The 57,671-nt window shown below is 70.6% G+C and carries 48 protein-coding genes and 1 pseudogene (2 of these 49 running past the window's edge); 36 read left to right on the forward strand and 13 right to left on the reverse strand.

From position 1 onward, the window contains the following. On the forward strand, positions 1–1,304 hold the 3' portion of the coding sequence (ptsP, locus tag QWU11_RS09190; protein WP_290104631.1) for a phosphoenolpyruvate--protein phosphotransferase. Its footprint begins 349 nt before the window's first position; only the last 1,304 of its 1,653 coding nucleotides appear in the window; its start codon lies off the left edge, out of view; it ends in the stop codon at positions 1,302–1,304. A 326-nt stretch (positions 1,305–1,630) separates the two neighbouring features. Here ptsP and QWU11_RS09195 read toward each other — a convergent pair whose 3' ends face one another. Further along, positions 1,631–2,392, reverse strand: a complete 762-nt coding sequence (locus QWU11_RS09195; RefSeq protein WP_290104694.1) for a DeoR/GlpR family DNA-binding transcription regulator — start codon at positions 2,390–2,392, stop codon at positions 1,631–1,633. An 877-nt stretch (positions 2,393–3,269) separates the two neighbouring features. Between QWU11_RS09195 and QWU11_RS09200 the strand changes: the two genes are divergently transcribed. From QWU11_RS09200 to QWU11_RS09215, 4 genes are all read left to right on the forward strand, one after another. Next, positions 3,270–5,165 (forward strand): ricin-type beta-trefoil lectin domain protein, encoded by a 1,896-nt coding sequence (locus QWU11_RS09200; RefSeq protein WP_290104632.1) that lies wholly within the window; start codon positions 3,270–3,272, stop codon positions 5,163–5,165. 32 nt (positions 5,166–5,197) lie between these two features. Next, a complete protein-coding gene (locus QWU11_RS09205) occupies positions 5,198–6,646 on the forward strand; it encodes an RICIN domain-containing protein (RefSeq protein WP_290104633.1) in 1,449 nt (482 codons plus the stop codon). Between the two features lie 17 nt (positions 6,647–6,663). Next, the gene (locus tag QWU11_RS09210; RefSeq protein ID WP_290104634.1) at positions 6,664–7,929 is read left to right on the forward strand and encodes a family 16 glycosylhydrolase; all 1,266 of its coding nucleotides are present in this window, start codon (positions 6,664–6,666) and stop codon (positions 7,927–7,929) included. A 176-nt stretch (positions 7,930–8,105) separates the two neighbouring features. Beyond that, positions 8,106–9,095: a zinc-binding alcohol dehydrogenase family protein gene (locus QWU11_RS09215; protein ID WP_290104635.1), complete on the forward strand. Its 990-nt coding sequence runs from the start codon at positions 8,106–8,108 to the stop codon at positions 9,093–9,095. Positions 9,096–9,349: 254 nt separating this feature from the next. Here the strand turns inward: QWU11_RS09215 and sigJ are convergent, their stop codons facing one another. Further along, the gene (gene sigJ, locus QWU11_RS09220; protein WP_290104636.1) at positions 9,350–10,327 is read right to left on the reverse strand and encodes an RNA polymerase sigma factor SigJ; all 978 of its coding nucleotides are present in this window, start codon (positions 10,325–10,327) and stop codon (positions 9,350–9,352) included. Between the two features lie 157 nt (positions 10,328–10,484). Between sigJ and QWU11_RS09225 the strand changes: the two genes are divergently transcribed. Next, positions 10,485–11,105 carry an LUD domain-containing protein gene (locus QWU11_RS09225; protein ID WP_290104637.1) on the forward strand — a complete coding sequence of 207 codons (621 nt, stop codon included), beginning with the start codon at positions 10,485–10,487 and terminating at the stop codon, positions 11,103–11,105. A gap of 7 nt (positions 11,106–11,112) precedes the next feature. Here the strand turns inward: QWU11_RS09225 and QWU11_RS09230 are convergent, their stop codons facing one another. Next, positions 11,113–12,954, reverse strand: coding sequence for a DUF4118 domain-containing protein (locus tag QWU11_RS09230; protein ID WP_290104638.1), 1,842 nt, complete (start codon positions 12,952–12,954; stop codon positions 11,113–11,115). 62 nt (positions 12,955–13,016) lie between these two features. Beyond that, positions 13,017–13,283, reverse strand: coding sequence for a mycoredoxin (locus QWU11_RS09235; RefSeq protein ID WP_290104639.1), 267 nt, complete (start codon positions 13,281–13,283; stop codon positions 13,017–13,019). A 133-nt stretch (positions 13,284–13,416) separates the two neighbouring features. Between QWU11_RS09235 and QWU11_RS09240 the strand changes: the two genes are divergently transcribed. The 4 genes from QWU11_RS09240 to QWU11_RS09255 all read left to right on the forward strand — a co-directional run bounded on the left by QWU11_RS09240 (position 13,417) and on the right by QWU11_RS09255 (position 26,900). Then, positions 13,417–15,495 (forward strand): ATP-dependent DNA helicase UvrD2, encoded by a 2,079-nt coding sequence (locus QWU11_RS09240; protein ID WP_290104640.1) that lies wholly within the window; start codon positions 13,417–13,419, stop codon positions 15,493–15,495. A gap of 34 nt (positions 15,496–15,529) precedes the next feature. After that, positions 15,530–16,390, forward strand: a complete 861-nt coding sequence (tesB, locus tag QWU11_RS09245) for an acyl-CoA thioesterase II (RefSeq protein WP_290104641.1) — start codon at positions 15,530–15,532, stop codon at positions 16,388–16,390. A 571-nt stretch (positions 16,391–16,961) separates the two neighbouring features. Beyond that, a complete protein-coding gene (locus QWU11_RS09250) occupies positions 16,962–17,969 on the forward strand; it encodes a helix-turn-helix domain-containing protein (protein ID WP_290104642.1) in 1,008 nt (335 codons plus the stop codon). Between the two features lie 303 nt (positions 17,970–18,272). Then, positions 18,273–26,900 carry a DNRLRE domain-containing protein gene (locus QWU11_RS09255; RefSeq protein ID WP_290104643.1) on the forward strand — a complete coding sequence of 2,876 codons (8,628 nt, stop codon included), beginning with the start codon at positions 18,273–18,275 and terminating at the stop codon, positions 26,898–26,900. A 308-nt stretch (positions 26,901–27,208) separates the two neighbouring features. Here QWU11_RS09255 and QWU11_RS47270 read toward each other — a convergent pair whose 3' ends face one another. The 3 genes from QWU11_RS47270 to QWU11_RS09265 form a co-directional block, all read right to left on the reverse strand. After that, positions 27,209–27,487, reverse strand: coding sequence for an endonuclease domain-containing protein (locus QWU11_RS47270; protein ID WP_354670819.1), 279 nt, complete (start codon positions 27,485–27,487; stop codon positions 27,209–27,211). 169 nt (positions 27,488–27,656) lie between these two features. After that, on the reverse strand, positions 27,657–28,073 hold the full coding sequence (locus tag QWU11_RS09260) for a hypothetical protein (protein WP_290104644.1): 417 nt from the start codon (positions 28,071–28,073) through the stop codon (positions 27,657–27,659). Positions 28,074–28,112: 39 nt separating this feature from the next. Beyond that, complete coding sequence (locus tag QWU11_RS09265; protein ID WP_290104645.1) at positions 28,113–28,730, reverse strand: dihydrofolate reductase family protein; 618 nt, start codon at positions 28,728–28,730, stop codon at positions 28,113–28,115. A 130-nt stretch (positions 28,731–28,860) separates the two neighbouring features. Between QWU11_RS09265 and QWU11_RS09270 the strand changes: the two genes are divergently transcribed. Both QWU11_RS09270 and QWU11_RS09275 read left to right on the forward strand, forming a co-directional pair. After that, a complete protein-coding gene (locus QWU11_RS09270; RefSeq protein WP_290104646.1) occupies positions 28,861–29,775 on the forward strand; it encodes a LysR family transcriptional regulator in 915 nt (304 codons plus the stop codon). A 66-nt stretch (positions 29,776–29,841) separates the two neighbouring features. Next, a pseudogene (locus QWU11_RS09275) lies at positions 29,842–29,940 on the forward strand (acyl-CoA thioesterase II); the annotation flags it as partial. A gap of 16 nt (positions 29,941–29,956) precedes the next feature. Here the strand turns inward: QWU11_RS09275 and QWU11_RS09280 are convergent. Next, on the reverse strand, positions 29,957–30,586 hold the full coding sequence (locus tag QWU11_RS09280; protein WP_290104647.1) for a TetR/AcrR family transcriptional regulator: 630 nt from the start codon (positions 30,584–30,586) through the stop codon (positions 29,957–29,959). Between the two features lie 86 nt (positions 30,587–30,672). Between QWU11_RS09280 and QWU11_RS09285 the strand changes: the two genes are divergently transcribed. From QWU11_RS09285 to QWU11_RS09310, 6 genes are all read left to right on the forward strand, one after another. Further along, positions 30,673–31,560, forward strand: a complete 888-nt coding sequence (locus QWU11_RS09285; protein ID WP_290104648.1) for a hypothetical protein — start codon at positions 30,673–30,675, stop codon at positions 31,558–31,560. Then, positions 31,557–32,816, forward strand: a complete 1,260-nt coding sequence (locus QWU11_RS09290; protein ID WP_290104649.1) for a methyltransferase — start codon at positions 31,557–31,559, stop codon at positions 32,814–32,816. The genes QWU11_RS09285 and QWU11_RS09290 overlap by 4 nt, the downstream gene beginning before the upstream one ends. Positions 32,817–32,979: 163 nt before the next feature. Next, a complete protein-coding gene (locus tag QWU11_RS09295) occupies positions 32,980–33,624 on the forward strand; it encodes a 1-deoxy-D-xylulose-5-phosphate synthase N-terminal domain-containing protein (protein ID WP_354670820.1) in 645 nt (214 codons plus the stop codon). Beyond that, on the forward strand, positions 33,621–34,406 hold the full coding sequence (locus tag QWU11_RS09300) for a TrmH family RNA methyltransferase (RefSeq protein WP_290104650.1): 786 nt from the start codon (positions 33,621–33,623) through the stop codon (positions 34,404–34,406). The genes QWU11_RS09295 and QWU11_RS09300 overlap by 4 nt, the downstream gene beginning before the upstream one ends. Positions 34,407–34,903: 497 nt before the next feature. Further along, positions 34,904–35,173: a WhiB family transcriptional regulator gene (locus QWU11_RS09305; protein ID WP_290104695.1), complete on the forward strand. Its 270-nt coding sequence runs from the start codon at positions 34,904–34,906 to the stop codon at positions 35,171–35,173. A 44-nt stretch (positions 35,174–35,217) separates the two neighbouring features. Then, a complete protein-coding gene (locus tag QWU11_RS09310; protein WP_290104651.1) occupies positions 35,218–35,379 on the forward strand; it encodes a hypothetical protein in 162 nt (53 codons plus the stop codon). A 408-nt stretch (positions 35,380–35,787) separates the two neighbouring features. On the opposite strand, the gene QWU11_RS09315 is transcribed toward QWU11_RS09310, so the two are convergent. Beyond that, positions 35,788–37,119 carry an AarF/ABC1/UbiB kinase family protein gene (locus tag QWU11_RS09315; RefSeq protein WP_290104652.1) on the reverse strand — a complete coding sequence of 444 codons (1,332 nt, stop codon included), beginning with the start codon at positions 37,117–37,119 and terminating at the stop codon, positions 35,788–35,790. A 282-nt stretch (positions 37,120–37,401) separates the two neighbouring features. Here QWU11_RS09315 and QWU11_RS09320 point away from each other — a divergent pair, with 282 nt between their 5' ends. The 15 genes from QWU11_RS09320 (at position 37,402) to QWU11_RS09390 (ending at position 52,230) form a co-directional block, all read left to right on the forward strand. Then, positions 37,402–38,190, forward strand: a complete 789-nt coding sequence (locus QWU11_RS09320) for an enoyl-CoA hydratase-related protein (protein WP_290104653.1) — start codon at positions 37,402–37,404, stop codon at positions 38,188–38,190. 314 nt (positions 38,191–38,504) lie between these two features. Beyond that, positions 38,505–38,981, forward strand: a complete 477-nt coding sequence (locus QWU11_RS09325; RefSeq protein ID WP_290104696.1) for a YgjP-like metallopeptidase domain-containing protein — start codon at positions 38,505–38,507, stop codon at positions 38,979–38,981. Next, a complete protein-coding gene (locus QWU11_RS09330; RefSeq protein WP_290104654.1) occupies positions 38,978–39,568 on the forward strand; it encodes a DUF2064 domain-containing protein in 591 nt (196 codons plus the stop codon). Before QWU11_RS09325 ends, QWU11_RS09330 begins: the two co-directional genes overlap by 4 nt. A 98-nt stretch (positions 39,569–39,666) precedes the next feature. Beyond that, positions 39,667–40,656, forward strand: coding sequence for a LacI family DNA-binding transcriptional regulator (locus QWU11_RS09335; protein WP_290104655.1), 990 nt, complete (start codon positions 39,667–39,669; stop codon positions 40,654–40,656). Positions 40,657–40,664: 8 nt separating this feature from the next. Beyond that, positions 40,665–41,861: an extracellular solute-binding protein gene (locus QWU11_RS09340; RefSeq protein WP_290104656.1), complete on the forward strand. Its 1,197-nt coding sequence runs from the start codon at positions 40,665–40,667 to the stop codon at positions 41,859–41,861. After that, positions 41,858–42,931, forward strand: coding sequence for an ABC transporter ATP-binding protein (locus tag QWU11_RS09345; RefSeq protein WP_290104657.1), 1,074 nt, complete (start codon positions 41,858–41,860; stop codon positions 42,929–42,931). The genes QWU11_RS09340 and QWU11_RS09345 overlap by 4 nt, the downstream gene beginning before the upstream one ends. Further along, positions 42,932–43,855 (forward strand): sugar ABC transporter permease, encoded by a 924-nt coding sequence (locus QWU11_RS09350; RefSeq protein ID WP_290104658.1) that lies wholly within the window; start codon positions 42,932–42,934, stop codon positions 43,853–43,855. After that, positions 43,852–44,694: an ABC transporter permease gene (locus QWU11_RS09355; protein WP_290104659.1), complete on the forward strand. Its 843-nt coding sequence runs from the start codon at positions 43,852–43,854 to the stop codon at positions 44,692–44,694. The genes QWU11_RS09350 and QWU11_RS09355 overlap by 4 nt, the downstream gene beginning before the upstream one ends. Next, complete coding sequence (locus tag QWU11_RS09360; protein ID WP_290104660.1) at positions 44,691–45,431, forward strand: 5-deoxy-glucuronate isomerase; 741 nt, start codon at positions 44,691–44,693, stop codon at positions 45,429–45,431. Before QWU11_RS09355 ends, QWU11_RS09360 begins: the two co-directional genes overlap by 4 nt. 7 nt (positions 45,432–45,438) lie before the next feature. After that, positions 45,439–46,650 (forward strand): D-mannonate dehydratase ManD, encoded by a 1,212-nt coding sequence (manD, locus tag QWU11_RS09365; protein ID WP_290104661.1) that lies wholly within the window; start codon positions 45,439–45,441, stop codon positions 46,648–46,650. Then, the gene (locus tag QWU11_RS09370; RefSeq protein WP_290104662.1) at positions 46,640–48,070 is read left to right on the forward strand and encodes an altronate dehydratase family protein; all 1,431 of its coding nucleotides are present in this window, start codon (positions 46,640–46,642) and stop codon (positions 48,068–48,070) included. Before manD ends, QWU11_RS09370 begins: the two co-directional genes overlap by 11 nt. Beyond that, positions 48,067–49,407 carry a mannitol dehydrogenase family protein gene (locus QWU11_RS09375; RefSeq protein ID WP_290104663.1) on the forward strand — a complete coding sequence of 447 codons (1,341 nt, stop codon included), beginning with the start codon at positions 48,067–48,069 and terminating at the stop codon, positions 49,405–49,407. The genes QWU11_RS09370 and QWU11_RS09375 overlap by 4 nt, the downstream gene beginning before the upstream one ends. 31 nt (positions 49,408–49,438) lie before the next feature. Continuing rightward, entirely contained in the window at positions 49,439–50,230 is a 792-nt protein-coding gene (locus QWU11_RS09380) for an SDR family oxidoreductase (protein ID WP_290104664.1), read from the forward strand. Between the two features lie 11 nt (positions 50,231–50,241). Further along, the gene (locus tag QWU11_RS09385; protein ID WP_290104665.1) at positions 50,242–51,294 is read left to right on the forward strand and encodes a dihydrodipicolinate reductase; all 1,053 of its coding nucleotides are present in this window, start codon (positions 50,242–50,244) and stop codon (positions 51,292–51,294) included. Positions 51,295–51,393: 99 nt separating this feature from the next. Beyond that, on the forward strand, positions 51,394–52,230 hold the full coding sequence (locus tag QWU11_RS09390) for an SAM-dependent methyltransferase (protein WP_290104666.1): 837 nt from the start codon (positions 51,394–51,396) through the stop codon (positions 52,228–52,230). On the opposite strand, the gene QWU11_RS09395 is transcribed toward QWU11_RS09390, so the two are convergent. From QWU11_RS09395 to QWU11_RS09405, 3 genes are read right to left on the reverse strand one after another with little or no spacing between them, the layout of a single operon-like run. Continuing rightward, the gene (locus tag QWU11_RS09395) at positions 52,231–52,791 is read right to left on the reverse strand and encodes an NUDIX hydrolase (protein WP_290104667.1); all 561 of its coding nucleotides are present in this window, start codon (positions 52,789–52,791) and stop codon (positions 52,231–52,233) included. Next, complete coding sequence (locus tag QWU11_RS09400) at positions 52,788–54,083, reverse strand: zinc-dependent metalloprotease (protein WP_290104668.1); 1,296 nt, start codon at positions 54,081–54,083, stop codon at positions 52,788–52,790. The genes QWU11_RS09395 and QWU11_RS09400 overlap by 4 nt, the downstream gene beginning before the upstream one ends. Continuing rightward, entirely contained in the window at positions 54,080–54,220 is a 141-nt protein-coding gene (locus QWU11_RS09405) for a hypothetical protein (RefSeq protein ID WP_290104669.1), read from the reverse strand. The genes QWU11_RS09400 and QWU11_RS09405 overlap by 4 nt, the downstream gene beginning before the upstream one ends. Before the next feature lie 89 nt (positions 54,221–54,309). Between QWU11_RS09405 and QWU11_RS09410 the strand changes: the two genes are divergently transcribed. The 3 genes from QWU11_RS09410 to QWU11_RS09420 all read left to right on the forward strand — a co-directional run bounded on the left by QWU11_RS09410 (position 54,310) and on the right by QWU11_RS09420 (position 57,282). Continuing rightward, a complete protein-coding gene (locus QWU11_RS09410) occupies positions 54,310–55,395 on the forward strand; it encodes an NAD-dependent epimerase/dehydratase family protein (protein WP_290104670.1) in 1,086 nt (361 codons plus the stop codon). 144 nt (positions 55,396–55,539) lie between these two features. After that, positions 55,540–55,962: a molybdenum cofactor biosynthesis protein MoaE gene (locus QWU11_RS09415; RefSeq protein ID WP_290104671.1), complete on the forward strand. Its 423-nt coding sequence runs from the start codon at positions 55,540–55,542 to the stop codon at positions 55,960–55,962. 261 nt (positions 55,963–56,223) lie between these two features. Beyond that, complete coding sequence (locus QWU11_RS09420; RefSeq protein WP_290104672.1) at positions 56,224–57,282, forward strand: PDZ domain-containing protein; 1,059 nt, start codon at positions 56,224–56,226, stop codon at positions 57,280–57,282. Here the strand turns inward: QWU11_RS09420 and QWU11_RS09425 are convergent, their stop codons facing one another. Then, positions 57,283–57,671, reverse strand: partial view of a PPA1309 family protein gene (locus QWU11_RS09425; RefSeq protein WP_290104673.1) — the 3' portion only. 112 nt of this gene lie beyond the right edge of the window; only the last 389 of its 501 coding nucleotides appear in the window; its start codon lies beyond the right edge, outside the window; it ends in the stop codon at positions 57,283–57,285.

Below are 57,671 nucleotides of genomic sequence, written 5' to 3' on the forward strand. Positions count from 1 at the left end.
ACCTCGCCGAGCGCGCGGCGGACCTGGACGACATCGCGCACCGCGCGATCGCCGTCGCGCTCGGGCTGCCCATGCCCGGCGTGCCCGATCCGGGCCACCCGTTCGTGCTGGTCGCCGACGACCTCGCCCCGGCCGACACGGCCACGCTCGACCCGGACCGCGTCCTGGCGCTGGTCACCGAGCGCGGCGGGCCGACGAGCCACACGGCGATCCTGGCCCGCTCGCTCGGCCTGCCCGCGGTGGTCGGCTGCGCCGGCGCGCTGGACGTCGCCGACGAGACGACGGTGACGGTGGACGGCACGACCGGGCAGGTACGCGCCGGCGTGGACGAGGAGGAGGCGGCCGGCGTACGCGAACGGGCGGCGGACGAACGGGCCCGGCTCGCCGGCGGGTCCGGACCGGGACGGACCTCGGACGGGCACGCGGTCGACCTGATGGTCAACATCGGCTCGGCCGCCGACCTCGCCGGGATGGACCTGACCGACGTCGCGGGCGTCGGGCTGTTCCGTACCGAGTTCCTCTTCCTGGACCGCCACGACGCGCCCGGCCTGGAGGAGCAGGTCGCCGCCTACTCCGAGGCGTTCCGCTTCTTCTCGGCCGGCACGATCGTCGTACGCACCCTGGACGCCGGGGCGGACAAGCCGCTGCAGTTCCTCGGCCTGCCCGACGAGCCCAACCCGGCGCTCGGCGTACGCGGTCTGCGGGTGGCGCGCGACCGCCCGGAGATTCTCGACACCCAGCTCGAGGCGATCGCGCTGGCCTCGGCCAACACCAGCGCCGACGTGTGGGTGATGGCGCCGATGGTCTCGACGCAGCCGGAGGCGGACGCGTTCGCCGCGCGGGTACGCCACCACGGCCTGCCGACGGCCGGGGTGATGATCGAGGTACCGGCCGCGGCGCTGCGCGCCCGGAGGTTCCTCGATGTCGTGGACTTCCTCAGCATCGGCACCAACGACCTGAGCCAGTACACGCTCGCCGCCGACCGGCAGACCGGCGACCTCGCGGACCTGCTCGACCCCTGGCAGCCCGCGCTGCTCGAACTGATCAAGGGCTGCGCGGCGGCCGGACAGGACGCCGGCAAGTCGGTCGGCATCTGCGGCGAGGCGGCGGCCGACCCGCTGCTCGCCCCCGTACTGGCCGGGCTCGGCATCACCAAGCTGTCGATGAGCCCGCGCGGCCTGCCGGCCGTGCGCGCGAGCCTCGCCGGGTACACGCTCGCCGAGTGCGAGCGCCTGGCCGCCGTCGCGCTGGACACCGGCGACGCGGCCGAGGCTCGTGCCGCGGTGATCGACGCGACCTCCTGACCGCACCGGTCCGGATGCCCCTCTGCGCGCGGCAGGGGGGCATCCGCCGATATGAAACTGCGTTAGGCGCCCCTTAAGGAGCAGATAATAAACGCCCGCGCAATTCTCGGTATAACTGATTCATGCGATTAGGAGCGGCTCTGAACGGGCCGTGAACATCGGTCCACCTGGCCGGACGGGCCCGCACACCCTGTCCGGCGATCCACGGAGTCGGTTCGTTGACCGCACTCCGACCGCAGCGGTCTCCCCTTGGCTCCGCCCGCCGGGGGGAGGCCGCTGCACCTTTTCTCGTGGTAATTATCGAAGGGAGGTCCACCGTGTCGCCGTCAGACGCGTACGACCTCGGGGCCTGCCGCGGCGAGGTCCGCCGCGAGGCCGCTGTCGAGCCCGCTGTCGGTGATCAGCACGCTGATCTCCGACAGCGACGCGAACTTGGCAAGGTAGTCATTGCCGACCTTGGTGTGGTCGACGAGGAGCACGGTCCGCTGCGCGGCGCCGATCATCGACTGCTTCATCGCGGCCTCGGCCGGGTCGGGGGTGGTCAGGCCGACCTCGGCGGAGATGCCGTTCGTCGCCATGAACGCGACGTCGACCCGCATCCGGGAGAGCGGCTGCATCGCCCAGTCGTCGACGGTGGCGAGCGTGCGCCCGCGCACCCGGCCGCCCAGCATGATCACGTTGAGGTTGGACCGCGTGGCCAGGATGGTCGCCAGCGGCGGAGAGTTGACGATCACCGTCAGCTCGCGGTCGCTCGGCAGGACCTGAACCAGGCGCCCGGTCGTCGAACCCGCGTCGATGATGATCGAACCGTCGGCGGGAAGCTCGGCCAGGGCCGCCTTGGCGATGCGCTCCTTCTCGGCGGTCATCACGGCGTCGCGGGCGGCCAGGGCCGGCTCGAAACCGAGCCGCTCCACCGGGATGGCCCCGCCGTGGACGCGACGTAGAGTGCCCGCGCGCTCGAGGACGGTGAGGTCCCGGCGGATCGTCTCCATCGTGACCCCGAAGTCCTCGGCGAGCGTCACGACGTCGACCCGGCCCGCGTCGCGCGTGCGCCGGAGGATCTCCTGCTGTCTCTCCTCGGCGTACATATGTTGTTTGACCACCGATTTCAGCGTTGTTTTGTTTCTGTTTATCGCTCTGCTTTGTGACCAGTCAAGAGGCGGAGCGGTGTTGGAGTAGGAGTCCAGCGGCCGTCAGAGGGCCCGACGACTTCCCCCGGCGGGTGTTGACAGAGCTTGACCGTCCCATTACCGTCAGGTCTATTGAAAGGAAGGTTTCTTAATTAATAGGCCTCGGGGGATGCCGATTCAGCACGTCCATCCCGCCGGAAGGGGGCCAGCCGCCATGCCGCACCACAGCACCGGGCACGACGCGATCACCATGGCCGGACACCCCTGCGGCGATGTCCGGGAGCCGGCCTCCGCTACGCCTGAACCGCAGTTCGGCGTTCGCGCGGACGCGGGTCCGGCCCGGCCGGTACGGATCCCCGAACCGGACCTCCGGATCGGCCACACGGACCTCCTCCCGACGCCCGAGCCCCCCTCGCGAACGCCCGCGCCCGCCAGCGCGGGGCCGGACGAGGGCGACCCGGCCGGTGGAGACGCCGAACCCGCAGGACGCCGGGGCCATGACACGGCCCCGGTGAGACTCCGTCGTACGGAGCCGCCCCCGTCGCGTGCCGACGCGCCCGCCAGCGCGTCGCCCGGCGACGGCGGTCACGCGGCGACTCGACCGTCCGGGCGCGGCGTGCCACGGCTCGGCACATTCACCTGTTCTTTCACCGTGGCGTTCTTCCGGCGGGTGGGCCGGCGGACGGCGCGGTGGCGCGAGATCGGCTCGCGGCCCTCACCCGGCACCGCCGGCGAGGGTTTCCGTCACGCCCGCGCGCCCCCGGCGCGTACACCCGCCTGCCGCCAACAGGCACCTGACTCCTCCGCCCCCTGACCACTGGAGCCGAGCCCTCCCATGTCCAGGAAAGTCCGCCGCGCCGGCCGCAGGCCCGCCCGGCTGTTCGCCACCTCCGCATTCCTCGCTCTCGTCGCCTCCCTCCTCACCGGCGCCGGCGCGGCGTCGTCCGCGCACGCCGCAGGGGAGAGCGTCAACGTCTGGCTGACCACCACCGACGACTCCGGTGGCCGTCACGTCACCCGCGGGCTGCAGCAGCAGACGCCGATCGCCTTCGGGAACGGCGGCAGCGGCGCGCAGAACATCACCGTCAACGAGAACACCCGCTACCAGCAGTTCACCGGCGCCGGCGCGTCGTTCACCGACACCGCCGCGTGGCTGATGAACAGCAGCGGCGCGCTCAGCTCGACCACGCGTACCCAGGTCATGCAGAAGCTGTTCGACCCGAGCAGCGGCATCGGCCTGGACTTCCTCCGCAACCCGATGGGCGCGTCGGACCTCGCGCGGAGCAACTACTCCTACGACGACATGCCGGCCGGCCAGACCGACGCGAGCCTGAGCCACTTCTCCATCTCCCACGACCTGGCCGACGTACTGCCGCTGACCAAGCAGGCCCGGCAGCTCAACCCGTCGCTCAAGGTCATGGGCACGCCGTGGAGCGCCCCGGCCTGGATGAAGGACAACGACACCTTCAACCAGCCCGGCTGGCTGGAGTCGCAGTACTACGCCGCGTACGCCCAGTACTTCGTGAAGTACATCCAGGCCTACCAGGCGCAGGGCGTGCCGATCGACTTCGTCTCGGCGCAGAACGAGCCGACCTGCTGCGGCGGTTATCCGTCGATGAGCTGGAACGGTTCCGGCCTCGACTACTTCACCAAGACCAACCTGCTGCCGGCCTTCCACGCGGCCGGCCTGTCCACCAAGGTCCTCGCCCTGGACTGGAACTGGGACACGTACGCGAGCTACGGCGCGCCGCAGGTGGACGACACCGCCATCCGGGGCGACGCGAACTTCGGCGGGATCGCGTGGCACGGCTACGGCGGCAACGTGAGCCAGCAGACCACGACGCACAACCAGTACCCGAACCTGGACGCCTACGACACCGAGCACTCCGGCGGCACCTGGATCGGGAACCAGCAGCAGGAGGACATGCACAACATCATCGACTACACCCGCAACTGGGGTAAGAGCGTCGTGAAGTGGTCGCTCGCCGTGGACCAGAACATGGGCCCGCACAACGGCGGCTGCGGCACCTGCACCGGACTGATCACCGTGCACAACGGTGACAGCCGCAGCGGGCAGGTCGACTACACGGTCGAGTACTACGACATGGGCCATCTGACGAAGTTCGTCAAGCCCGGCGCTTACCGCATCGACTCCACCGCGAACTCCTCCGTGCCCAACGTCGCCTGGCGCAACCCGGACGGCTCGAAGGCACTGGTCGCCTACAACGACACCGGCTCGGCCCAGTCCGTCAAGGTCAACTGGGGCGGCCAGTCGTTCACCTACTCGCTGCCCGCCAAGACCACCGCGACGTTCACCTGGAGCGGTACCCAGGGTGGCGGGGGTACCGGCGGCACCGGCCAGATCACCGGCCTCGACGGAAAGTGCGTCGACGTCAACGCGGCCAGCAGCGCCAACGGTGCCGCCGTCCAGCTCTATGACTGCAACGGGTCCGCCGCCCAGCAGTGGACCGTGGGCACCGACGGCACGATCCGGGCGCTCGGCAAGTGCATGGACCTGACCTCAGCCGGTACCGCCAACGGCACCCAGGCCCAGCTGTACGACTGCAACGGCAGCGGCGCCCAGCAGTGGACCAAGGGCACGTCGAGTTCGCTCGTCAATCCCGCGTCGGGCAAGTGCCTGGACGCGACCGGTCCCAGCTCGGCCAACGGCACCCGGCTGCAGATCTGGACCTGCACCGGCGCCACCAACCAGCAGTGGACCACTCCGTAAGTCACCTTTTCCTCACCGCCAGGAGGATCTTCATGTCACGACCTAGGTTCGCCATGCTCCGACGGAGGGTGGCGCGTCTCGCGGCACTCGCCGCGGTGCTCCTCGCCGCCGTCGGAGCGCTCGTCGGTACGGGGACGGCGGCGCACGCCGCCGTCAACCCCGGCCCGGGCTTCCCGGCGCACTTCGCCGCCCCGTACGTCGAGACGTGGGGCTCGACCTCGGCCATGGCCAACGCGCAGTCGGCCACCGGGCTGAAGTACTACACGCTCGCCTTCGTCATCGGTGGCGGAGGCTGCAACGCCACCTGGAACGGCGACACCTCCATCGACAACAGCGGGTGGCAGACCGCGATCAACAACCTGCGGGCCTCCGGCGGCGACGTCCTCGTCTCCTTCGGCGGCGCGTCGGGCACCGAGCTCGGCCAGGCGTGCAGCTCGGTCTCCACGCTGCAGGCGCAATACAAGCGGGTGATCGACACGCTCAACCTGACCCGCATCGACCTCGACATCGAGGGCTCGGCGCTCAATGACACCGCCGCCAACGACCGGCGGAACCAGGCGCTCGCCGCGCTCCAGTCGCAGTACGCGGCGGCCGGCAAGAAGCTGGCCGTCGACTACACGCTGCCGGTCGACCCGACCGGGCTGTTGTCCAACTCGCTCAGCCTGCTGAACAACGCCAAGAGCCGCGGCGTGGACGTCAGCCTCGTGAACATCATGACGATGGACTACGGCTCGCCGATGGACATGGGCCAGGCCGCGGTCAACGCCGCCACGGCGCTGCACGGCCAGCTCGGGCAGATCTGGAACACCAAGACCTCCGACCAGCTCTGGGCCATGGAGGGCAACACCCCGATGATCGGGGTCAACGACACCACCAGTGAGATCTTCACCACCGGGAACGCCACGACGCTGGAGAGCTTCGCGGCGAGCCACGGCATCCAGCTGCTGGCGTTCTGGGCCCTCGGCCGCGACAAGGCGTGCGCGACCAACGGCCAGCTCTCGGACACGTGCAGCGGCACCCCGCAGAGCGCGTACCAGTTCTCCCGCACCTTCAACGGCATCACCGGCGGCGGTGGCGGCGGTGGCGGGGGCGGCGGCACCGGTGGCGCGATCACCGGGTACGGCGGCAAGTGCGTCGACGTCAACGCCGCGAGCACGGCGAACGGCACGGCCATCCAGCTCTATGACTGCAACGGGTCCGCCGCCCAGCAGTGGACCGTGGGCACCGACGGCTCGATCAAGGCTCTGGGCAAGTGCCTGGACCTGACCGCGGCCGGTACCGCCAACGGCACCCAGGCGCAGCTGTACGACTGCAACGGCACCGGCGCGCAGAAATGGCAGTCCGGCTCGAACAAGACGCTGGTCAACCCGGCATCGGGCAAGTGCCTGGACGCGACCGGCCCGAGCTCGGCCAACGGCACCCGGCTGCAGATCTGGACCTGCGCCGGAAGCGCCAACCAGCAGTGGACCCTTCCCTCCTGACGAAGCGAGACAACGAGATGCTGTCCACCTCCCGACGGCGCGTGGGCCTGTTCGCCCTGGCCCTCGCGCTGGTCACCGGGTCGGGCGGCGCCGTCACGGCGGCGGCGAGCCCGCGGGTGCCTCTGGCCCCGCAGGCCGCCGCCGCTGCCGCGGCGTCGTTCACCGACGACTTCGACGGCGCCGCCGGCGCCGGTGTCGACTCGAGCAAATGGCGGTTCGAGACCGGCGACAACGTCAGCAACCACGAGCGGCAGTACTACACGAGCGGTACGCACAACGCCGCCCTGGACGGCCAGGGACACCTGGTCATCACGGCACGGAAGGAGAACCCCGCCAACTACCAGTGCTGGTACGGCACCTGCCAGTACACCTCGGCCCGGCTCAACACCGCGCAGACCTTCACCCAGGCGTACGGCCACTTCGAGACGCGGATGAAGATCCCGCGCGGCCAGGGCATGTGGCCCGCGTTCTGGATGCTCGGCAACGACATCGGCAGTGTCGGCTGGCCGAACAGCGGTGAGGTCGACATCATGGAGAACGTCGGCTTCGAGCCGGGCTCCGTCCACGGCACGATCCATGGGCCGGGTTACTCCGGCAGCGCCGGCATCGGCGCCGGCTACTCACTGCCGAACGGCCAGGCCTTCGCCGACGCGTTCCACACGTTCGCGGTCGACTGGGCGCCGAACTCCATCAAGTGGTCGGTGGACGGCAACGTCTACGAGACCCGGACCCCGGCCGACCTGAACGGCAACCGCTGGGTGTTCGACCACCCGTTCTACCTGCTGATGAACCTCGCCGTCGGCGGGTACTGGCCGGGCGACCCGGACGGCTCCACCAGCTTCCCGCAGCAGCTCGTCGTGGACTACGTGCACGTCACGACCAGCGCGGGCGGGGGCGGCGGCACCGGTGGCGCGATCACCGGGTACGGCGGCAAGTGCGTCGACGTCAACGCGGCGAGCACGGCGAACGGCACCGCGATCCAGCTCTATGACTGCAACGGGTCCGCCGCCCAGCAGTGGACCGTGGGATCGGACGGCACGCTCAGGGCCCTCGGCAAGTGCCTGGACCTGACCGCGGCCGGTACCGCCAACGGCACGCAGGCGCAGCTGTACGACTGCAACGGCACGGGCGCGCAGAAATGGCAGGCGGGCTCCAACGGCTCGCTGGTGAACCCGGCGTCGGGACGGTGCCTGGACGCGACCGGCCCGAGTTCGGCCAACGGCACCCGGCTGCAGATCTGGGACTGCGCCGGAAGCGCCAACCAGAAGTGGACGCTTCCCTGATCGGAGCGTTCTGACGATCGGCGCATCCAGGGCCGGTACCCGCATACCCGCAGGTACCGGCCCTGGTCACGCGTGCGTCGGCGGCGCCACGGGTATGCCTTTGGAGGGACGAAAGCCGCACTTGGGGGCGCTTGGGGCATTGCGCGCGTCTCCCTGGAGCTGACGGGGGGCGATCGTTGAAGGCGGCGCGGGCGTATCCGATCACCGAGCACACCACCGACCTGCGGGTGGAGTACGTCGAGGACCCCACACCCGGCGCCGGAGAGGTGCTCGTACAGGTCACCGCCGCCGGCGTGACGCCGTGGGACCACACCGCCGCCACCGGCGCCGCGGCCGGCCCGCTGATCCTCGGCAACGAGGGAGCGGGCATCGTCGCCGCCGACCCCGCGGGGCGCTGGGCGCCCGGCACCCGCGTCATGTTCTTCGCCGGATCCGGCGAGACGAGCGGCCGCGGCACGATGGCGGAGTTCGCCGTCATCCCCGAACCCAACCTGGCCGAGATCCCGATCCACGTGGCCGACGAGGTGGCCGCGGCCGTGCCGATCGCCTACCTCACGGCCGTTCTCGCCCTGCGGCTCGGCGGGTTCTCACCCGGCGCGCGCGTCTTCGCCCCCGCCATCGGGGGCAGCGTCGGCAACGCGACCGTCCAGCTCGCCCGCGCGCTCGGCGCCCGCGTGGTGGCCGGCGGCGCCGGCAGCACGGCCAAGGCCGAGGCGGTACGCGCGGCGCCGTGGGCGCGGGGGATCACGGTGGTCGACCTCGAACGCGGACGGCTGAGCGAGGGACTCGGGGACGGCTTCGGCGACGGGATCGACCTGGCCGTGGACGGCGTCGGCGGCGCCGTGACCGCGCAGATCGCCGAGGCGCTGGCCACCGGCGGCCGGATCGTGCTGGTCGGCCACTCCGGCGGCGGGGTGGCGCACGTGCCGATCGGCGAGGTCGTACGACGGCGCGCCAGCCTGCACGGGTTCTCCCTGCCCTCGGTCACCCCCGAGCAGTCGCGCCTCGCCTGGTCGACCATCACCGAACTGCTGGTCGGCGAGCGGATCCACCCGGTCATCGACTCGATCTTCCCCCTGGACGCCGCGGGCGAGGCCATCCGCCACCTGGTCGAGGACCGGCCGATCGGAAAGGTCGTGATCACCGACCTGTCCCGCACGCGGTGAGCCGGCGGCCGCCCCTACCCGCTCGGATCGGAGCGGAGGGTGGGCGGCGCGTCCGCCCCGTCTTCTGGCCGCCTCGCAGGGTAAAGAACATCTACACCGACTCAGTGGAGTGTCAGGGCGTACGGCAGCCATGGTCCGCGTGGAACGACCGCCGCCAGGTCGAGCGTCGTGACGAGCCCATCGCTCGTACGGGAGTCGCTGGTCCGCGTGACCGCCGACCGCGAGCACCGTCCTCCGGCGAACCATCCGACGTCTCAGCGGCCCGGGGGTTCCTCCTCTCCGCGCCTGTCCAACCGGCCGCCCGTCGTCCAGCGACGGAGTTTCTCGGGGTTGCGCACCACCCAGATGCGGGTGATCCGGTCGCCCGCGACCTCGAACGCGAACACCGTCACGGTGACGCCGCCCTGCTGGGCCACCAGACCGGGCTGACCGTTGACCGTACGCTCCAGGAACGTCATGTCGCCGGGCCTGCGGCGGGCGAGTTCGGCCCAGGCGTGCGCGATCCGCTCGCCGCCCTCGATGGGGTGCAGGAAGGTCGTGGCGAGGCCGCCGCCGTCGGCGACCGCCGTCGCGCCGGGGTCGAGCAGGCCGATCAGGGCCTCGATGTCCTTGGCCTCCCACGCCCGCTTGAAGTCCCTGACGACGCCCGCGCGCTGGGCCGCCGGAGTCGCGGAGGGCCGCGCGGCCCGGACGCGGCGGCGGGCGGAGGAGGCCAGCTGGCGGCAGGCCGCCGGCGTACGGCCGACGATCTCGGCCACTTCGGCGAAGGAGTGGGAGAAGACGTCGTGGAGGACGAACGCGACGCGTTCGGCCGGGGTCATGGATTCGAGCACGACCAAGAAGGCCAGGTTGACCGACTCGTCCAGGGTGACCTGGTCGGCCGGGTCGGCGGTGGCGCCGCCGGGCGGCCCGGTCTCGGGCAGCGGCTCGGGGATCCACTCGCCCACGTAGGTCTCCCGCCGGACCCGGGCGGAGCCGAGCAGGTTGAGGCAGACGCGGCCGGCGACCGTCGTCAGCCAGGCGCCGGGGGAGCGGATGGCGTCCCGCTGGTGCGGCGACATGGCGTACCAGCGGGTGTAGGTCTCCTGGACGGCGTCCTCGGCCTCGGCCAGGGAGCCCATGAGCCGGTAGGCGATGTTGAGCAGCTGACGCCGCTCGCTCATGATCGCGTCCAGGGGGTCGGGCCGGTCCCCGCCTGAGCCGACGGCCTCCGGTCCGGATGGGGTGGTCATGGTGCCGGCGGCTCCCTCCGTCGCGTCTGCCCTCACCGGTCCGACAAGACGGCACCCCGGAATGTGAGGCCGGAGTGCCGCCTCACATTCCGGAGGGCCGTGCTGTCGAACCCGCTGAGACCAATACACCATCTGGACGAGCAGGCCAGGAGTCACCATGACCGCCTTGACAGCATTCGCCGACCCGGCGCCCGCGCAGCGCCTGGAGCGGGCGGCCGCCGCGCTGACCGCGCACGGCTTCACCGCCGAGATCCTCGATGACGCCGCCGCCGCGCGTACCCGCGTCAGAGATCTGATTCCGGAGGGCGCCAGTGTGTTCACCGGGGCCAGTGAGACGCTCCGCCTGTCCGGCATCGACGCGGACATCAACACCGGCGGGCGGTACCGCGCCATCAAGCCACGGGTCCTGGCCATGGACCGCGTCAGCGGCGCCGACGACATCCGGCGGCTGCTCGCCGGCCCCGACGTCATCGTGGGCAGCGTCGCGGCGCTCACCGAGACCGGCTCCCTCGTGATCGCCTCGGGCAGCGGAAGCCAGTTGCCCGGCTACGCCGGCGGCGCCGCCCGCGCGATCTGGGTCGTCGGCGCGCAGAAGGTGGTGCCCGACCTGGACACCGCGCTGCGGCGCGTCGAGGACCACTGCCTCCCGCTGGAGAGCGCCCGTACCCAGGAGGTCCACGGGTGGCCCAGCGCCGTCAACCGCCTTCTCGTCCTCAACGCCGAGCACCACCCCGGGCGCGGCACCGTCCTGCTGCTCCGCGAGGCCATCGGATTCTGACCCTGCGCTATCCCGCGATCGGGAGTTCGACCAGCAACGACGTGCCCTTCTCGGCCGGGCTCGTGACCGAGAGCCGGCCGCCGAGCGCCTCGACGCGGTCCGTGAGGCCGATCAGCCCCGACCCGTGCGCGGGGTCGGCCCCGCCGATGCCGTCGTCGCGCACCGACAGCCGGACGACCCCGTCGGCCGCCGTCAGGCAGACGTGCACCACGGAGGCGTGCGCGTGCTTGGTGGCGTTCGTCAGCGCCTCGGACACGATGTAGTAGACGGTCACCTCGAAGCGCTGCGCGAGCCGCGCGCACCCCGACACGTCGATCTCGACCGGGATCGCCGAGCGGCGCGCGAGCACCGCGAGCGCCGGCCGCAGACCGCCCTTGGAGAGGATGGCCGGATGCAGGCCCCGGGAGATCTCCTGCAGGTCCGCGACCGCCTCGTCCAGGGACTCGGCCGTGTCCGCGAACTGGTGGCGCAGCCTCTCCAGCTCCGGCGGGACCGTGCTCGCGGCACCGCGCAGCTCGAGACCGAGGGAGACCAGGCGCTGCTGGATCCCGTCGTGCAGGTCGCGCTCGATCCGGCGGCGCGTCTCGTCCGCGGCGGCGACGACGCGGGCCCGCGAGGCCCGCAGGTCGGCACCGCCCTGGGCGTTGGCGATGGCGGCCGCGGCGAGCTCGGTGAACTCCAGCATGCGCGCCTCGGTGTCGGGCGGCGGCTGCTCGGCCGTACTCGAGGAGATGACGGCCACCCCCCACAGGGACCGGCCGACCACGATGGGGCAGCCGACGGAGGAGACGACACCCCGCGCGCGCAGCGTGGCCATGAGCGGGCCCGCGCCCAAGTACGCGCTGACGCGTCCGGGCGCTCCCGTACGGGAGACGAGTTCGGAGACGGTTCCGCGCTCCAGCGTCCAGCGTGAGCCGACCGGCATCGTGGCGTCGAGGTCGGTGCGGTTGTTCCACTTGCCGACGGTCACCGCCGTGGCGGCCGGCTCGTACCGTACGACGATGGTGTGCATCGCGCCGAGGAGCAGCCCCATCTCACGGGCGACCGCCTCGAAGACCTCGGCGGGCGGGGCGGCGTGCGCGACCAGCGTCGCCAGGCGGCGCAGCGCGGCCTGCTCGTCGGCGACGCGGGCGAGCTCGTCCCGGCTGTCGCGCAGGGCGCAGGCGACCCGTTCGCGCTCGCGCGCGGCGTCCAGCAGCACCTCCAGCGAGGGCACCACCCTGTCCCGCAGCCGCTGCATGACCGGCCGCGGAAGGCCGGTGGGCACGCGAAGCGTCGCCGGCGCGTCGTCGCCGTGCAGCGGGAACGCCACGTGCCGGTCGTCGGAGAGGATCACGCCGGGTTCGATCGTGGCCCCGGGGATCTTGAGCGCCTGCGCCAGCCGCCGGGCGGTGGAGGGCAGCGCCGTGCCCGGTTCGGGCGCCCGCAGCAGGAGACGGGCCAGCTCGGCGGACAGGTTCGCCTCCTCGCGCGCCTCCACCGCCACCCACAGCAGCCGGGACACCTGGGCGAGCGCGGAGGCCAGCAGCGCGAGCGCCATGAAGACTCCGAGGATCGCCAGGTCCGCCCACCGCGTGAACCGCATGCTCCCGCCGGGCGAGATGAGGAAGAAGCCGAAGACGACCGTGCTCGCCGCGGCCATGAGGAGGCCGGGCGTGAGGCCCCAGACGGAGGCGACGAGCAGGAGGCCCGGCAGGTAGACCGCGCCGAGGGACTGGGCCGGCGTGTACGCGGAGACGAGGGCGCCGACGGCCGTCGCGAGGGTCAGGCACAGCGCCGCCACGACGAGTCCGGAAGCCTGCGACGGCCGGCACGGGCGTGGTGGCGTGAGCGGCAAGGATCGGCGCATACCACACATTACCGCCGGTCCTGCGCGCATCAGCGCAGGTCAAGCCCCGTACGGGGCCGCCGTCAGCTCGGGACGATCGCGGCGAGGCGCGCCTTCACGTCCTTGGCGCTGGGATTGGTCACCGCGGTGCCGTCCGGGAACACGACGACCGGCACGGTCTGGTTGCCGCCGTTCACGTTCTCGACGAACGCGGCGGCGGCCGGGTCGCGCTCGATGTCGATCTCGACCATCTCGATCCCGTCGCGGGCGAGCTGGGTCTTCAGCCGCCTGCAGAAGCCACACCAGGTCGTGGTGTACATCGTGAGCTCACCCGTCGTGGGCGTGGTCATGACTCTCCCCGGGTCCGTCTGCGGACTGTCGATCAGCGCAACACCGGGCCGTCGCGTCGCATTCCCTCGGCGGGGATGGGGCGCGAGCGTCCGACGGTACTGAGAGGATGAGCGCTCCGTGGAAGGAGGGGCGATGGAGGCGGATGAGATCCTCGCCGGGCTCGACCCGGAGCAACGTGAGGTCGCCGAGGCCACGCGCGGGCCGGTATGCGTGCTGGCAGGCGCGGGTACGGGCAAGACGCGCGCGATCACCCACCGCATCGCGTACGCGGTGCTCACCGGGGTGGTCTCTCCCCAGCGCGTGCTCGCTGTGACGTTCACCACGCGCGCCGCGGGCGAGCTGCGCGGGCGCCTCCGGCAGCTCGGCGCGCCCGGCGTGCAGGCGCGGACGTTCCACGCCGCGGCCTACAAACAGCTGCACTACTTCTGGCCGAAGGTCATCGGCGGCGAGCCGCCCCGGCTGGTCGAGTCCAAGCTCGGCCTGGTCGCGGAGGCGGCGCGGTCCTGCCGCCTGTCGTTCGGCCGTACGGAGCTGCGCGACGCCGCCGCCGAGGTCGAGTGGGCCAAGGTCACCCAGACCCGCCCGGAGGAGTACGTCACGGCCGCGGGCAAGGCCGGGCGCACGCCGCCCGCCGAGGCGGCCGACATGGCGCGCGTCTACGAGGCGTACGAGCACCTGCGCCGCGACCGCAACCTGCTCGACTTCGAGGGCATGCTGGAGCTCACCGCCGCGATCTTCACCGAGCACCAGGAGGTCGCGAACCAGTTCCGCGACCAATACCGCCACTTCGTCGTCGACGAGTACCAGGACGTCAACCCGCTGCAGAAGCTCCTGCTCGACACCTGGCTCGGCGAGCGCCGTGACCTGTGCGTCGTCGGCGACCCCAACCAGACGATCTACTCCTTCACCGGCGCCAGCCCCTCCTACCTGCTGAACTTCACGATCGAGCATCCCGAGGCCAAGGTCGTCAAGCTCGTCCGCGACTACCGTTCGACGCCGCAGGTGGTCGGGCTCGCCAACGACGTGCTGGCGCAGGCGCGAGGCGAGACGCGCCGCCACCGCCTGGAGCTGGTCGCGCAGCGCCCCACCGGGCCCGCGCCGGCCTTCCACGAGTACGACGACGAGGTGGCCGAGGCCGAGGCCGTGGCCAAGCGCATCCGCGAGCTCCTCGACGAGGGAGTGCCGGCCCGCGAGATCGCGGTGCTCTTCCGCATCAACGCCCAGTCCGAGCCGTATGAGCAGGCCTTCGCCGACTTCGGCATCCCCTACGTCGTGAAGGGCGCCGAGCGCTTCTTCGAACGCGCGGAGGTACGCCAGGCGGTGGTGCTGCTGCGCGGCGCCGCGCGCTCGGCCGGCGACGAGCCGCTCGTCCGCGCCGTACGCGACGTTCTGGCGAGCACCGGTCTCACCGACCAGGCGCCGGAGGGACGCGGCGCGGCACGCGAGCGCTGGGAGTCGCTGGCCGCGCTGGCCCAGCTCGCCGAGGACGTCGCCGCCGACCGGCCGTCCGCGGGCCTGCGGGAGTTCGTGGCGGAGCTGGAGGAGCGGGCCGGCGCCCAGCACGCGCCGACGCTCGAAGGCGTGACGCTCGCGACCCTGCACACCGCCAAGGGCCTGGAGTGGGACGCGGTCTTCCTCGCCGGGCTGGTCGAGGGCACGCTGCCGATCATCTACGCGGAGAAGAGCCCGGACCAGATCGAGGAGGAACGCCGGCTGCTGTACGTCGGGGTGACCCGCGCACGGGAGTTCCTGACGCTGTCGTGGGCGCTGTCGCGTTCTCCCGGGGGCCGCAAGGGCCGGCGCCGTTCGCGCTTTCTCGACGGGCTGGCGCCGCAGAGTGCGGGTCCGCCGCGCGTCGACCGTACGAAACGCCGCTCCGCCGCGTCGGGCCCGCAGCCGTGCCGGGTCTGCGCTCGGCCGCTGATGGCGGCGATCGAGCGCAAGCTGGGCCGCTGCGAGAGCTGCCCGGCCGACTACGACGAGGAACTCCTGACCCGCATGAAGGACTGGCGGGTGGCGACGTCGAAGCGGCAGAAGGTCCCGGCCTACGTCGTGTTCACCGACGCGACCCTCCAGGCGATCGCCGAGCGCGCGCCGTCGTCGGACGCGGAGCTGGCGGCCATCCCGGGAGTCGGCGCGGTGAAACTCGACCGCTACGGCGCGGAGGTGCTGGCCCTGTGCCGAGGCGAGACGCTCGACCTGGTTGACTGATGGACCCGGTCACTTTCAGTAGGGATTGTCACGAATGAACGGCGCGCTGACGGAGCTGCTCGATCTGCTCGACCTCGAGCAGATCGAGATGGACATCTTCCGCGGGCGCAGCCCGGCCGAACGCCAGCAGCGCGTGTTCGGTGGCCAGGTGGCGGGCCAGGCCCTGGTCGCGGCGGGCCGCACGGTCCCCTCGGACCGTCACGTCCACTCGCTGCACGCGTACTTCATCCGCCCGGGCGACCCGAGCGTCCCGCTGGTCTACACGGTCGACCGCGTCCGCGACGGCCGCTCGTTCACCACCCGCCGCGTCTCGGTCATCCAGCATGGCAAGGTCATCTTCACGCTGTCGGCGTCCTTCCAGGTGCTGGAGGAGGGCCCGTCCCACCAGGCGCCCATGCCGGAGGTCCCGTCCCCGGAGGACCTGCCGACCTTCCGCGAGAGGATGGAGGCGCTGTTCGGCCCGCAGGACAACGACTTCTTCCGCCGGCGCCCGGTCGACCTGCGTCACGTGACCCCACTGACGTGGGAGGCCGCCCGCGACCCGTCGCTGACCTCGTCGGAGTCGAGGGTCTGGCTGCGCGTCGACGGCGAACTCCCGGACGACCCCCTGCTGCACGTCTGCCTGATGACGTACGCCTCGGACATGACGCTGCTCGACACGGTGCTGCTCAACCACGGCCTGGCATGGGGCGACAAGATGACGATGGGCGCGAGCCTGGATCATGCGATGTGGTTTCACCGCCCCTTCCGCGCCGATGAGTGGCTGCTGTACGCCCAGGACACCCCGAACGCCTCCGGCGCCCGGGGGCTGGCTCGTGGCGAGGTCTTCACCCAGGACGGCGAGCTGGTCGTCTCGGTCGTCCAGGAGGGCCTGATCCGCACGACGGAGTCCTGACCTGGTGAGACGCGGCTTCCTCGAGGAGGGCGAGGAAGCCGCGCGACAAACGCGTCGACGGCTGGGAGGCCCGGCGCGTAGCGAACCAGGAGAGCGACCGGGAACGATCTCACTGTGTGTCATCCCGGATCGGAGACCCTCGCTGAGGGCCACCGTTTTGTGCGGGGAGTGTGCCAGCTCGGCCGGTGGCTCGCTCTGGCCGTGGATCGCCCCTGGCGTAGGTCTGGAGCAGCACGGGCACCGTGTTGCCGGCGTGGCGCGCCGCCTCTGCGGCAGGAACGAACACCCGAGTTGAGCCAGAGCGTCAGGGCAGCGTGACATAGGCCGGACGGTCAGAGGCGAGGCGACAGGTGAGGTGGTAAGGGCGAGCCGTCGCGGCAAGACGAATGGTTACGTCATCTGATTGACCGGGTGACCAATTACCCCACGAGGATAGGTATCGGCGCCGACGAAAGGCCGTCGTTTCCCGGCACGACAGCTGTGAAATATCCGACTCACCATTGCGATGTCCACATTCGGACACCGGGAAGACCGTCTATCCCGGCGCCGACTGATCGGTGATAGTCGGACCATGATTGAGACTGTGTTCCGGAGTGAGGACGTACCGTCGGCAGAACGGTTCGCCCGCTGGCACGAGATGAGCAACCGCAAACACGCGCCGGTGATGATCCGCAGTGATCACAAGGCGGATTTCCAGGCCACCACGCGGAACCTGGACCTCGGAGCCGTTCAGGTGACCGAACTGACCTTCCCGCCCGTGTACGTGAGCCGCCCCCCGAAACTGATTCGCCAGTCCGATCCGGAGACCTTCGCCGTGTGGCTCGGCCTGCGGGGGACCATGGAGATCGCCCAAGGCGGCCGATGTGTAGAACTCGCCCGCGACGAATTGGTGCTCTATGACAGCTCACGGCCCTACCACGGTCGGGCGGACGCGGTCACGGGAGTTGAGGTGGAATTCTTTCGCGCGCTGATGCCCATACCCTCTAACGCCATTGCCAGGATCACCGCGATCCGCATACCGGCAGGCGAGGGAATACCCGCCCTGTTTCATCGCCACCTCATCGAACTGATCCGGCAGGCTCCCCGCTTCCGGCCGGCCGACACCGCCCGCCTGGCCACCATCACCCTGGATCTGATGGCCGCGATGTGCGCCTCCCTCATCGAGGCAGACAACTGTCTACCGCCCGAGACACGCCAGCGTGCCCTGCAGGCGCAGATCCACGACTTCGTGCTGCGGAACCTCGGGGACCCCGACCTGTCAGCCGACACCATCGCCGCCGCTCACCAGATCTCCGTGAGCTACCTGTACAAACTCTTCGAACAACAGGGCCTGACCGTGGCCGGCTGGATACGCCAACGCCGACTCGGACGCTGCCGCCGCGATCTCGCCGACCCTCAACTGAGCCAGGTACCGATCCACGCCATCGCGACTCGCTGGGGCTTCACCAACAACGCCCACTTCAGCCGGCTCTTCCGGGCCGCATACGGCATGTGCCCAAAGGACTACCGGGCGATCCGAACGCCGTCCAAGGGAGTGTCACCTCAGAGGCTCGCGGACGACAGTCCCGGCCAAGCGTGAAAGAACCGGCAACAACAGTGCGTAAAACGTCAACGACTTCCTCCTGAGGGCGCGACAGGCTCGGGCGCACGATGGTCCGTTACACCGCGCTGCCTTCCGGGAGGCGTTATGGGTCGCTCACGGTTCGTTGCCCAGATCAGCAGGTCCGTGTGGTTGCGGCCGGTGGTTCTGCTGGTGGGTATGGCGCTGGCGTTCGGGGGATTGCTGGGTGGTGGCGTTCCGGTCCCGCCCTCGTTGACGAGCCGGGCGCATGTGGTGACGCCGAAGCAGCGATCGGGTTCCGCCGCCGGCAGGGCGCATCTGGTGTCCTCGAAGCAGACGACGGCCAGGGGCGACGGGAGGAAGCGGTTGCCGCAGCGGCTGCCGCAGCGGCCGAAGAACGCGCCGCCGGTGGAGCGACCGTTCACCCCCCAGGTGGTCAAGACCGGCGGGAAGCGACCCGCGCCACCGCACCGGGTCGGCTTGATGCCCAAGCGCGGGCCGGTGAAGGTCACCGGGTTCGACGCGAAGCGCAGCGTGGCGGATCCGGGGCAGCGTGGCCGGTTCACCGATCGGTATCGCAACCCCGATGGGACGTGGACGGCGCGGGTCTACACCCGTCCGGTCAACTACCGGGACGCGACGGGCGCGTTCCAGCCGATCGACGCCAGGCTCGTCGATGACGGCCACGGTCAGTGGCGGAACACGGCCGACGGCAGCCGGTTGACGTTCGCCGGGAGAGCCTCCGGGCAGGATCTGGCGACGATGGATCTGGGTCGCGGCAGGCGGTTCGGGTTCGGAGTGGCAGGCGCTGCCACGGTGCCCGGGACGGCCCGGGCCGACACGGTGCGGTACGCCGGTATCGAGCCGGGCACGGATCTGGTCCTGCAGTCGCTGAACGGCGCCAGCATCAAGGAGAAGCTCGTCCTGCGGTCCCCGGGCGGTGCCTCGTCGTGGGAGTTCCCGTTGCGCACCGACGGGCTGGTGCCGCGGCTGGCCGCTGACGGCAGCGTCGAGGTGGTCGACGCGGCCGGTGCGGTGGTGGTGCACATCCCGCACGGCTTCATGGTCGACGCGAAGATCGACCCGCGTTCGGGGGAGGGCGCCCGTTCGCAGGCCGTCGCCTACGGACTGGAGGAGCGCGGCGGCCGATGGGTGCTGAAGGTGACCGCCGACCACGCATGGCTGGCGGATCCGGCGCGAGTGTTCCCGGTGACGGTGGACCCGACGTCGGTGACGAACTTCAGTGACACCTCCGACACCTATGTGCAGACCGGCTACGGGTCGAGCCCGTACACCGAGGACCAGCTGAAGGTCGGCACGTACGACGGGGGCTCTACCAAGGCCGCCACGTATCTGGGATTCTCCCAGGTCGACAACGACCTGAGCCATTCCAAGATCTATGACGTCGACCTGCACCTGATGAACGCGTGGTCGTACTCGTGCAAGGACGAGCCGATCTCGGTGCATCCGGTGACGCAGAGCTGGGGGCAGGCGTCGATCGCGGCCTATCCGGGTCCGTCGTACGGGTACGCGCTGGCGTCGCGGAGTTTCGCGGACGGATGGACCAGCGGCAGCGGCGCGGCCAGCCCGTGTCCGGCCAGATGGGAGGGCATCGATCTGGGTACGGCCGGGGACGCCCTGGTGCAGGGGTGGGTGGACGGCACCAAGGCGAACTACGGGTTGACGGTGCGGGCCTCGACGACGAGCAGCTATGGCTGGAAGAAGTTCTCCAGCAGGGAGACCCCCAACGGCCCGTACATGAGCATCGTCTACAGCCCGTACAACGCCACGTACACGATGGCGGACAACCCGGTGGTGTTCAACCCGCCGGTGCTCAACAACCAGGCCGGCTACGTGCATGTGAAGGTCACCGACAAGGGCCACACCACCTGGACACCGACCAACGGCTACAAGCTGTCCTACGAGGTGTTCGACCAGGCCGGTAACCAGATCAAGCACGTCGCCGCGCAGACGGTGATGCCGGGAAACGTCGCCTACGGGCAGACGGCCACGGTCAACGCGAAGGTCAACGCCCTGCCGCCGGGCACCTGGACGATCAAGTTCGACATGGTCACCAGCGGCGGCGCGTTGTTCTCCGACTGGGGTGTGGCGCGCACGGCGCAGGTGAAGGTGACGGTCCCGGACGTCCCGGCCCGACTCAACGAGATGTCGCCGCACAACAATCTCCAGGTCGGGTCGCTGACCCCGCAGTTGTTCGCGGACGCGGTGAGTGTGGACGCGTGGCCGTCGGCGACGGTGAACTACCAGTTCACGGTGTGCGCGGCACCGTGGATCGACTGGTCGTGGTGTGTGACCTCGCCGTGGCAGCAGACCCCGAAGTGGACGGTGCCAGACACCGATCCGGCAAAACGGCTGGAGTGGGCCAACGAGTACTACTGGACCGTGTCGGTCAACGACGGTGGCGGCACGACCACCAACGGCCCGTGGCATAAGTTCGCAACCGCCGTGCAGCAGCCGGAGATCACCTCCCACCTGGCCGCCACGGCGTCCGGTGGCCAGGAGTTCGACCAGCAGACCGGTAACTTCATCACCACGGCGACGGACGCGAAGGTCGCGGCGGTGGGGACGCCGTTGTCGGTGACCCGCACCTACAACAGCCTCGACCCACGTACGGGCGGGATGTTCGGTGCGGGCTGGACCAGCCGCTACGACATGAAGGTGGTTCCCGACAGCGCCGGTAGCGGCAACGTGGTGGTCACCTACCCGTCCGGGCAGGAGGTCCGGTTCGCCGGCAACGGTGACGGCACCTACGCCCCGCCCATCGGGATGTTCGCGACCCTGGCGGTGAACGGTGGAGGGTGGCGGCTGCGCGACAAGTCCTCCACCACCTACGACTTCGATTCAGCCGGCCGGCTGACGTCCATCACCGATCACCGGGGGCGCGCGCAGAGTCTCGCGTACGGAACGGGCGGCAAGCTGTCGGTGGTCACGGCGACCGGTGGCCGGTCGCTGACGTTCGGGTGGTCGGGCAACCATGTGCAGACCGTGAGCACCGACCCGGTTGACGGGTCGCCGTTGACGTGGACCTACTCCTACAGCGGGGACACCTTGACGAAGGTGTGCCCGCCCACGTCGGCCACGGCGTGCACGAGCTACTCCTACGGGTCGGGCTCGCATTACCGCACTACGGTGCTGGACGACAACCCGGTCGGGTACTGGCGGCTGGGGGAGGCCGCCGGGACCACCGCGAACAGCGAGGCGGCGGCGAATCTCGGCACCGACAAGGGCACGTACGCCGCGGCGACCCTCAACACCGCGGGTGCGGTGGGCGGCACCGGTGACAAGGCGGTGCACCTGGCCGGTGCGGGGAGCGTGCGGCTGCCGGACCGCTATGTCAGCAAGCAGAGCGGCTACCTGGCGGTGGAGGCCTGGTTCAAGACCTCCGGCAAGGGCACGATCCTGGCCTACCAGAACGCGGCCGCCGGGTCGTCGCCCACCAATTTCACCCCGGCGGTCTACGTCGGCGGGGACGGGAGGCTGCGCGGCCAGTTCTGGAACGGGACGGCCACGCCGATCACCTCATCCGGTGTGGTGAACAACGACCAGTGGCATCACGTGGTGCTGTCCGGGCAGGGCGGCAGCCAGACCCTGTACCTGGACGGGTCGGTCGTCGGTTCCCTGGACGGGACGATCGATCACCTGAACCAGCCGTACGTGTATGCGGGATACGGGTGGGCGTCCTCGCACTGGCCGCAGACCGTGACGACAGCGGGCAGCAACTTCTACTTCACCGGCGACATCGACGAGGTGGCGATCTACGACAAGCCGCTCGGCCTGCCGGCGGTGCAGCAGCACTACGCGGCGCGGCTGGCGGCCCAGCAACTGACCCAGGTCACGTTGCCGACCGGCCGGGTGCACGCGATCAACACCTACGACACCGGCCACGACCGGCTGGCCACCCAGACCGACCACAACGGCGGGGCGTGGGCGCTGGGCACCCCGGCGTACTCGGGGACCACCGATGCTCCGGTCAAGACCGTCACCCTGGACACTCCGGCCGGCACTGGCACCATGACCTACCGCTACGACCCGCTGCGGGGCAACCGGATCACTTCGGAGACCGACCAGCTGGGCAAGACGACCACCTACGGGTACGACATCGCCGGACACCTGGCGACGGTCACCGATGCCAACGGCAACGAGACCGCCATGGCCTACGACGAGCGCGGGAACCTGGACTGGCAGCGGAGATGCCGGGACCCCGACACCTGCTACGCCGAGTACTGGAGCTACTACCTCAACTCCGGTGACCCGTTCGATCCCCGTAACGACCAGCTGACCGCCCACCAGGACGGGCGCACCGTGAATCCGTCCGCGAGTCCGTACACCACGACCTGGCAGTACGACACCTATGGGCAGCAGACACAGCAGCAGTGGCCCGGCACCGACGAGTTCCCCGATGGCGTTCACGGGCTCGCCTATGAGTACACCGACGGCACCGAACCCGCCTGGGGCGGCGGCAGCACACCCGCGGGGTTGCTGAAGCGGCAGTCGAACGGGAGCGGCCGGACCACCCACACCTTCACCTACACCTCGGCCGGTGACGTGGCGCGCGACACCGACGCCGCGGGGAAGGCGACCAGCTACACCTACGACGCGCTCGGCCGGGTGCTGACCACGACGGAGACCTCCGACGCCCACCCCGCGGGGGTGACCACCAGCCTGGCCTACGACGGGGAGGACCGGGTCACCACCGAGACCGGGCCCGCCGTGACCAACGAGGTCACCGGGGTCACCCACACCGCGCAGACGCGCTACACCTACGACGACGACGGCAACCGGCTCACCGAGACCCTCGCCGACACCACCGGTGGTGACCCCGGCCGGGTCACCACGTACACCTACGACTCGCACGGACGTCCCGACAGCGTCACCGACCCCGAGAACCACACGCGGTACGCAACCTTCGACACCACCGGCGCACGCACCACCGAGATCGACCCGCTCGGTCACACCTACGCCCTCACCTACACGCCGCGCGGGCAACCGGCCACCCGCACCCTCAAGGGCTGGACCGGCAACCCCGACCATCCGAGCTCGGCCCGGGACCTGGTGGTCGACTCCTACGCCTACGACGACGGCGGCCGCCTCGCCTCCCACACCGACGTGATGGGCCGTACCCTCGCTTACACCTACTACGGCGACGATCTGCTCGCCCAGACCACCGCCCGGGGCGTGACGCTCAACAACGCCTCCACCGGCCGCGACGTGGTGATGGAGTCCGACACCTACGACGGCGCGGGCCACCTGACCACGCAGGTCACCGGGGGCGGGAAGAAACGGGTCGACTACGTCTACGACCAGATCGGCAATCGGGTCGCCCAGGTCGTCGACCCCGACGGGGTGGCCCGGCGCACCGACAACAAACTCGACGCCGACAACAACGTCGTCAAGACCACGCTGACCGATGGCGGCTCGGAGCGCCAGGAGGTCACCTCCTACACCTTCGACGCGCTGCACCGGACGACCGCACGGACCGTGGAGAACGGCGACGAGGATCTCACCACGACGTACACCCGAAACCAGCTCGGAGACATCACCTCGGTGGTAGACCCGCGCGGCAACGCCGCCGGTGCCACGCCCGCCGACCACACCACCACCATGCGATATGACCCGGCGGGCCGGCTCGTCCAGGTCACCCAGCCGCCGGCCCAAGTCGAGCGAAACGGAGCCCCGGCCGTACAGTCCAACCCGACCCTCAAGATCGGGTACGACACCGCCGGCGAACGCACCCAGATCACCGACCCAGAAGGCCGTAAGAAGACCATCGGCTACGACAGGACCGGCCAGACCATCGCTCTGGCGCAGCCGTCCTACACCCCACCCGGTGGCACGGCGTTCACCGCGACCACCACCTTCGCCTACGACGCCGCCGGGCAACTGCTGAGGCAGACCGATCCGCGGGGCGACACCACCAGCTACGCCTACGACGCGCTCGGCAACTCCGTTCACCGCGACGACCCGCGGCTGTCCACCGAGAACAATCCCGGACGCTGGAGCTACGACTACGACACCGCCGGTGAGCCGCTGTCCGAGACCGATCCGATGGGCGCCCGCACCGAGGCGACCTACGACGACCTGGGCCGCCAGATCACCCAGACCACCGTCGAACGCAAACCCTCGGCGGCCGCCTACACCACCGGCCTCACCTACGACGACGCCGGGAACCTCGTCCAGACGGTCAAGCCGGGCGGCGACACCACAGCGCTCACCGTCGACGGAGTGGGGGAGATCACCCAGCAGGTCGACCCGCTGGGCAAGATCTCAACGGCCGAGTACGACCTGGCGGGCCGGTCCGTGAAGGTGACGGATCCGCTGGGCAGGAGCACCGCCGTCGAGCACGACGCCGCCGGCCGTATGACGGCATCAAAAGATCTTGACTCCGATGGTTCGATCCTGCGGACGCGCGTGTTCGGATACGACCCGAGTGGGAACCGCACCAGCGAGACCACACCCGAAGGCAGAACGACCCAGCGGACCTACGATGCCGCAGGCAACCTGACGAAGCTCGTGGAACCGGTGGCGGCCGGTAGCTCGATCACCACGACGTTCGGATACGACGCCGACGGAGGACGCACCCGGCTGACCGACGGACGCGGCAACGCCACGATCACTACCTACAACACCCTCGGCCTGACCGAGTCGGTCATCGAACCGTCCACTCCCGCCCACTACGACCTGGCGAGCCGCACCTGGACCACCTCCTACGATGCGGCCGGTAACCCGGTCAGACAAGACAAGCCGAGCGGGGTCAGCGTCACCCGGGTCTTCGACGAACTCGGCCGCCTGACCCAGGAGAACGGCGCCGGCGCCGGCGCCTCCACCGCGCAGAAGACCTTCGGGTACGACCTGGCCGGCCACCGGCTACGCGTCTCGGCCCCCGGCGCCGACATCCTGACCACCTACAACGACCGCGGCCTGGCGCTGACCACCTCCAGCCCCAACGGCGCCGGCGCCACCTTCGGCTACGACTCCGACGGGCGCCTGACCAGCCGTACGGACGCCGCCGGGGCGGCCTCCTTCACCTGGAACGGCTACGACCAGCTCACGGCCGCCACCGACGACATCACCGGCGACACCGCCACCAGCTCCTACGACGGCGCCGGCCGGCTCACCGGCATCCAGTACGGCACTACCGGGGCACATCGCACCTACACCTACGACGCCCTCAACCGGGTCAAGACCGACACTCTGACCTCGCCCGGTGCCACCACGCTCGCCTCGACCGCCTACACCTACGACAGAGACGACCACATCACCGGCAAGACCACGGCGGGCACGCCCGGTGCGGGCGCCAACTCCTACACCTACGACGATGCCGGACGCCTCACCCAGTGGACGGCCCCGGCGGGCACCGTCACCGACTACAGCTGGGACGCCGCGGGCAACCGCACCAGGGCGGGCACCACCACCTACACCTACGACCAGCGCAACCGGCTGACCTCCGACAGCACCGGAACCACCTACACCTATACCGGTCGCGGCGACCTCAAGACCCAGAGCGACCAACCCGCGAACACCCTCACCTTCGACGCCTACGACCGTCTCATCACTGACAATGGCGTCACCAACACCTACGACGCCCTCGACCGCCTCACCACCCGCACCCAGGCCGGCGTCACCACAAAGGTCAGTTACGCCACCGACCAGAACGACCCCGTCGCGACCACCAACGCCACCATCCAGACCACCTACGGCCGAGGGCCTGACGGCGATCTGCTGTCCGCACGGGTCAACGGCACCCGCGGCCGCGTCCTGACCGACCGGCACGACGATCTCACCGCCACGCTCAACCAGGCGGGCGACGCCCTCACCGGCTCGACGGTGTACGACCCGTTCGGGACACCCACCGGCACCACCGGAACCGTCCCGGACCTCGGCTTCCAGAGCGAGTACACCGACCCCACCACCGGGCGCGTCGACATGAACGCCCGCTGGTACACCCCCGGCACAGGCGACTTCGCAAGCCGCGACGACTGGACCCTCGACCCCGTCCCGTCCATCCAGGCCGACCACTACACGTACGCCAACGGTTCCCCACTCGACAACGTCGACCCCACCGGGCATTCGGCCCGCGGAGACTGCGGCTCCCCAGGCCAGATGAGCCTCGCGAGCTACGGGCTGAGGGGAAACGACTGGAACGGCGCAGGGGGCGACGACTGCCAGGACGCCCAGAACGGTGGCAGCAGTAGTGGCGACGCCCACAATCCCGGTGGTGGCAGTGGCGGCGGCCATCCCTCGTCCGGCGGTGGCGGCGGTGGCGGTGGCGGCGGTGGCGGTGGCGGTGGTGGCGGTCATCACAGCCCAACCCCCAAGCCCTCACCCGAGGACATCCAGCATCAGCAACTCAAGCACGCGCTGAGGCACCCCCAACCCCGTCCGCCGACGGTGAATCCCATCACCCAGGGCCAGGTCGACAAGGGGCGGGACGCCGCGGAGTCCGGGATCCCGGCGGTAGGTTCGCAGAACAACGCGGACCCGGGGACTTCCCCGCCGGTGGTCAGTGTCCCTCCCGACAGCTCGCCCGTGACCGGAACTCCTGCGCCGGGCAACGGAAAGTGTGGGCCAGGTTCAAACGCGAGCCCCGGACTTTCCTGGCCGGATTGGCCGCACCTCAAATGGCCCAGCCTTCGCAGGCCCCGGATTCCGAAAACTCCCGCTCAGATCGGCTGTATGGGCTTGTGCTTGTTGGGGGAGATCGAGAACGACACTGGCTGCGCGGAACTGTGCCTGGCATGCACGGAAATGACCCTTCCTACGAACACGCCGCTCTGGATATTGAGGGCATTTACCTGTTACCGTTGTGCTCTTTGCGCTGGGGAAAAATATCATGACTGCGCCGACAACTGCATTGAAAAGAGAGGAGGTAAGAAGCAGCTTCCTCCGCCGGGCTCGACGGAGCCACCACCGAGCCTGCCGACCCCCTAGCTTTGATCATTCACGGTATGGCCGGCCGGCGGCCCGGGTTCTCCTTTCGCGCTCGCGGGGACGAGTTCGTGCTGGTCAGGTGGTATCCGGGAGAGCGCAGACGCGTTGCCAGGCCCGCGTGATCGCCTCGGCCGGTCACTTCCGGCAAGACGACCTGCGGTGCCCTCTGCGCGGCCAAGCGCTTTCCGGGGCGCGGTGCGATCGGGACGCTCGAACGCCTCCGGCGCCCGCGGCCTGGCGCGGGGCGAGGTAGTGCACCCGCGACGGCGATCTGGTCGTCTCGGTCGTCCAGGACGGCCTGATCCGCGTCAAGGACTCCTGATCTGGTGAAACGCGGCTTCTGATGAAACAGCCGAGCGGTGCCAGATTGATGGAGGCCAGTGTCTATCACACAGCACGCCTCGCACACAGCAGCGGTTGACGGACCTTCCGGGACAGCAGGAATGATCGTGATCTACTGGGTGCCGTAGGTCTCCCTCGGCCCGGTCGTCGGGATAGCGGCAGATCGCGCAGGTTCCCTCCTGGGTCGCTAGCAACTGGTCGCGTTCGTGATCCCATACGTCCGCCGGATTGAATAGCGGTCGCACATAGTCCGCATCGCCGCCCTGGTAGGCCGAAAGGGACCTGATGTTCGCAGGTCATGTGCGATGGCCTCCAGACACAGAGCGAGGGGTTGGACAGACGGCTCAATTCTCACAGGTCAAGCGCCTATGGGCACGGAGAGGCCCTGGCTGAACGACCCGCCGAGGATTCCGCTCAAAGATCTTGATCCGCACATCGTGACAACAGGTCGGAGTCTGGCCCGGTGCGGGCCGTCGCCGGTTCCTCACGGGCCATGGATGAACCGTCTGCTGCCGGGGCGTTCCAGCCCGAGACGAACCATCGGACACGCCCCATGTCCCATGTCCCATGTCCGTGCACGGGTGTGCGTTGACCTACGTTCCAGACGGCGCAGGCCAACGACCAGCCGTCGTCGGCAGCGATGTGAAGGGGATGGTTGACATGGCGCTCGTCCGATGGGCGTGGGACCTCGGGTGGGAGCCGGTAGTCGCCGGACAGGAGGGCGGACAACCGCTCCGCGACCCGCTTGGTGATCTCGTGCTCGTCGCCGGTGCTGCCGACCACGAGTTCCACGTCGTGGACGAAGGTCTGCGGGGCGTCATCAGGTTTCATGGTGATCTCCCCTGAGAGTGCGCGACGCTGCCTTCCGGGTCAGGGCAGCACGCGATAGGTCAGGTGCGTGACCGAGTTCGCTGCTCGCGACTCCACCTGCCGCAGATTCAGTGGCCCGACGCCGTCGAACAGTCGCGTGCCGGCGCCGAGCGTGAGCGGCACGATGTGCAGCCGCAGCTCGTCGATCAGGCCGGCGGCGAGGTACTGGTTGACGGTGGTCGCGCCGCCATGGATGGAGATGGCGCCGTCCCCGACCGCCTCGCGTGCACGTTTCAGCGCGGATTCGATTCCGTCGGTGACGAAGTGGAACGTGGTGCCGCCGTCCATCGGCTGCGGATCGCGCGCGTGGTGAGTGAGCACGAAGACCGGGCCATGGTAGGGCGGATTGTCGCCCCACCAGCCGTTCCACTGCCGGTCCCACTCGCCCCGCACGGGGCCGAACATGTTGCGCCCCATGATGAACGCTTTGGCCGCGGTCCCCCGGTCGAGCTCGACCCGGTTCTCCTCGGCAGCGGCATACCAGGCGTGCAGCTTGTCGCCCCAGCCGTCTCCGCCGTCGTCGCCGAACGGCCGTTGCTCGCTCTGGTTGAGCCCTGCGGAGTATCCGTCGACCGAGATCGTCAGATCGCAGGTCACCCTGCCCAGCCGTGTGGTCATTTGCGCCGTCCTCCTCGTGGCGACCTGCCGTCGCCTTCGCGGTGACCTTCCCGTCACGTGCCAGCATGGAAGCGCCATCACATGACGTCTAATGTCAATTCCGCCGGGAACGCATTAATATTCTTGATCTATGCTCACCCTGACCCACCTCAAGGTTCTGGCCGCGGTGGCCCGACACGGCTCGGTCACCGAAGCGGCAGCGGAGTTGCACTACTCCCAACCGTCGGTGAGTCACCACCTGGCCCGCCTGGAAGCGGCCACCGGCGTCAAACTCGTTCAGCGGATCGGTCGCGGGATCCGGCTGACGCCTGAAGGGCGGTTGCTGGCCGACCGGTCCGCCGAGATCCTGGGCCGAGTCGACGCGGCGACCAACGAGTTGGCCGCCCAGGTCGGCCTGCAGGCCGGGCGGGTCCGGCTGGCCGCCAACGCATCCACACTGAGCACCATCGTGCCCACGGCGGTCGCCGCGTTGGCCCAGGCGCACCCAGGTCTCCAGCTGAGCCTGTTCGACCGCCACCCCGTCGAAGCGCTACGCATGCTGCGGCACGGCGAGATCGACATCGCCCTCGTCTACCGCTACGCCGACGCCCCCGTCGAGGAGGAGGGATTCCGCCTCGAACACCTCGGCGACGATCCGATCTACCTCATCAGCCGGCGACCCGGCGACAGCCTCGCCAACCACCGCCACTCCGCCTGGATCGACGGTTGCGACCGGTGCCAGAACGAACTGAACGCCCTGTGCCGGCACGAGGGCTTCACTCCCCGCATCGCCTCACACAGCGACGACATGGTCGTCGTGCAATCCCTCGTCGCCGCCGGCATCGGCGTCGCCACTCTGCCTGGCCTCGCGCTCCAAGCCCACCGCCGACCCGACATCCACGCCACCGAACTCACCGGCCGCCACCGCCAGATCTACGCCGCCACCTACGGCGACCCACCCGACCCACCCGCTGCGACCGCCGTACTAGCCGCACTCGCCGACGCGACCACGCCGGCAACCTCGACCGCAACGCCGTCGACCACATCCCGCCGAAACAACAGATGATCAGCAAGCAGCGATACAAGCCCATCCGCAAGTCTTGACAATTCCTCCCAGGTCCTCGGCGGGCATCCGAACGCCTCAGGCGCCCGCGGCCTGGCGCGCGGAGAGGTCTTCACCCAGGACGGCGAGTTGGTCGTCTCCGTGGTCCGGGAGGGCCTGATCCGGGTGAGGACTCCTGACCGGCTCACTCCGCCGGAGGCTTGGATTTGCGGCGGGGGAGGCGCATCGTCAGGAGTTTGGCGCGGGGGGCGACGCGGGCGGCCAGGCCGAACAGCGCGTCGGTTCGGGTGCGGTCCGCGTCCAGGTGGGTGAACAGGTTGATCCCCAGGTAGAAGGTGATCGCCGCGTACGCCAGATCGCGTGGTGGCATCAGCTTGGCCAGGGGTGAGCCGCCGATCACCCGGTCCAGGGTCGTCTCGATGAACTCGATCCACGGCTCGGCCCGGACCACGATCTCCTGGCGCAGTTCCGGCCGGGCGATGCCGGCGCCGATCAGCTCCGTGAACAAGGTGATGTGGCCGCCCTCGATGTCGGCCTGGTAGATCGTGGTCGCGACCTCGACCAGGTCCTCGATGGTCGTGGCGCCGGCGACCGCCTCCTGGTGCGCGGCCATCCGCTGCTCCGAGGAGCGGTCGAGGGCGGCCAGCAGCAGCGGGTCGACGCCGTTGAAGTGGTAGAAGATCAGCGCCGAGTTGCAGCCCGCGGCCTTCGCGATCGTGCGGGCGCTCGTGCCCGCGTAGCCCACGGTGCGCAGCGTCTGGGCGGCCGCCTCGATCAGGCGTTCCCGGGTCTCCGTGCTGTTCTGCCCGCTCACGACACTCCCCGGTTGACAACCCGAACACCCTAGTTCATCGTACGGTTTAATCGACCGATTAAATCAGTTGATGAATGAGGTGGCCCATGGTCGTTCCCGACCCCCGGCGGCAGCGGACCGCCCGGCGCACCCTGCTCGGCGTGGTGGCCGCGCTCTTCGTCGCGATGCTCATGTACAAGATCCTCAAGGCCGGGCACCTCGAGCAGACCGCGCTGTTCTACGTCGGGATCCCGGCGCTCATCGCGCTCACGGTCGTGGCGACCGCCCGGCCGCGCTCCACGTTCGGCGCGAACATGGTCACCATCACGATCGGGCTCGCGCTGGCCGGGCCGCTGCTCAACGAGGGCATGGTCTGCCTGGTCGTCGCGGCACCGCTGTTCTACCTGTGCGGCGCGGTCGTGGGCGTGATCGCCGACGCGGTCCGCAAGCACAGGGGCATGCAGGCACTGCTGGTCATCCCGCTGCTGCTCAGCGCCGAGGGCGCGGTGACCTCACTTCCGCGCGGGGGCGAAGTGACGGTCACCCGGAACGCTCCGGCCGGCACCGATCTGGACCGGGCACTGGCGGCCGCGCCGGTGTTCGGTCCGGTTCGGTCGCCGCTGCTGCGGCTCAAGTTCCCCAAGCCCGTACGGGCCGAGGGCTCCGGCCTCGAACCGGGCGCCACCCGGCACATCGACTTCACCCCGCGTAGGTCGCTGGGCATCGGCGCCAGGCCGACGCCCCGCTCGATGGACCTCACGGTCGTCCGGCGCGCCCCCGGCCTCGCGGTGTTCGCGGTCAGCCGCGACACCACGCTCGCCCGGTGGCTCCGGTTCACCGAGGCGGAGTTCCGCTGGCAGGGGACCCGGCTGTCCGTGACCCTCCGGTATCGCAGGACGTTCGATCCCGCCTGGTACTTCGGCCCGGTCCAGCACTACGGCATGCGGGAGGCCGCCGCCTACCTCGCCGAGACCTTCACCGGGAGAGCCGGGTGACGGCGCTGGTCCGCGCGGTCGGCCTCTTCGGCCCGGTCCTCGCCGTCATGGTGATGCTCCGGCACCGTACGCCCGGACGGCGGGAGATCGCCGCGCTGATCCTCGGCTGCGGATGGAACCTGCTGGCGCTCGCCGGGGTCAACGCCGTCGCCCTCCGCGCCGGGTGGTGGTCGTACGCGGCCGAGGGCGGCGTCGTCGCGGGCGTACCGGTCGACCTGCTGCTCGGCTGGGCGGTCCTGTGGGGCGGCGTCGGGGTGCTGGCGCTGCGCCGGTCGTCGCTGTTCCTCGTCGCGGCGCTCGCAGTGTGGTTCGACCTCGCCGTGATGCCTATGGGCGAGCCGGTGGTGCGGCTGGGCGATACGTGGCTGATCGGGGAGACGGCCGCGGTCACCGTCGCCCTGGTGCCCGGGCTGCTGCTGGGCCGGTGGACCGCCGAGGGCCGCCGCCTCATGACGCGGGTGGCGATGCAGGGCGTGCTGGCCATGGGCCTGATGGTCGTCCTGCCGGTCGCTCTGAGCGGGGTGCCCGCCCGTCCCGGCTGGACGCTGGGCCTGGTCGTCCAGCTTTCGACCGTGCCCGCGGCGCTGGTCGCCGCGGCGGTGGGGGAGTTCGCCCGGACGGGAGGGGGGACGCCGCTGCCGTACGACCCGCCGGTCCGCCTGGTGACGTCCGGCCCGTACGCCTATGTCCGCAATCCGATGCAGACCGGGATGACCGCCGCGTACCTGCTCCTGGGCGTCCTCGAGCCGCGGTTCCTCGCCGGCGCCGTCGTGGCCGTCGCGTACGGCGCGGGCCTGGCCGCCTGGCACGAGGACGCCCAGCTGCGCGGGCTGCACGGCGAGGCGTGGACCCGCTACCGGTCGGCCGTCCGGCCCTGGCTGCCGAGGAGACGTCCGCATGCGGGAACACCGGCGGCCGTCGTCTGGATCGCGGGCGGCTGCGACCGTTGCGCCCCGGTCGCCGGCTGGATCGTCAGGCGGGCACCGGTCGCCCTGACCGTACGCGCCGCCGAGAGCCACCCCACCGGCCTGCGGCGGATGACGTACGAGCGATCCGACGGCGTACGCGCCGAGGGCGTCGCCGCCTGGGCGCACGCGGCCGGGCACCTGCACCTCGGCTGGGCGCTGGCCGGCTGGATCCTGCTGCTGCCGGGCCTCCGTCATTTCACCCAACTGTGCGCCGACACCTTCGGCGCGGGCCCGGCCCTCACGCCGGTCGGATCAGCGGCGGGAACCCGGTACCGGCGCCAAGGGTAGCCGGTAACATTCTGCCGGCCATGGCACGGCGAGCCCGCGAGGCGGTTGAGCGCGAGCCCCTGCGGTTCTACGAAAGCGGCCCACTCGGCGCCATCGCGCACATCCGTACGGACCGGTCGGGCCCGCGAGAGTGACCGGACCAATCATGGAGGAGGCCCTCCCCATGGGCATCATGACGTCGATCCGCGGACCGCGGGACCTGAAGGCGCTCGACGGCGACCAGCTGTCCCGGCTGTCGGAGGAGATCAGGGCGTTCCTGGCCGACGCCGCGGCCCGTACCGGCGGACCCCTGGGCCCGAACCTCGGGATGGTCGAACTCACCGTCGCCCTGCACCGGGTCTTCGACGCGCCACGGGACCGGATCGTCTTCGACACCGGCCACCAGAGCCACGTGCACGAGCTGCTGGCCGGGCGTCAGGACCGGAAGAGCGGCCCGTCCCACGACGGCGCCGCGAACCGGCGGACCGCGCTCGGCTGGGCCGACGGCCTCGCCAAGGCCGCCCGTGACCGCTCCCACGTCGTCGCGGTGACCGGCGGCACGGCCTGGGAGGCGCTCGACGGCCTCGCCGGGGACGACCGGCCGCTCGTGATCGTCGTCAACGACGGCGGCGGCTCCTCCCATCCGGTAGGGCAGGACCTGCGATACCTCGGCCCGGTCGACGGCCACGACGTCACCGCCGTCGAGGCCGCGCTACGCCGGGCGAAGGACCTGCCCGGCCCGGTCGTCGTCCACTGCGTCACCGAGAAGGGCCGCGAACGACCCGGCGCCGACGGACACGCGGCGACGCCGCCAGGAGGCCTCTCATGAGCCGGGTCGGCACGCGCAACGCGCGGTTTCAGCAGTGGGAGGCTCTGCTCTCCAACCGGACCAAGCGCAACCGCAGCGGGGAGTTCCTCGTCCAGGGCGTACGGCCGATCACCCTCGCCGCCGAGCACGGCCGGCCGATCCGGGCGCTCCTGTACGCCTCCGGGCGGCGGCTGTCGGACTGGGCCGAGGCCATGCTGCGCGACACCGGTGCCGAGCGGGTCGAGATGGCACCCGAGCTGCTCGCCGAGCTGGCCGGCAAGGACGACGCCGAGCTCGTCGCGGTGGCCGCGCTGCCGCCGGACGACCTGGACCGCATCACGCCCGGCGGCCCGGTGATCGTCTTCGACCGGCCCAGCGACCCCGGCAACATCGGCACCGTCGTACGCTCCGCCGACGCGTTCGGCGCCTCCGGCGTGATCGTGACCGGGCACGCCGCCGACGTCTACGACCCCAAGGCGGTACGCGCCAGCACCGGCTCGCTGTTCGCCGTGCCGGTCGTCCGCGTGTCCTCGCCCGGGGACGTCGTCGCGTGGGCCCGCGCCGCGGACATCCGGATCATCGGCACGGACGAGACCGGAACACACGACATCTTCCGCCGCGATCTGGGCGGTCCGGTGCTGATAGTGATCGGCAACGAGACCCGCGGGATGTCCGCCGCGTGGCTGGCTGCCTGCGACGAGACCGTGCGGATCCCCATCGGCGGGGCGGCCAGTTCGCTCAACGCCGCGGCCGCCGCGACGGTGCTCCTGTACGAGGCCGCGCGACAGCGTGAAGAAAAATAAGAAATCGCAGGTGAAAAATACGTTGCCCACATCGGGGAAGCGATCGTACGCTTCTCGCGAGCACATGACGGACCCCTCCCTCAGAGGGGTCTCCGGACGAGAGAGGCGGTGGCAGTCCTGTGAGTAACGACTTCGGTTCCTCGGCTTGGGCCGCCGCATGCCCGCGTACGGCTGTGCTGTCCCCGCGTCGCGTCACGCTTCTCGGTGCCACGTCCCTCTATGGGCGCGTGCGACCTGATGGCGTGGAAAAGCGGGTGGAGCAGCATGTCTTCGCCAAGTCCGCTGCTGTTCTGAGCAATGCCCAGGTCGAGGACACCGGCATCCGCATGTCGCTGGGTCCGCCCCCCTGGAGACCGCCAGAGTGAGAGCTCTGAGCAGGCCTCCAGGCCGCGGATCCCATACCCGGGAACCGCGGCCTTTTTCTTTGGAGCAACACCGTGTTCGGCAAACACCACACCGAGCCAAACGAGATCGAATCGAGAAAGGGGGTGGAGACCTTGGGCCTCGCACTCACCGCGATCAGCGAGAACCTTGATCTTCCTTGTCGGAACGAGCCCGAGCTTTTCTTCGCCGAGTCGCCCCAGGACGTCGAGCTGGCCAAGGCGCTCTGCGCCGAGTGCCCGATCCGGCGTGCCTGCCTCGCCGGCGCCACCGAGCGCCGCGAGCCGTGGGGTGTCTGGGGTGGAGAGCTCTTCATCCGTGGCGTCGTCGTTCCCCGCAAGCGCCCGCGCGGCCGTCCGCGCAAGAACGCCGAGGTAGCGGCATGACGCCCCGGCCGACCGAGACCGTACACATCGAGAAAGAGCAGCCGATGAGCTTGCTGAGCATAGAACTGTCCCAGGAACGAATACGCGAGGCCGAGCGTGAAGTGGCACGCCGGCGCGGCATGGCCCAGGCGCGGGCCGCGCGCCGGGCCCGGCGTGACGCCGAGCTGACCGCCTCGCGTCTCAGGCGCCTGCTGACCATGCGCTGACGGCCCCCACACAACCGGAACCAGACCAACACGGAAGGAACCCCCGGCACCACACTGCCGGGGGTTCCTGTCGTCTCGGGGACGCCGCCCGCGAGAGACGACGACGAAATCGTGCGTGCGACGCCGCCGGTGGTTGGGATGTCCTGGTCGAGGCAACGCATTGACCAATGTGGCCGCGTTTCGTCCACGCCGGGGCGGTCGATCGGTGATGCTAGGAGTGAGGCCGACAGAGGGGAACACCGGGCATGGTCAGCTGTTCGTCATGTGGAACCACCGCCGAGTCATCGCTCGGCTGGACCACGGATGTGACCGAGCGGGGCCTGCAGCACCTCTGTGACCGCTGCAGCAGGGACAACATCCGGTCGATCGAAGGCCGCCTCGACCCGACCTACTGGTAGCCGCCGAAGATCAGCTGGCGATCTCGTCGGTGGGGTCGTCGCCCGCGAAGCCCGGCACCCAGCGCAGCGCCTCGCCGCGGAACGGTCCCTCCGCCTCGAGCTGGCACAGCACGCCCGTGCCGGCGGCCACCACCCGATGGATCAGTACGTACGACGGCGGAAGGTTGAGCTGCCGTACGACGTTGGTCGGCCGCAGGTCGGTGACCCGGGCGAACTCCTGACGCAGCCACTCGCGCGAGAACTTGAACGTGTCCTCGATCAGCGGTTCGGCGATCGGCACGATGAACGACCGCAGCGACTCGGCGTCGATCTCGACGCCCTCGCGGATGAAGCCCTCCTCGCGCAGGGCCTTCATGATCTGGTCGATGTCCAGCAGCGTGCCGATCCGCATGAGCACGCCGATGCGGCGGTGGAAGCCGCCCGGCAGCCGGTCGACGGCGCCGAAGTCGATGACGCCGAGGCGCCCGTCGTCGAGCAGCCGGTAGTTGCCGGGGTGCGGGTCGGCGTGCAGCATGCCGCACCGCGCGGGGCCGGAGAACAGGAACCGGCAGTAGAGCAGGCCCGCGTGGTCCCGCTGCTCCTGCGTGCCGCCGGAGATGATCGCCGACAGCGGGGTGCCGTCCATCCACTCGGTCACCAGCACGTCGCCGGACTGGTCGATGACCTGCGGGATGAAGAAGTCCGGGTCGTCGGCGTACGCCTCGGCGAAGGCCTGCTGCGACTCCGCCTCGACGGTGTAGTCGAGCTCCTCGCGGACGCGTTCCCGCAGCTCGTCGAGCATCGACTTGGTGTCCAGGCCGGGGGCCAGGGCGGAGAAGAGCCGGCCCAGCCGCGCGAGCTGGTTGAAGTCGCTCAGCAGCGCCTGCCCGGCACCGGGGTACTGCACCTTGACCGCGACGGTACGGCCGTCGTGCCAGACCGCCTTGTGCACCTGGCCGATCGAGGCCGCCGCGGCGGGCCGGTCGTCGAACTCGGCGAACAGCGACCGCCAGTCCTCGCCGAGTCCCTCGGACAGGACCCGGTGCACGGTACGGGCGGGCAGCGGCGGCGCCGCCTCCTGGAGGCGGGTGAGCGTGGCGCGGTACGGGCCGGCGATCTCCGGCGGCAGCGCGGCCTCGAAGATCGACAGCATCTGGCCGAGCTTCATCGCCCCGCCCTTGAGCTCGCCGAGCACCTTGAACAGCTGCTCGGCGGTCCGCTGCTGGATCTCGGCCGCGACGAGTTCGGCCGATTTACCGAACGTACGTTTGCCGACACCGAGCGCCGTCCGTCCGGCGAAGCCGATCGGGAGCGAGGCCAGCTTGGCTGAACGTGTCACGGCACGACGGGGGAGATCGCTCATTCGCCTACCTGCTCGATCGCGCATCCGCGAGGCTGCTGGGGACGTCCGTCCGGTCCGATCACGCCTTCATTGTCCGGGAGAGACGCGACACGTCTATAGCGAGAACCGCCAGATGTTGGGGACATGTCCCTCTGAGCATAAATGACCTGGCCAAACGAGTAAGTGTGTGCTTCCTCACTAGGTCTCCCGAGCGCCCCGGACGCGAGGACATTACCCTCCCGCCATGAGCGAGCGAACAGGCGAGCACGGGCCCACGGTCACACCTCCGGCGAAGGAGAGCGCATGAGCGAACGGCTGCGAGTGGACCGGCGCCCGGAGGGGATCGTCGTGCTCACCCTCGACGACCCCGACCGGCGCAACGCGATGTCGGACACGATGACGGCGGCCTGGCGCGAGGTCGTCGCCGGCCTGCGCGAAGATCCCGAACTGCGCTGCGTGGTCGTGACCGGCGCCGGCAGCGCCTTCTCCTCGGGTGGCGACCTGACCTGGATCGCCGAGCGCGGTGAGGTCGAGGTCGCCCCGCTCCGTGACCACATGCTGGAGTTCTACCGGACCTGGCTGTCGATCCGGGACCTGGAGGTGCCGACCGTCGCCGCGGTCAACGGGGCCGCCGTCGGCGCCGGCCTGTGCCTCGCGCTGGCCTGTGACCTGCGTTACGCCGCCGTCGACGCCAAGCTGGTCGCGCCCTTCACCCGCCTCGGCATCCACCCGGGCATGGCCGCGACCTACCTCCTGCCCGAGGCGGGCGGCCTGCCGCTGGCCCGAGAGATGCTCTTCACCGGCCGGGTGGTGACCGGGGCGCAGGCCGAGCGGTACGGGCTGGTCAACCGGGCGGTGCCCCGCGAGGACGTGCTCGGCGAGGCGCTCGGCGTCGCCGCGGAGATCGCGGCGCGGGCGCCGGTCGCGACGAGGCTGACCAAGGCGGCCCTGGCCGGCGGCGGGCCGCCGAGCCTGGAGGCGGCCCTGCGATGGGAGTCGCTCGCCCAGCCCGTGACCATGGCCTCGGCGGATCTGGCCGAGGGGATCGCCGCCCAGCGGGAGAAACGCGTCCCGAGGTTCACCGGCCGCTGAAGTCCCGACGGGCCGGTCGCCGCCCTTCCCCAGCCGGGCACCGGTCCGTGCACCGACGGTAGGAGCCGGGTCCTCAGGAGCGCAACGAGTCCTGTGGACGAGGCTGGGGACCTAGGTGGGGACGGCGCGGGGTGTCGCTGTGGACAGACTGCGTACAAGGATGTGGATAGCCCTGGGGATGAATCAATTACCCCGGTTCTACCTGCATCGATGCGATCCACCCCCTGTGGAGAAAACAAAGTTTTCGGTACGGTGCTACGGTGCCCCCCACAGGCGAGATTGAAGTCCGTCGCAGCTCACGGCGCCGCCGTACGGTGACCGCGCGCCGCGACGGTGACAAGACGGTCGTGATGATGCCGGCCGGGTTGAGCGCCGCCGAAGAGCAGGAATGGATCGCGACGGTGCTGGAGAGGCTGGCGAGGCGTGAGCAGCGCCGGCACCCGAGTGACGACGTGCTGTTCGACCGTGCCCGTGAGCTGTCGACACGCTATCTCGACGGCCGCGCCGCGCCCCTGAGCGTGCGCTGGGTCAGCAACCAGCGCAGCCGCTGGGGCTCCTGTACGCCCGACGACGGCTCCATCCGGCTGTCCATACAGCTCCGAGGCATGCCCGGCTGGGTCGTCGACTACGTCCTGCTGCACGAGCTGACGCACCTGCTGGAGCCCGGTCACGGGCCCTCGTTCTGGAAACTCGTCAACCGCTACCCCAAGACCGAGCGCGCCCGCGGCTACCTCGAAGGCGTCGCCGCCACCGCCGGTCTGCCCCTGACGGACGGAGAGCCCGTCGCGTGACGGCCCGATTCGTCGCCGTCCTCGCCGGACGCGAGGTCGCGACCCCGCCGGGTGCCGACCCGGCGGAGTTCCGGCTCGCCGTGATCGAGGACACCTATGAGGTCGTCGCCGGCTTGGAGTTCGTCACCCCCGTCCTCGCCCTCACCGACGACGACGATGACGCCGCGTCGATCACCTGGCCGGGCACCGAGATCGTCCGTACGGACGGCCTGCGGGCGCTGCTCGACGCGCTGACCGGCCTCGGCGCCGACCAGGCGGCCGTCGTCGCCCACGACGCCCCGGACCTGCCGCCCCTGCTGCTCGGAAAGCTCTTCCGCGCCCTCGGTGGCGGAGAGGTCGCGATCTGCCCGGCCAAGGACGGCGGCCTCGTCGCCCTGGCCGCCCGGCTGCCGGCCGCGCCGTGGATCGGTGAGATCGACCTCGACACCGAAGACGCCCCGAGCCGGCTGCGCGCCGCCGCCGGGCGCCCCGGCGCCGTACGCTCCGGGCCCGGCTGGCACCGCCTCCGTACGCCCCGGGACCTCACGCGTCTCGACCCTGGCCTCGAGGGCTGGGACAACACCAGAATCCTGCTCGGCGGCGGGTAAATCCGGTAAGGGTTTCCTGACCCAAAGGTCACATTGACGCGCTCTGCAAAGGATTGCAGAGTTTCACTCATTCATCCCGTCAAGGAGCACTCGTGCCGGTGACCATCCAGGATGTGGCCCGTGAGGCGGGGGTCTCGGTGTCCACCGTGTCCCGCGCGTTCACGGCGCCGGAGATGGTGAGAGACGAGACCCGGCACTTCGTGCTCGCGACCGCGGAACGGCTGGGCTACCGCCCGAACCGCGCCGCGCGGGGGCTGATCACCGGCAGGACCGGAAACCTCGGCGTGATCGTCCCCGACCTGTCGAACCCCTTCTTTCCCAACGTGCTGAAGGGAGTGCAGTCCCGCGCTCGCGAGGCCGACTACGCCGTCTTCCTCGCGGACTGCGACGAGAACGCCACCGAGGAGGTCGCCCTCGTCCAGGCCATGGCCAAGCAGGTCGACGGCGTGATCCTCTGCTCCTCCCGCATGTCGGCCGCCCAGCTCGAACGCATCGTCGGCAGCACCTCCCTGGTGTTCGTCAACCGCCAGGTCGGCGACCAGCCGGCGGTCCTGATGGACACGGCCGGCGGCATGCGGCAGGCGGTCGACCATCTCGCGGCGCTCGGGCACCGCCGGATCGCCTTCCTGAACGGGCCGCGCGCCTCGTGGTCCAACCGGGAACGCCGGCGCGGCCTGCGCCGCGCGGCCCGGCAGGGCATCGAGATCGTCGAGCTGGGGCCGTTCGCCCCGCGCTTCGAGGGCGGCCCGCACGCCGCCGACCTGGCGCTGGCCGAGGGCGTGACGGCGATCATCGCCTACAACGACCTGATGGCGCTGGGCGTGATGTCCCGGCTGGCCGACCGGGGCGTGTCCGTACCCGGGCAGATGAGCGTCGTCGGGTTCGACGACATCTTGATGGCGGGCATGGCCACCCCGCCGCTGACCACCGTGTCGATGCAGAACGAGCGAGCGGGCCGCGTGGCCGTCGACCTGCTCGTCAGCCTCCTGACCGTCACCGGCGCCGCGGGGGATCCGCGCCGGGAACTCGAATGTCAGCTGATCGTGCGGGCGTCGACCGCCGTACCGCCCGATCCGACCGGAAGGTGAATCCCCGAATGCGCGCTAAGAAGTTGTGCCTCGCGGCGGTGTTCGTCCTGGTGGGCGCCTGCGGCTCGCCGAGCGCCGGGGGAGGGGCCAAGGACCTCTCCCCGGACAAGGTGCCGAACAGCCCGAAGAAGGCGGTGACGCTCAACATCATCGACGTCGCGGGCAACCTCCAGCTCACCAAGGGCATGATCGACGAGTTCGTCCAGACGCACCCGAAGGTCATCAAGAAGGTCACCTACACCACGGCCACCGCGCCGGAGCTGCCCGGCAAGATCAAGGCGCAGCAGAGCGCGGGGCAGGTGCAGATCGGGCTGGTCCTCACCGGCACCGACGGGCTCGCGGCCGGCATCTCCCAGAAGCTGTGGGTCAAGACCGATGACTACGCGAGCCGTATGGGCGCCGCGAACTACCTGCCGCCCGCGCAGAAGATGCAGGAGCTCGCGCAGGGCCACGGCGTCGAGATCGTCTACTACCCCTCCGGGCCGCTCATCGAGTACAACCCCAGGACGGTCACCAAGCCGCCGGCGACCGTACAGGACCTGCTCGCGTGGGCCAAGGCACACCCGAAGAAGTTCCAGTACGCCCGCCCGGCCAACTCCGGCCCCGGCCGTACGTTCCTCATGGGCCTGCCCTACATCCTCGGCGACAGCGACCCCAAGGACCCCAAGGCCGGCTGGGCCAAGACCTGGGCCTACCTCCAGGAGCTCAGCAAGTACGTCGACTACTACCCCTCCAAGACCTCCGAGACGATGGCGAACCTGGCCAACGGGTCGGCCGACATCATCGCCACGACCACCGGCTGGGACATCAACCCGCGCGCGCTCGGCCAGGTGCCGGCCGGGGACAAGGTCGCCGCCCTCAAGGGCATGCACTGGGTGACCGACGCCCAGTACGCCGTCGTGCCGACCGGCGTCTCCGCCGACGTGTTGTCCGCGGACCTGCAGCTGATCAAGTGGATGCTCACGCCACAGCAGCAGGCCAAGGCCTACGACACCGGCTACTTCTACCCGGGCCCGGCGGTCAGCGGGGTCACCGTGCAGATGGCGCCGCAGAAGTCCCAGCAGGTCATCCAGCAGTTCGGCCGCCCGGAGTACGACGAGTGGATCGCCACGTTCCCCAAGGAGACCTCGCTGCCGGCCGAGCAGCAGGTGGCCGCGTTCGACCAGTGGGACCGCACCGTGGGCAGCGGAAAGGTCCGCAAGTGACCGACAGCAGGATCTCGGAGCTGCGGCTCGACCACGTGAGCCGCGGCTTCGGGGGCGTGACGGCCCTGGACGGCCTCGACCTGACGATCAGGGGCGGCGAGTTCGTGGCGCTGCTCGGCCCCTCCGGCTGCGGAAAGTCGACCGCGCTGAACTGCCTGGCCGGCCTGCTGCCGCTGAGCGAGGGTTCGATCACCCTCGACGAGAGGCGGATCGACACCGTGCCCCCGGAGCAGCGCGGGTTCGGGATGGTCTTCCAGAACTACGCGCTGTTCCCGCACATGTCCGTACGGGCCAACATCGGCTTCGGCCTGCGGATGGCGCGGGTCGCCAAGGCCGAGGCCCGGCGGCGCGTGGACGAGGCGCTCGCCCTCGTCCAGCTGGAGGACCACGCGGGGAAGTTCCCCGCCCAGCTGTCCGGCGGTCAGCAGCAGCGCGTCGCGATCGCCCGCGCGATCGTCCTCGAACCCGCGCTCGTGCTCATGGACGAGCCGCTGTCCAACCTCGACGCCAAGCTGCGGCTGGAGATGCGCACCGAGATCAAGCGCATCCACCAGACGCTGGGGCTCACGACCGTCTACGTGACGCACGACCAGGAGGAGGCGCTCTCGCTGGCGGACCGGCTCGTGCTCCTGCGGCAGGGCCGGGTCCAGCAGGTCGGCACGCCCGAGGAGGTCTACTCCGAGCCCGCCAACCGCTTCGTGGCCGGGTTCATGGGGTACCGCAACGAGCTGGAGCTGCCCGTGACCTCGGTCACGGACAAGACCGTGGTCCTGGGCGACCTGACCGGGACGCGCCGCGAAGACCTCGGCGAGGTCGCGGTCGCCGCGATCCGGCCCGAGGACTTCACCGTGGGAGACGGGCCGAACGCCATGGAGGTCGACGTCGAGGTCGTGGAGTACCAGGGCCGCGAGCAGGCGATCCAGGCCCGTACGGCAGAGGGCGGCCCGCTCCACCTGCGCGCGCCGACGCGCCTGGCCCCGGGCGACCGGGTGACCGTGTCGGTGCCGCCGGAGCGGGTGCTGGTCTTCGCCGCCGAGAGCCCGGCGGCGCCGTCCGGGGAGGCGGCCTAGATGGCGGTCCAGGTGGCGGCGCCGCGGATGGCCCTGCGGCACCGCCTGGCCGACCGGGGCGTGGACCGTACGCTGCTGCTCCTGCTGCCGGCCGTGCTGTTCATCGTGGCGCTGTTCGTCTATCCGTTCGTGTACGGGCTGCAGCTGTCCTTCCAGCCGCAGCCCGGTTCGGAGACGGTCCAGCGGTACGGCTCTGGGGCCTTCGCCGACTACCACGCGTTCTTCGCCGACCCGTACCTGCGGAACACGATCTGGACCACGCTCAAGCTCGGCCTGCCCGCCGCCCTGTTCAACGTCCTCGCGTCGGTGCCGATCGCGTACCGGATGCGCGGCCGGTTCCGCGGCAAACGGACGATCACCACGATCCTCGTCGTGCCGATCGCGCTCGGCACGGTGCTGACCGCCGAGGGCCTGCTGGCGTTCATGGGACCCACCGGCTGGCTGAACCGCCTCCTGCTCGACCTGCATCTCACCGACCACCCCGTGCGCCTCACGCACAACTACTGGGGCGTGCTGTTCTCGCTGGTCATCTCCGGGTTCCCGTTCGCGTTCCTGCTGACGCTGTCCTACCTGTCCGGCATCGACCCGACGCTGGAGCGGGCGGCGGCGACGCTCGGCGCGGGCTGGTGGCAGCGGTTCCGGTACATCACGCTGCCGTTGCTGGCGCCCGGCCTGGGCATCACGTTCTGCCTGTCGTTCGTGCTGGCGTTCTCGGTCTTCCCCTCAGCGATCATGGTCGGCGACCCGGCCGGATCGACCCGGGTGATCTCGATCGCGGCCTTCCACGCGGCGTTCGAGCAGTACGACTACTCGATGGCCTCGGCGATCGCCATGATCATGGGCGCCGTCGAGCTGGTCGTCATCGGCGTGGTGCTCGGCTGGCGCTCCCGGCTGTACCGCGGTGCGACGGGAGGCAAGGGATGACCACCATCACCCGACGGAGGGTCGCGCTGCGGCCCGGAACGTGGCTGGTCTGGGGCGCGGTCGTCTTCTTCCTGCTGATCCTGGCCGGCGTCGTGGGTGCGGTCGTGGTCGACTCGTTCGGCACGCGCTGGTTCGGCGGGTGGCTGCCCTCCGGCTGGACCGCGCACTGGTACGGCACGGCGTGGCGCGAGTTCGACCTCGGCGGCGTGCTGATCGTCACGCTGGAGGTCGCCCTGGCGGTCGTGGTGATCTCGCTGCTCGTCGGCGTGCCCGCCGCGTACGCCCTCGCCCGCCGGACCTTCCCCGGCAAGCGCGTGCTGATGGTCGCGTTCCTGCTGCCGATCCTCATCCCGCCGATCACCTACGGCGTGCCGCTGGCCACCGTGCTCTACAAGTTCCACCTGGCCGGCCGGCTGACCGGCGTCATCCTGGCCAATCTCGTCCCGGCCGTGCCGTTCGTCATCCTCGTCATGACGCCGTTCATCGAGCAGATCGACCCGAAGATCGAGTCGGCCGCGCGGATGTGCGGCGCGCGCACGAGGCTGATCTTCACCCGGATCCTCGGGCCACTGCTCGTCCCCGGCATGCTCGCCGCCGCGATCCTCATCCTCGTGCGCACGGTCGGCATGTTCGAGCTGACCTTCCTCACCGCGGGGCCGGACAGCCAGACGCTGGTCGTCGCGCTCTACTACTCCGTCTCCTCGGCCGGCATCCGCGCGCAGCAGGAGATCGACGCGATGGCGGTCCTCTACACCATGTCCATGCTGGTACTGCTCGTCGTGGCACTGCGCTTCGTCAACCCGACCCAGCTGGTGACCCAGATCAAGGAGAGAGATTGAGAACCCTGCTGACCCCGGGCAAGGAAACCGAGCTGATCGGGCTGGAGCTGGCCGACCTGGCCGACGGCGAGACCCTCGACCTGACCCGCGACACCGAGATCGCGGCCGTGATCCTGTCCGGCGTCGTCGACGTCGACGGGCTCGGCACGGCGGGCGGGCGCGCCGGCGTCTTCGACGGGCCGGGCCACACGGTGTACGCCCCGCCCGGCACGCCGCTGCGGTTCCGCGCCACGGGCGGCCCGGCGCAGATCGTCCTCGCCTCGGCCCCGCTCGGCGACGGCACGCCCGGCCGGGCCCGGATCATCGGCCCGGCCGACCAGGCCGTCGACGAGCGCGGCGAGGGCAACTGGGCCCGTACGGTGCGCACGATCCTCGGCCCGGACGACGACGCCGGGCGGCTGCTGCTCGGCGAGACGATCAACCCGCCCGGCAACTGGTCCAGCTATCCGCCGCACAAGCACGACACCCACGAGCCGCCCCGAGAGGTCCGGCTGGAGGAGGTCTACCTGTTCAAGGTGGACCCGGAGGGCGGCTTCGGCATCCAGCTCCGCTACGACGGCCAGGGCGAGGAGGCCTTCACCGTACGGGACGGCGACGTCGCGGCCATCCCGGCCGGCTACCACCCGGTCGTGGCCGCCCCCGGCTACTCCCTCTGCTACCTGTGGGTGATGGCCGGCCAGGGTCGGCAGATGATCCCCTACCTCGACCCCGACCACGCCTGGGTCCAGAACGGATGAGGCCGAGGTGAACATCGTCGCGGCCAAGGTCATCGTCACCTGCCCGGACCGCAACTTCGTGACCCTGAAGCTGACCACGGACGACGGGCTGACCGGGGTGGGCGACGCCACCCTCAACGGCCGGGAGCTCGCGGTCGCCTCCTACCTTCAGGATCACGTGTGCCCGTTGCTCATCGGCCGCGACGCGGCCCGCATCGAGGACACCTGGCAGTACCTCCACAAGGGCGCGTACTGGCGGCGCGGCCCGGTGACGATGACCGCGGTCGCGGCGGTCGACACGGCGCTGTGGGACATCAAGGGCAAGGCCGCCGGGATGCCGGTCTACCAGCTCATCGGCGGCCGGTCGCGCGACGCGGTCACGGTGTACGGGCACGCGAACGGCGCGACCGTCCCCGACGTCCTGGAGCAGGTCGGCGGCCTGCTCGACCGCGGCTACCGCGCGGTGCGGGTCCAGGTCGGCATCCCCGGACTGAAGAAGGTCTACGGCGTGCCGGCGACCCGCGAGCCGTACGAGCCGGCGGTCGCGGGGGAACGGCCGGACGAGGAGACCTGGTCGACGCCGAAGTACCTCAACTTCGTTCCGGGCCTGTTCGCGGCGGTGCGCGAGCGGTTCGGGCACGACTTCCACCTGCTCCACGACGTGCACCACCGGCTCACCCCGATCGAGGCGGCGCGCCTGGGCAGGGCGGTGGAGCCGTACGGGTTGTTCTGGCTGGAGGACCCGATCTCCGAGGAGCTCCAGGAGGGGTTCCGGCTGATCCGGTCGCACACGACGACGCCGATCGCGGTCGGTGAGGTCTACAACTCGATCTGGGACTGCCGGCAACTGATCGTCGAGCAGCTCATCGACTACATCCGGATGGACGTCGTGCACGGCGGCGGGATCACCCACCTGCGCCGGGTGTTCGACCTGGCCGCCCTCCACCACGTACGGACCGGGTCGCACGGCGCCACCGACCTGTCGCCGGTGTGCCTGGCCGCCGGCCTGCACGTCGACATCGCCGTGCCGAACTTCGGCATCCAGGAGTACATGCCGCACACCGAGGCCACCGACGCGGTCTTCCCGCACACCTACCGGTTCGCCGACGGGCTGCTGTACCCCTCGGAGGAGCCGGGTCTCGGCGTCGACATCGACGAGGAGGCGGCCGCGGAGTACCCCTACCGGCGGGCCTACCTGCCGGTCAACCGCCTGGAGGACGGGAGCATGCATGACTGGTGACACCCTGCTGCTGCAGCCCGAGGACGACGTGGCGGTCGCCCTGCGCGACATCGACGGCGTGCCGCGCGGGCACAAGGTCGCCGTACGCGACCTGGCCGTCGGCGCGCCGATCCGCAAGTACGGCCAGATGATCGGGGTGGCGACCGCGCCGATCAAGGCCGGGGAGCACGTGCACACGCACAACCTCGGCATGGGCCCGCACGACACCGACTACGCCTTCGGCACCGACCTGCGCCCGGTGCCGCCCATCGCCCCGGCCGGGTTCCAGGGCATCGTACGGCCGGACGGCCGCGTCGCCACGCGCAACTACATCGGCATCCTGACCTCGGTGAACTGCTCGGCCACGGTCGCCCGCAGGATCGCCGCCCGCGCCTCGACGGAGGGCTATCCGAACGTCGACGGCGTCGTGGCGCTGACCCACGGCACCGGCTGCGGCATGGCCGCCGACGGCGACGGGATCCGGCTGCTGCGCCGCACCCTGAACGGCTACGCGCGCCACCCCAACTTCGCCGCGATCCTCGTGATCGGGCTCGGCTGCGAGGTCAACCAGCTCACCGGCTTCGACCTGCCCGAGGGCACGCCGACGATGACGATCCAGGAGCTCGGCGGCACCTCCGCGACCGTACGCCGCGGCCTGGAGGTGATCGGCGAGCTGCTGCCCGCGGCGAACGCGGTCACCCGCGAGCCGGTGCCCGCCTCCGAGCTGGTCCTCGGCCTGCAGTGCGGCGGGTCCGACGGCTACTCCGGCATCACCGCCAACCCCGCCCTGGGTGCCGCCGCCGACCTCCTCGTACGGCACGGCGGCACCGCGGTCCTCGCCGAGACGCCCGAGGTGTACGGGGCCGAGCACCTGCTGACCCGCCGAGCGGTCTCCCGCGCCGTCGGCGAGCGGCTGATCGGGCGGATCCACTGGTGGGAGTCCTACGCCGAGTCGATGGACAACAACCCCTCGCCGGGCAACAAGGCCGGCGGCCTGACCACGATCCTGGAGAAGTCGCTCGGCGCGGTCGCCAAGGGCGGCACGACGCCGCTCACCGCGGTCTACGAGTACGCCGAGCCGGTCACCGAGCGCGGTTTCGTCTTCATGGACACTCCCGGGTACGACCCGGTCTCGGCGACCGGGCAGGTGGCCGGCGGCGCGAACCTGATCTGCTTCACGACCGGCCGCGGCTCGGTGTACGGCTGCCGCCCGGCGCCGAGCGTGAAGCTGGCCAGCAACCGCGAGACGTACCTGGCCATGGAGGAGGATATGGACGTCGACTGCGGCGCGATCCTCGCCGGAGAGGTCTCGGTCGCGGAGCTGGGAGAGCGGATCTTCGAGCTGGTCCTGGAGGTCGCCTCGGGACGCAAGACGGCGAGCGAGGAACTCGGCTTCGGCGACGAGGAGTTCGCGCCCTGGCAGTTGGGAGCGGTGATGTGAACGAGCGGTTGTCGCTGACGAGCCGGCCTCGTACGGTGCCGGACTCGGTGGAGATCGTGCACCTGGGCATCGGGGCGTTCCACCGGGCGCACCAGGCGGTCTACACCGAGGACGCCGGCGACGGCTGGGGGATCTGCGGGATCACCCAGCGGAGCGCGGCCGTGGCCGAGCGGCTGGCGCCCCAGGACGGCCTCTACAGCGTGCTCGTACGCGGGCCCGGCGCCGCCTCGGCACGCGTGATCGGCGCGGTCCGCGAGGTGCTCACCGGCGAGGCCACCGTGGCGCGGATCGCGGACCCGGCCGTACGGATCGTCTCGCTGACCGTGACCGAGAAGGGCTATCGGCGCGACCCGGCGACCGGGCGGCTGCGCCTCGACGACCCGGAGATCGCGCTGGACCTCGCGGGACGCCCGCCGCGCACCGTGGTCGGCCGGCTGGTCGCCGGCCTCGCCGCCCGCGAGGCGCCGGTGACCGTGCTGTGCTGCGACAACCTCCCCTCCAACGGCGCGACCCTGCGCGGCCTGGTCGAGGAGTACGCCGGGCGGAGCGGCGCCGAGATCGGCTGCGAGGTCGCCTTCCCCTCGACCATGGTCGACCGCATCGTGCCCGCCACCACCCCCGCGGACCTCGACGAGGCCGAGCGCCTCCTCGGTGTACGGGACGAGGGCGTCGTCGTCACCGAGCCGTTCACGCAGTGGGTGATCGAGGACGACTTCGCGGCCGGCCGCCCGTCCTGGGACGCGGCCGGCGCGATCCTCACCGGCGACGTCGCGCCGTACGAGACGATGAAGCTGCGGCTGCTCAACGGCGCCCACTCGTTGCTGGCCTATCTCGGGTCCGACCTCACCTACGTCTCCGACGCGGTCGGCGTGCTCGGCGACCTGGTGCGCCGCTACATGGACGAGGACGCGAGCCCGACACTGGACGTGCCCTCCGGCTTCGACCTGGAGGCGTACAAGTCCTCGCTGCTCGAACGCTTCGCCAACCCGGCCCTGCGGCACCGGACCGCTCAGATCGCGATGGACGGCTCGCAGAAGCTGCCGCAGCGCCTGCTCGGCGTCGTACGTGACCGGCTGGCCGCGGGCGCCGAGCCCCGCTGGGCCGCCCTGGCCGTCGCCGCGTGGATGCGGCACGTCCAGACGGCGCCTGAGCTGGACGACCCGATGGCCGGGACGCTCCGGCGGGCCGTGGCGGGGGCGGACACGCCCGCCGCCGTCGTGGACGCGCTGCTGTCGGTCACCGACGTCTTCGGGCCCGACCTGCGCGACTCGGAGGTGTTCCGCCGCCTGCTCGTCGAGTGGCTGACCCGGCTGGTGGCGGGCGCGCCAGGCTATTGATACGTGTTCTAGATCGACTTAGGCTCTCACCGTGATCCTGGACCGCTTCCGCCTCGACGGCAGGGCCGCGATCGTGACCGGCGCCGGACGAGGGATCGGGGCCGCCACCGCGGTCGCCCTTGCCGAGGCCGGCGCGGACGTCCTCGTGGCCGCACGCAGTGAAGACCAGCTCCGCACGATCGCCGCGCAGATCGAGGCCACCGGACGGCGGGCCGCCGTGGTGGCGGCCGACCTGACCGACCTCGACGCCGCGGCCGCGCTGCCGCGGGCCGCGGTGGAGGCGTTCGGCCGCCTGGACGTGGTGGTGAACAACGTCGGCGGCACGATCCCGAACGCCTTCCTCGACACGACCGTGGACTACCTCGCGGAGGCGTTCGAGTTCAACGTCGGCATCGCCCACGCCGTGACCCGCGCGGCCGTCCCGCTGATGACCGCGGACGGGGGACAGGGCGCGGTCGTCAACATCTCCTCGGTGATGGGCCGGATCACCGGGCGCGGATACCTCGCGTACGGCACGGCCAAGGCCGCGTTCGCGCACTACACGCGCCTGGCGGCGGTCGACCTGGCGCCGCGCGTACGGGTGAACGCCATCGCCGCCGGCTCGGTGGCGACCTCGGCGCTGGAGTTCGTCATCGGCGACGAGGGCGTGCGCCGGCAGATGGAGGACAAGACGCCGCTGGGGCGCATCGGGGACCCCGAGGAGATCGCCGCCGCGGTGCTCTTCCTGGCCTCCCCGGCCGGCGGTTTCGTCACGGGGCGGGTCCTCGAGGTGGACGGCGGGACCGATCAGCCGACCCTGGACCTGGGCCTGCCGGATCTTTGAGGGGGAGTCAGATGACGTACCGCGTGGTGCTGTGGGGCACCGGCAACGTGGGCCGCAACGCCCTGATCGGCATCGACGCACGGCCCGACCTGGAGCTGGCCGGTGTCTGGGTCTCCAACCCCGACAAGGTCGGCCGCGACGCGGGCGAGCTCGCGGGCCTCGGACGCCTGGGCGTGACGGCGACCAACGACGCCGAGGCGGTGCTCGCGCTGCGTCCGGACTGCGTCGTCTACACCTCGATGGCCGACGTACGGCTCGACGAGGCGATGGAGGACCTGACGCGCATCCTGCGCGCCGGGGTGAACGTCGTCTCCAGCAGCCCGGTCTTCCTGCAGTTCCCCGACGACGAGGTGGGCGCGCCGATCCACCGGGCCGCGCTGGAGGGCGGCGTCTCGATCTGGGTGAACGGCGTCGACCCGGGCTTCGCGAACGACTGGCTGCCGCTGACGATCACCGGCATCAGCGAGCGCATCACCCAGGTCCGCTGCATGGAGATCCTCAACTACTCCACCTACGCGCAGCCGACCGTGCTGTTCGACGTCATGGGCTTCGGCCGCCCGATGGACGAGACGCCGCTCCTGCTCTCGCCGACCGTGCTCACGCTGGCCTGGGGCAGCGTCGTCCGCCAGCTCGCCGCGGGCCTGGACGTGGAGCTGGAGGGGATCGAGGAGTCCTACACGCGCCTGCCGGCCCCGGAGACCTTCGAGATCGACGCCGGCACGGTGGAGAAGGGCACGGCCGCGGCGCTGCGCTTCGAGGTGCGCGGCATGCGCGGCGGCCGTCCGGTGGTCGTGCTCGAGCACGTCACGCGGCTGAGAGACGACCTCGGCCCGGACTGGCCCCAGCCGGCCGGCCAGGGCTCGTACCGCGTGGAGGTCCGCGGCGAGCCCGACTACACGCTCGACCTGCAGCTCCTGGGCACGAACGGCGACCACAACACCGCGGGCCTGAAGGCCACCGCGATGCGCCTGGTCAACGCGGTCCCGTCCGTCGTGGCCGCGCCCGCCGGGCTCCTGACCGCGCTCGACCTGCCACTCGTCACGGGCCGGGGGCTCGTCCGCTGACATATGCGGCAATAGTCGGCTTGTTCGTCGTATTTCACATATGCGCATCTTCGGGCGTGATCTACTTATTATGCAGATTCGCGGGCCGAAAGGAATGCTGTGACGGGCGACGAATGGTTCCGGAGAACCGGTGCCACGGGGGAGAGCGCCCCGCCTGCGTTCGACAGCGGGACACCGCACATCGCGCGGGTGCAGGACTACTGGCTGGGCGGAAAAGACCACTTCCAGGCCGACCGCGAGGCCGGTGACGAGGCGGTCGAGGCATTTCCCGGCCTGGTCGCCTCGGTGCGGAACACCCGGGCCTTTCTCGCGCGCTCGGTGCGCTATCTGGCCCGCGACGCCGGCGTCCGCCAGTTCCTCGACATCGGCACCGGAATCCCGGCGGCGAACAACACCCACGAGGTGGCCCAGGCCGCCGCGCCGGAGTGCCGGATCGTCTACACCGACCACGACCCGGCCGTCCTCGCCCACGCCAGGGCGCTGCTGACCAGCCACCCCAAGGGCGCCACGGCCTACCTCGACGCCGACCTGCGCGACCCGGAGAAGATCCTGCTGGAGGCGGCGCAGACGCTGGACTTCTCCCAGCCGGTCGCGCTCATGCTCGTCGCCATCCTCCACTGCATCCCCGACGGCGACGACCCGTACGGCATCGTGAACCGGCTGCGGGAGGCCGTGCCTCCCGGCAGCTACCTCGTCATCTCCCACCCGGCCAACGACATCCAGGCCGAGCAGATGGGCGCGATGGCCAAGAGCCTCAACCGGGTGATGGCCCAGAAGGTGACCCCGCGCGGCTTCGCCGACGTTGCGCGGTTCTTCGACGGGCTGGAGCTGGTCGAACCGGGCATCGTACGAGCGTCGGAATGGCGGCCGGCCCCGGAGTACTCCGTCGGCACCACCGTCTCCACGATGTGGAGCGGCGTCGCGCGGTTCTCCTGATCAGGCCCTTTCGAAGACCTCCGCCGACGCCCTTACCAGGCGGCGCAGGACGTCGTCGGCATCGAGGGGAATGGCGTCCAGGGCGAACCAGCGCAGGTCGTCGGACTCTTCGCTGATCTTCTCCCGGGCGCCCGGCGGCGCGACGGCGGTGTACTGGACGTCGAGGTGGTACGAGCCGCCGTGGCACCAGACGCGGTGCCGGTCGACGCGGACCGGGCCCGGCAGCAGCCGCAGGCCCCCGATGCCCGACTCCTCCGCGGCCTCCCGCAGCGCGGCCCCGGCGAGCGTGGTGTCGCCGGGCTCGCAGTGGCCGCCGAGCTGCAGCCACATCTTCGCCTTCGGATGCAGGGTGAGCAGCACACGCTCGCCCGAGGCGTCAAGGACCGCGGCGCTGGCGGTCAGGTGCCCCACCACGCACTCGCGCCACATGCCGTCCTCGTGCGCCGCCAGGTGCCCGAGGAACTCGCGCCGGAGCGCGTCCTGTCCCTCGTCGCCCGGCCGCCAGCCGGACAGCACCTGTGTCGCGTCCGCGTGCAGGCCGTCCGGGGACCGTGCGGTCACGCCTCCTCGTCCGGCTTGCCGTCCTCGCCCTTCGGCTCGGTGAAGTCGGTGATGTCGATGTCGGCGCTCTTGCCCTCGACGAACGCGGCCGGATCGTCGAGGTCCTCGGCGGTCGGCATGAGGTCCGGGTGCGCCCAGACGCCGTCGCGACCGTCGATGCCGCGCGCCTCGCCGAGGCTCGTCCACAGCGCGGCGGCCTCGCGCAGCCGGCGCGGCCGCAGCTCCAGGCCGACCAGCGTGGCGAACGTGCGCTCGGCAGGCCCGCCGGTGGCCCGGCGCCGGCGTACGGCCTCGGCCAGCTTGACCGTGGAGGGCAGCCGGTCCTTGGCCGCTGCGTTCACCACGGTGTCCACCCAGCCCTCGACCAGGGCGAGCATGGTCTCCAGCCGGGCCAGCGCCGCCTTCTGCTGCGGTGTCTCGTCCGGGGTGAGCGACAGCTCGCCGCCGAGCGCCTGCTGCAGCGCCTCGGGGTTGCTGAGGTCGATGCCCGCGACCGCGTCCTCGATCTTGGACAGGTCGACGGTGATGCCGCTGGCGTAGTCCTCGACCGCGCGCAGCAGGTGCGAGCGCAGCCACGGCACGTGCTCGAACAGCCGCTGGTGGGCGGCCTCGCGCAGCGCGAGGTAGACGCGCACCTCGTCCTCGTCGACCTCCAGGCCCTCGCCGAACTCGCGTACGCCCGAGGGAAGCAGCGCGCCGACGCCCGCCGGAGCGAGCGGCAGGCCGATGTCGGCGGAGCCGACGACCTCCAGGGCGAGCGCGCCGAGCGCCTGCCCGGCCTGGCCGCCGACCATGGCGCCGGCCATCTGCCGCACCATGCCGACCAGCGGCCCGGCCACGGCCTGCATCTCCTCGGGCATCGCCGAGCCCATCGACTCGACCATGCGCTTGGCCATCGGGTCGCAGACCTTGGACCACACCGGGAGGGTGTACTCGATCCACTCGGACCGGCTCCACGCCTGGGGCGTGCGGATGCCGGCGGGGTGCGTCGTCACCTCGTCGAGCCAGAGGTCGGCCAGGCGCAGCGCCTCGACGACCGCGCGGCGCTGGGCGTCCAGCACCGACGGGTCGCCCTTCTCGGCGATCTGGTGCCGGGCGATGTCCTTGGCGAGGTCCCAGTTGAGCGGCCCGTCGCCGCTGCTGGTGGACTGGTTGGACAGCATGTCGGCGAACTGGTGCAACATGGCGGCGAAGTCCTGCATGTTGCCCGCGCCGAACGGGTCCTGACTGCCGGGCTCGTTCTCGTCTCCGGGGTCGCCCGGACGATTGAAGCCGAAGGGGATATCACTCACCGGGTCTCCTTGATCGGCCCCGCGAGAACGCTGCCGTACATGATGGCTCGCTCGCTCCGCTCGCTCACGGGGGCCGCCTTGGTCGGCCGGGTGAGCAGGCTGCTGTGTTTAATGGCTCGCTCGCTTCGCTCGCTCACGAGCCCTACCTCGGGCAGGATGAATGGGTCACAACCTTCACGTTATCCGGTCGCAGCCCGGGGGCGTGCGATAGGAGGACTCGCTCGACTTGAGTACACGACAGGTTCGCCCACGGCGTAGCGCCGGCCCGGTCATCGCCGTCACGGGGGCGGCGGATGGCATCGGGCGCGCCCTGGTCGCACGGCTGGCCGGCTCGGCGGACATCAAGAAGGTCATCGCCCTCGACGACCATCGGGGGGACGTGCCAGGGGTCACCTGGCGCGTCGTCGACATTCGCGACCCGCAGCTCACCAGCCGCATCTCCGACGTCGATGCGATCGTTCATCTCGACATCGACCAGTCGCCCGAAACCGACCACCGCGAACGCCGCGCGTACAACGTGCGCGGCGCCCAGACCGTGATCACCGCGGCGGCGGCCGTACGCGTGCGCCGCGTGATCCTCATCACGAGCGCCATGGTCTACGGCGCCGAGGAGGGCAACGCGGTCCCGCTGCCGGAGGACTCCCCGCTGGCCGCCGAGCTGGACGAGGGCATCGTCGGCGACTTCCTGGAGATCGAGGAGCTCGCCGCGATGGCGCCGGTGGCGCACCCGGGCATGACCGTCACGGTCCTGCGCCCGGCGGCGCTGGTCGGCCCCGGCATCGACACGGTGGTGACCCGGCACTTCGAGGCTCCCCGCCTGCTCACGGTCAAGGGGTGCGCGCAGCGCTGGCAGTTCTGCCACATCGACGACCTGGTCACCGCGCTCGAGCTCGCCGTCTCCGGCGCGGTGACCGGCCGGCTCGCGGTGGGGTGCGAGGGCTGGCTCGAACCCGAGGAGGTGGAGGAGATCACCGGGCGGCGGCGCTTCGAGCTGCCCGCGGCGGTCACCTTCGGCACCGCGCAGCGGCTGCACCGCATCGGGGTCACCCCGGCGCCGGCCACCGACCTGCACTACGTCGTCTATCCGTGGGTGGCCGACTGCGCGACGCTGCGCGAGGCCGGCTGGAAGCCCTCGCGGGACAACGCCGAGGCGCTGACCGCGCTGCTCGAGGAGGTCGCGGGCCGCCACGCGCTCGTCGGGCGCCGGCTGGCGCGCAAGGAGGCGACGATGGCCACCGCCGCCGGTGCGACGGTCGCCGTCATCGGCACGGCCGCGATCGTACGGAGGGCCCGCCGCAAACGCCGCGGATAGTTTCCCTCCGGTTTCCGCGCTCGCCGATGCGATCAGTGGTGCCAGAGTGGCGTCGCACCTGCGGCCGATGTCCTGTGCTGATGCTCGCAGGCGCGGCCCAGGGTGCGGCGTAGGCGATCGAAACGGCGGAGTAGCGTTCGTTTGATGAACGTCATCCGGCTCGCGGAAATCCGTGACGTCCCGCTCTCCGTCGATGAGGTGCTCGTCGCCGTCGCCGACTCGGGCGCGGGCGGCACCGCGATGTTCGTGGGCACCGTACGCGATGAGGACCACCGGCGTGCGGTGACCGGGCTGGGCTACACCGCGCACCCCCAGGCGGCGGACCGGCTTCGGGTCGTGATGGAGAAGATCGTCGCGGAGTACGACGTGCGCGCGATCGCCGCGGTGCACCGGGTCGGCGACCTGGCCGTCGGTGACCTCGCGGTCGTCGTGGCCGCCGCCTGCCCCCACCGCGACCAGGCCTTCGAGGCGTGCCGCGCGCTGATCGACGATCTCAAGGCCGAGGTACCGATCTGGAAGCACCAGGTTTTTGCCGACGGTGGAGATGAATGGGTGGGGATTGGGTGATTTGTGGTACCGGATGCTGGTTACTTAATAAGTGACCGGTTTTCCGGGAGGTAGGCGGTATGGCAGTCGTTGCGTGGTGGCTCATACCCGTGACCGTCGCGTTGCTCGTGGGCGCACTCGCTCACCTGTGGGGCCGGCGACCCCGGTTCAGCCGTTCGTTCGAAGAGGTGGATCACTTCCACCGTTTCCTGAACGCCCTCAAACGGCGCGGTCGGCAGAGGCCCCGACGAGGCGGTCGATCGACCGCGTAGGCTTCCGGCCATGTCTCGTCGTGCTGCCACGCTGGTCTTCGCGAGCGTGCTCATTCTCGTACTCGGCATGGTCGGCGCGTTCATTCCCGTGCCGTACGTCGCGTTGCGTCCCGGACCCACCACCGACACGCTCGGGCAGCTCGGTAAGACGCCGCTGATCCAGATCACCGGCGCCAAGACCTACCCCACCCAGGGGCACCTCAACTTCGTGACCGTCGCCTACCAGGGCGGGCCGGGCAACCGCATCGACCTGTTCACCGCGCTGCGCGGCTGGCTCGACCCCGACGTGGCGATCGTGCCCGAAGAGGCGATCTTCCCCAAGAACGTCCCGACCAAGAAGGTCGAGCAGGAGAACACCGAGGAGATGGCCTCCTCCCAGGAGTCCGCGACCGCGGCCGCCCTGCACGAGCTGCACATGCCCACGACCACGGACGTCGTCGTGGACTCCGTGCAGCAGGGCCTGCCCGCCGCCGGAAAGCTGAAGCCCGGCGACCAGATCGTGGCGATCGACGACAAGAAGATCAAGCAGGTGCCGGACGTGAGCGGCATCATCAGCGGCCACAAGGCCGGCGACACGGTGAAGTTCGCCATCAAACGCGGCGGCAAGGACTCCGCCCTCGACATCGGCACCGTCGCCTCGCCGGACAAGGCAGCCGCGGGAAAGCCCGTGGTCGGCGTCGTCCTGCGGGAGAAGTTCCAGTTCCCGATCAACGTGAAGATCAGCGTCGGCGACGTCGGCGGGCCGAGCGCCGGCCTGATGTTCTCCCTCGGCATCTACGACAAGCTGACCCCGCTGGAGATCACCGGCAGCAGGTTCATCGCCGGCACCGGGACGATCACACCCGAGGGCCAGGTCGGCCCGATCGGCGGCATCCAGCAGAAGATGGTCGCCGCCCGCGACGCCGGTGCCACGATCTTCCTCACGCCCACGCAGAACTGCGCCGACGCGGTCGCCTCCGACCCCAAGGGGCTGCGGCTCGTCCGCGTCGACACCATGCACGGGGCGCTGGCGGCGCTGGACGCCATCCGCACCGGTCACGGCGCCATCCCGGCCTGCCCCGCCAAGTGATCAGCTGAGCGTCGACGCGAGCGCGGCGGCGAGCGCCGGCACCAGCTCGTCCCCCGAAAGCACCTGATCGTCGCTGTCGTGGCCGCGCAGCCGCATCGCCGAGTGCCGGGAGCCGTCCCGCAGCACGCCCACGACGAGCCGTACGTCCTCGCGGCCCGGATGCTCACCCGCCCAGCCGACCGGGTCCTCGTCGGGCATTTCCTCCTCGGCGCCGTCGGGTAGCAGGATGCGTTCGACGGCGAGCGCGCAGCCGGCCACTCCGTCCGGCCATTCGATGCCGCTGAGAATTTCCTCGATCGGTTTTTCCAGCGGAAGTTCGGGCTGTTCGAGCACGGCGAGCCGCCCCGCGGTGTTCGGAACACCCAGCCGCTGGGCGAGATCGGGTTCGT

This window comes from Actinomadura sp. DC4, from assembly GCF_030406325.1.
GTDB lineage: Bacteria > Actinomycetota > Actinomycetes > Streptosporangiales > Streptosporangiaceae > Actinoallomurus.

Excerpts from the sequence above, each read along its gene's own strand:
- QWU11_RS09195 (WP_290104694.1), bottom strand. The coding sequence starts at position 2,392 with ATGTACGCCGAGGAGAGACAGCAGGAGATCCTCCGGCGCACGCGCGAC.
- QWU11_RS09200 (WP_290104632.1), top strand. The coding sequence starts at position 3,270 with ATGTCCAGGAAAGTCCGCCGCGCCGGCCGCAGGCCCGCCCGGCTGTTC.
- QWU11_RS09205 (WP_290104633.1), top strand. The coding sequence starts at position 5,198 with ATGTCACGACCTAGGTTCGCCATGCTCCGACGGAGGGTGGCGCGTCTC.
- QWU11_RS09210 (WP_290104634.1), top strand. The coding sequence starts at position 6,664 with ATGCTGTCCACCTCCCGACGGCGCGTGGGCCTGTTCGCCCTGGCCCTC.
- sigJ (WP_290104636.1), bottom strand. The coding sequence starts at position 10,327 with ATGACCACCCCATCCGGACCGGAGGCCGTCGGCTCAGGCGGGGACCGG.
- QWU11_RS09225 (WP_290104637.1), top strand. The coding sequence starts at position 10,485 with ATGACCGCCTTGACAGCATTCGCCGACCCGGCGCCCGCGCAGCGCCTG.
- QWU11_RS09230 (WP_290104638.1), bottom strand. The coding sequence starts at position 12,954 with ATGCGCCGATCCTTGCCGCTCACGCCACCACGCCCGTGCCGGCCGTCG.
- QWU11_RS09235 (WP_290104639.1), bottom strand. The coding sequence starts at position 13,283 with ATGACCACGCCCACGACGGGTGAGCTCACGATGTACACCACGACCTGG.
- QWU11_RS09240 (WP_290104640.1), top strand. The coding sequence starts at position 13,417 with ATGGAGGCGGATGAGATCCTCGCCGGGCTCGACCCGGAGCAACGTGAG.
- tesB (WP_290104641.1), top strand. The coding sequence starts at position 15,530 with ATGAACGGCGCGCTGACGGAGCTGCTCGATCTGCTCGACCTCGAGCAG.
- QWU11_RS09250 (WP_290104642.1), top strand. The coding sequence starts at position 16,962 with ATGATTGAGACTGTGTTCCGGAGTGAGGACGTACCGTCGGCAGAACGG.
- QWU11_RS09260 (WP_290104644.1), bottom strand. The coding sequence starts at position 28,073 with ATGAAACCTGATGACGCCCCGCAGACCTTCGTCCACGACGTGGAACTC.
- QWU11_RS09265 (WP_290104645.1), bottom strand. The coding sequence starts at position 28,730 with ATGACCACACGGCTGGGCAGGGTGACCTGCGATCTGACGATCTCGGTC.
- QWU11_RS09270 (WP_290104646.1), top strand. The coding sequence starts at position 28,861 with ATGCTCACCCTGACCCACCTCAAGGTTCTGGCCGCGGTGGCCCGACAC.
- QWU11_RS09285 (WP_290104648.1), top strand. The coding sequence starts at position 30,673 with ATGGTCGTTCCCGACCCCCGGCGGCAGCGGACCGCCCGGCGCACCCTG.
- QWU11_RS09295 (WP_354670820.1), top strand. The coding sequence starts at position 32,980 with ATGGGCATCATGACGTCGATCCGCGGACCGCGGGACCTGAAGGCGCTC.
- QWU11_RS09300 (WP_290104650.1), top strand. The coding sequence starts at position 33,621 with ATGAGCCGGGTCGGCACGCGCAACGCGCGGTTTCAGCAGTGGGAGGCT.
- QWU11_RS09310 (WP_290104651.1), top strand. The coding sequence starts at position 35,218 with ATGAGCTTGCTGAGCATAGAACTGTCCCAGGAACGAATACGCGAGGCC.
- QWU11_RS09315 (WP_290104652.1), bottom strand. The coding sequence starts at position 37,119 with ATGAGCGATCTCCCCCGTCGTGCCGTGACACGTTCAGCCAAGCTGGCC.
- QWU11_RS09320 (WP_290104653.1), top strand. The coding sequence starts at position 37,402 with ATGAGCGAACGGCTGCGAGTGGACCGGCGCCCGGAGGGGATCGTCGTG.
- QWU11_RS09340 (WP_290104656.1), top strand. The coding sequence starts at position 40,665 with ATGCGCGCTAAGAAGTTGTGCCTCGCGGCGGTGTTCGTCCTGGTGGGC.
- QWU11_RS09350 (WP_290104658.1), top strand. The coding sequence starts at position 42,932 with ATGGCGGTCCAGGTGGCGGCGCCGCGGATGGCCCTGCGGCACCGCCTG.
- QWU11_RS09355 (WP_290104659.1), top strand. The coding sequence starts at position 43,852 with ATGACCACCATCACCCGACGGAGGGTCGCGCTGCGGCCCGGAACGTGG.
- QWU11_RS09370 (WP_290104662.1), top strand. The coding sequence starts at position 46,640 with ATGACTGGTGACACCCTGCTGCTGCAGCCCGAGGACGACGTGGCGGTC.
- QWU11_RS09385 (WP_290104665.1), top strand. The coding sequence starts at position 50,242 with ATGACGTACCGCGTGGTGCTGTGGGGCACCGGCAACGTGGGCCGCAAC.
- QWU11_RS09415 (WP_290104671.1), top strand. The coding sequence starts at position 55,540 with ATGAACGTCATCCGGCTCGCGGAAATCCGTGACGTCCCGCTCTCCGTC.
- QWU11_RS09420 (WP_290104672.1), top strand. The coding sequence starts at position 56,224 with ATGTCTCGTCGTGCTGCCACGCTGGTCTTCGCGAGCGTGCTCATTCTC.